This window comes from Halomonas kalidii, assembly GCF_030010475.1.
Classification (GTDB): Bacteria; Pseudomonadota; Gammaproteobacteria; order Pseudomonadales; family Halomonadaceae; genus Halomonas; species Halomonas heilongjiangensis.
The window spans coordinates 1-55,843 of the sequence record NZ_JASCQN010000032.1 but is presented as its reverse complement, the minus strand read 5'-3'; the positions used below and the strand labels follow the sequence as shown (position 1 = coordinate 55,843).

Annotated in this window: 52 protein-coding genes and 1 tRNA gene (1 of these 53 cut by a window edge); 33 read left to right on the top strand and 20 right to left on the bottom strand. The window is 67.1% G+C overall.

All coding sequences use genetic code 11. The features are described from left to right. From QLQ85_RS08660 to QLQ85_RS08630, 7 genes are all read left to right on the top strand, one after another. On the top strand, positions 1 to 132 hold the 3' portion of the coding sequence (locus tag QLQ85_RS08660; RefSeq protein WP_282720449.1) for a twin-arginine translocation signal domain-containing protein. Its footprint begins 69 nt before the window's first position; only the last 132 of its 201 coding nucleotides appear in the window; its start codon lies off the left edge, out of view; its stop codon occupies positions 130 to 132. Between the two features lie 27 nt (positions 133 to 159). Next, a complete protein-coding gene (locus QLQ85_RS08655; protein WP_282738623.1) occupies positions 160 to 3,015 on the top strand; it encodes a molybdopterin-dependent oxidoreductase in 2,856 nt (951 codons plus the stop codon). A 10-nt stretch (positions 3,016 to 3,025) separates the two neighbouring features. Then, positions 3,026 to 3,640, top strand: a complete 615-nt coding sequence (gene fdh3B / locus QLQ85_RS08650) for a formate dehydrogenase FDH3 subunit beta (RefSeq protein ID WP_282738622.1) — start codon at positions 3,026 to 3,028, stop codon at positions 3,638 to 3,640. 9 nt (positions 3,641 to 3,649) lie between these two features. Then, the gene (locus QLQ85_RS08645) at positions 3,650 to 4,711 is read left to right on the top strand and encodes a formate dehydrogenase subunit gamma (protein ID WP_282738621.1); all 1,062 of its coding nucleotides are present in this window, start codon (positions 3,650 to 3,652) and stop codon (positions 4,709 to 4,711) included. A 101-nt stretch (positions 4,712 to 4,812) separates the two neighbouring features. Beyond that, positions 4,813 to 5,148 carry a DUF1244 domain-containing protein gene (locus QLQ85_RS08640; protein WP_282738620.1) on the top strand — a complete coding sequence of 112 codons (336 nt, stop codon included), beginning with the start codon at positions 4,813 to 4,815 and terminating at the stop codon, positions 5,146 to 5,148. Position 5,149: 1 nt separating this feature from the next. Next, on the top strand, positions 5,150 to 5,671 hold the full coding sequence (gene moaB, locus QLQ85_RS08635; RefSeq protein ID WP_282738618.1) for a molybdenum cofactor biosynthesis protein B: 522 nt from the start codon (positions 5,150 to 5,152) through the stop codon (positions 5,669 to 5,671). A gap of 77 nt (positions 5,672 to 5,748) precedes the next feature. Further along, positions 5,749 to 6,957 (top strand): molybdopterin molybdotransferase MoeA, encoded by a 1,209-nt coding sequence (locus tag QLQ85_RS08630; RefSeq protein ID WP_282738617.1) that lies wholly within the window; start codon positions 5,749 to 5,751, stop codon positions 6,955 to 6,957. 9 nt (positions 6,958 to 6,966) lie between these two features. Here the strand turns inward: QLQ85_RS08630 and QLQ85_RS08625 are convergent, their stop codons facing one another. Continuing rightward, a complete protein-coding gene (locus tag QLQ85_RS08625) occupies positions 6,967 to 8,343 on the bottom strand; it encodes an FAD-binding oxidoreductase (protein ID WP_282738616.1) in 1,377 nt (458 codons plus the stop codon). 178 nt (positions 8,344 to 8,521) lie between these two features. Between QLQ85_RS08625 and QLQ85_RS08620 the strand changes: the two genes are divergently transcribed. The 6 genes from QLQ85_RS08620 (at position 8,522) to QLQ85_RS08595 (ending at position 14,864) form a co-directional block, all read left to right on the top strand. After that, positions 8,522 to 9,241, top strand: coding sequence for a FadR/GntR family transcriptional regulator (locus QLQ85_RS08620; RefSeq protein WP_282738615.1), 720 nt, complete (start codon positions 8,522 to 8,524; stop codon positions 9,239 to 9,241). A gap of 42 nt (positions 9,242 to 9,283) precedes the next feature. Continuing rightward, entirely contained in the window at positions 9,284 to 10,240 is a 957-nt protein-coding gene (locus QLQ85_RS08615) for a LysR family transcriptional regulator (protein ID WP_282738614.1), read from the top strand. 142 nt (positions 10,241 to 10,382) lie between these two features. Continuing rightward, positions 10,383 to 11,909, top strand: coding sequence for an amidase (locus tag QLQ85_RS08610; protein ID WP_282738613.1), 1,527 nt, complete (start codon positions 10,383 to 10,385; stop codon positions 11,907 to 11,909). Positions 11,910 to 11,918: 9 nt separating this feature from the next. Beyond that, entirely contained in the window at positions 11,919 to 13,202 is a 1,284-nt protein-coding gene (locus QLQ85_RS08605; protein WP_282738612.1) for a TRAP transporter large permease, read from the top strand. 27 nt (positions 13,203 to 13,229) lie between these two features. Beyond that, positions 13,230 to 14,213 (top strand): TRAP transporter substrate-binding protein, encoded by a 984-nt coding sequence (locus QLQ85_RS08600; protein ID WP_282738611.1) that lies wholly within the window; start codon positions 13,230 to 13,232, stop codon positions 14,211 to 14,213. A 99-nt stretch (positions 14,214 to 14,312) separates the two neighbouring features. Next, entirely contained in the window at positions 14,313 to 14,864 is a 552-nt protein-coding gene (locus QLQ85_RS08595; protein WP_282738610.1) for a TRAP transporter small permease, read from the top strand. A gap of 64 nt (positions 14,865 to 14,928) precedes the next feature. Here QLQ85_RS08595 and QLQ85_RS08590 read toward each other — a convergent pair whose 3' ends face one another. The 7 genes from QLQ85_RS08590 to QLQ85_RS08560 form a co-directional block, all read right to left on the bottom strand. Then, positions 14,929 to 15,498, bottom strand: a complete 570-nt coding sequence (locus QLQ85_RS08590) for an acyl carrier protein phosphodiesterase (protein WP_282738609.1) — start codon at positions 15,496 to 15,498, stop codon at positions 14,929 to 14,931. A 1-nt stretch (position 15,499) separates the two neighbouring features. After that, positions 15,500 to 15,853, bottom strand: a complete 354-nt coding sequence (locus QLQ85_RS08585) for a TusE/DsrC/DsvC family sulfur relay protein (RefSeq protein ID WP_282738608.1) — start codon at positions 15,851 to 15,853, stop codon at positions 15,500 to 15,502. Continuing rightward, positions 15,853 to 16,143, bottom strand: a complete 291-nt coding sequence (tusB, locus tag QLQ85_RS08580; RefSeq protein ID WP_102629197.1) for a sulfurtransferase complex subunit TusB — start codon at positions 16,141 to 16,143, stop codon at positions 15,853 to 15,855. Before tusB ends, QLQ85_RS08585 begins: the two co-directional genes overlap by 1 nt. Positions 16,144 to 16,186: 43 nt before the next feature. Then, on the bottom strand, positions 16,187 to 16,558 hold the full coding sequence (gene tusC / locus QLQ85_RS08575; protein WP_282738607.1) for a sulfurtransferase complex subunit TusC: 372 nt from the start codon (positions 16,556 to 16,558) through the stop codon (positions 16,187 to 16,189). Between the two features lie 25 nt (positions 16,559 to 16,583). Beyond that, positions 16,584 to 16,976 carry a sulfurtransferase complex subunit TusD gene (gene tusD, locus QLQ85_RS08570; RefSeq protein WP_282720438.1) on the bottom strand — a complete coding sequence of 131 codons (393 nt, stop codon included), beginning with the start codon at positions 16,974 to 16,976 and terminating at the stop codon, positions 16,584 to 16,586. Positions 16,977 to 17,044: 68 nt separating this feature from the next. Then, positions 17,045 to 17,713, bottom strand: coding sequence for a Bax inhibitor-1/YccA family protein (locus tag QLQ85_RS08565; protein WP_282720437.1), 669 nt, complete (start codon positions 17,711 to 17,713; stop codon positions 17,045 to 17,047). A gap of 91 nt (positions 17,714 to 17,804) precedes the next feature. Further along, positions 17,805 to 18,260, bottom strand: coding sequence for an NUDIX hydrolase (locus tag QLQ85_RS08560; RefSeq protein WP_282738606.1), 456 nt, complete (start codon positions 18,258 to 18,260; stop codon positions 17,805 to 17,807). 120 nt (positions 18,261 to 18,380) lie between these two features. Here QLQ85_RS08560 and QLQ85_RS08555 point away from each other — a divergent pair. Next, a tRNA-Ser gene (locus QLQ85_RS08555) sits at positions 18,381 to 18,470 on the top strand. 62 nt (positions 18,471 to 18,532) lie between these two features. Here the strand turns inward: QLQ85_RS08555 and QLQ85_RS08550 are convergent. After that, complete coding sequence (locus QLQ85_RS08550) at positions 18,533 to 19,183, bottom strand: metallophosphoesterase (protein WP_282738605.1); 651 nt, start codon at positions 19,181 to 19,183, stop codon at positions 18,533 to 18,535. A gap of 134 nt (positions 19,184 to 19,317) precedes the next feature. Between QLQ85_RS08550 and QLQ85_RS08545 the strand changes: the two genes are divergently transcribed. Then, the gene (locus tag QLQ85_RS08545; protein WP_282738604.1) at positions 19,318 to 19,872 is read left to right on the top strand and encodes a YaeQ family protein; all 555 of its coding nucleotides are present in this window, start codon (positions 19,318 to 19,320) and stop codon (positions 19,870 to 19,872) included. A gap of 52 nt (positions 19,873 to 19,924) precedes the next feature. Here QLQ85_RS08545 and QLQ85_RS08540 read toward each other — a convergent pair whose 3' ends face one another. After that, on the bottom strand, positions 19,925 to 21,631 hold the full coding sequence (locus tag QLQ85_RS08540; protein ID WP_282738603.1) for a potassium/proton antiporter: 1,707 nt from the start codon (positions 21,629 to 21,631) through the stop codon (positions 19,925 to 19,927). 172 nt (positions 21,632 to 21,803) lie between these two features. Between QLQ85_RS08540 and QLQ85_RS08535 the strand changes: the two genes are divergently transcribed. Then, complete coding sequence (locus QLQ85_RS08535; protein WP_282738602.1) at positions 21,804 to 23,045, top strand: ABC transporter substrate-binding protein; 1,242 nt, start codon at positions 21,804 to 21,806, stop codon at positions 23,043 to 23,045. A 7-nt stretch (positions 23,046 to 23,052) separates the two neighbouring features. On the opposite strand, the gene QLQ85_RS08530 is transcribed toward QLQ85_RS08535, so the two are convergent. Further along, positions 23,053 to 23,829, bottom strand: a complete 777-nt coding sequence (locus QLQ85_RS08530; protein WP_282738601.1) for an alpha/beta fold hydrolase — start codon at positions 23,827 to 23,829, stop codon at positions 23,053 to 23,055. A 136-nt stretch (positions 23,830 to 23,965) separates the two neighbouring features. Then, positions 23,966 to 25,876 carry a propionyl-CoA synthetase gene (locus QLQ85_RS08525; RefSeq protein ID WP_282738600.1) on the bottom strand — a complete coding sequence of 637 codons (1,911 nt, stop codon included), beginning with the start codon at positions 25,874 to 25,876 and terminating at the stop codon, positions 23,966 to 23,968. A 384-nt stretch (positions 25,877 to 26,260) separates the two neighbouring features. Between QLQ85_RS08525 and QLQ85_RS08520 the strand changes: the two genes are divergently transcribed. Further along, positions 26,261 to 26,590, top strand: coding sequence for an ArsR/SmtB family transcription factor (locus QLQ85_RS08520; protein ID WP_282720429.1), 330 nt, complete (start codon positions 26,261 to 26,263; stop codon positions 26,588 to 26,590). Between the two features lie 9 nt (positions 26,591 to 26,599). Here QLQ85_RS08520 and sohB read toward each other — a convergent pair whose 3' ends face one another. Continuing rightward, a complete protein-coding gene (gene sohB / locus QLQ85_RS08515; protein ID WP_282738599.1) occupies positions 26,600 to 27,640 on the bottom strand; it encodes a protease SohB in 1,041 nt (346 codons plus the stop codon). Positions 27,641 to 27,766: 126 nt separating this feature from the next. On the opposite strand from sohB, the gene QLQ85_RS08510 reads away from it, so the two are divergent. Continuing rightward, positions 27,767 to 28,108 carry an SCP2 sterol-binding domain-containing protein gene (locus tag QLQ85_RS08510; protein WP_282738833.1) on the top strand — a complete coding sequence of 114 codons (342 nt, stop codon included), beginning with the start codon at positions 27,767 to 27,769 and terminating at the stop codon, positions 28,106 to 28,108. Positions 28,109 to 28,154: 46 nt separating this feature from the next. Here QLQ85_RS08510 and nudC read toward each other — a convergent pair whose 3' ends face one another. From nudC to QLQ85_RS08490, 4 genes are read right to left on the bottom strand one after another with little or no spacing between them, the layout of a single operon-like run. Next, complete coding sequence (gene nudC / locus QLQ85_RS08505) at positions 28,155 to 28,928, bottom strand: NAD(+) diphosphatase (protein ID WP_282738598.1); 774 nt, start codon at positions 28,926 to 28,928, stop codon at positions 28,155 to 28,157. Then, positions 28,928 to 29,683: a DNA polymerase III subunit epsilon gene (gene dnaQ, locus QLQ85_RS08500; protein ID WP_282738597.1), complete on the bottom strand. Its 756-nt coding sequence runs from the start codon at positions 29,681 to 29,683 to the stop codon at positions 28,928 to 28,930. The genes nudC and dnaQ overlap by 1 nt, the downstream gene beginning before the upstream one ends. Before the next feature lie 43 nt (positions 29,684 to 29,726). Then, positions 29,727 to 30,200 carry a ribonuclease HI gene (gene rnhA / locus QLQ85_RS08495; protein WP_282738596.1) on the bottom strand — a complete coding sequence of 158 codons (474 nt, stop codon included), beginning with the start codon at positions 30,198 to 30,200 and terminating at the stop codon, positions 29,727 to 29,729. Further along, positions 30,193 to 30,981: a class I SAM-dependent methyltransferase gene (locus QLQ85_RS08490; protein ID WP_282738595.1), complete on the bottom strand. Its 789-nt coding sequence runs from the start codon at positions 30,979 to 30,981 to the stop codon at positions 30,193 to 30,195. Before QLQ85_RS08490 ends, rnhA begins: the two co-directional genes overlap by 8 nt. Positions 30,982 to 31,141: 160 nt before the next feature. On the opposite strand from QLQ85_RS08490, the gene gloB reads away from it, so the two are divergent. From gloB to QLQ85_RS08455, 7 genes are all read left to right on the top strand, one after another. After that, positions 31,142 to 31,909 carry a hydroxyacylglutathione hydrolase gene (gloB, locus tag QLQ85_RS08485; protein WP_282738594.1) on the top strand — a complete coding sequence of 256 codons (768 nt, stop codon included), beginning with the start codon at positions 31,142 to 31,144 and terminating at the stop codon, positions 31,907 to 31,909. 74 nt (positions 31,910 to 31,983) lie between these two features. Continuing rightward, the gene (locus QLQ85_RS08480) at positions 31,984 to 33,165 is read left to right on the top strand and encodes a transglycosylase SLT domain-containing protein (protein WP_282738593.1); all 1,182 of its coding nucleotides are present in this window, start codon (positions 31,984 to 31,986) and stop codon (positions 33,163 to 33,165) included. Positions 33,166 to 33,286: 121 nt separating this feature from the next. After that, positions 33,287 to 35,125, top strand: coding sequence for an extracellular solute-binding protein (locus QLQ85_RS08475; protein ID WP_282738592.1), 1,839 nt, complete (start codon positions 33,287 to 33,289; stop codon positions 35,123 to 35,125). A gap of 27 nt (positions 35,126 to 35,152) precedes the next feature. Then, positions 35,153 to 36,226, top strand: a complete 1,074-nt coding sequence (locus QLQ85_RS08470) for a microcin C ABC transporter permease YejB (RefSeq protein ID WP_282738591.1) — start codon at positions 35,153 to 35,155, stop codon at positions 36,224 to 36,226. Between the two features lie 4 nt (positions 36,227 to 36,230). Then, the gene (locus QLQ85_RS08465) at positions 36,231 to 37,316 is read left to right on the top strand and encodes an ABC transporter permease (protein ID WP_282738590.1); all 1,086 of its coding nucleotides are present in this window, start codon (positions 36,231 to 36,233) and stop codon (positions 37,314 to 37,316) included. Further along, positions 37,309 to 38,913: an ABC transporter ATP-binding protein gene (locus QLQ85_RS08460; protein WP_282738589.1), complete on the top strand. Its 1,605-nt coding sequence runs from the start codon at positions 37,309 to 37,311 to the stop codon at positions 38,911 to 38,913. The genes QLQ85_RS08465 and QLQ85_RS08460 overlap by 8 nt, the downstream gene beginning before the upstream one ends. Before the next feature lie 191 nt (positions 38,914 to 39,104). Next, a complete protein-coding gene (locus tag QLQ85_RS08455) occupies positions 39,105 to 40,850 on the top strand; it encodes a sensor domain-containing diguanylate cyclase (protein ID WP_282738588.1) in 1,746 nt (581 codons plus the stop codon). Positions 40,851 to 40,857: 7 nt separating this feature from the next. On the opposite strand, the gene QLQ85_RS08450 is transcribed toward QLQ85_RS08455, so the two are convergent. Both QLQ85_RS08450 and QLQ85_RS08445 read right to left on the bottom strand, forming a co-directional pair. After that, a complete protein-coding gene (locus tag QLQ85_RS08450) occupies positions 40,858 to 41,559 on the bottom strand; it encodes a pseudouridine synthase (protein WP_282738587.1) in 702 nt (233 codons plus the stop codon). After that, on the bottom strand, positions 41,559 to 42,374 hold the full coding sequence (locus tag QLQ85_RS08445; protein WP_282738586.1) for an amidohydrolase: 816 nt from the start codon (positions 42,372 to 42,374) through the stop codon (positions 41,559 to 41,561). The genes QLQ85_RS08450 and QLQ85_RS08445 overlap by 1 nt, the downstream gene beginning before the upstream one ends. 126 nt (positions 42,375 to 42,500) lie before the next feature. Here QLQ85_RS08445 and rarD point away from each other — a divergent pair, with 126 nt between their 5' ends. Together rarD and QLQ85_RS08435 are read left to right on the top strand one after the other, a co-directional pair. Further along, on the top strand, positions 42,501 to 43,415 hold the full coding sequence (gene rarD, locus QLQ85_RS08440; protein WP_282738585.1) for an EamA family transporter RarD: 915 nt from the start codon (positions 42,501 to 42,503) through the stop codon (positions 43,413 to 43,415). A gap of 111 nt (positions 43,416 to 43,526) precedes the next feature. Then, positions 43,527 to 44,684: an NAD(P)/FAD-dependent oxidoreductase gene (locus QLQ85_RS08435; protein ID WP_282738584.1), complete on the top strand. Its 1,158-nt coding sequence runs from the start codon at positions 43,527 to 43,529 to the stop codon at positions 44,682 to 44,684. Between the two features lie 3 nt (positions 44,685 to 44,687). Here the strand turns inward: QLQ85_RS08435 and QLQ85_RS08430 are convergent, their stop codons facing one another. After that, positions 44,688 to 46,286 carry a methyl-accepting chemotaxis protein gene (locus QLQ85_RS08430; RefSeq protein WP_282738583.1) on the bottom strand — a complete coding sequence of 533 codons (1,599 nt, stop codon included), beginning with the start codon at positions 46,284 to 46,286 and terminating at the stop codon, positions 44,688 to 44,690. A gap of 273 nt (positions 46,287 to 46,559) precedes the next feature. Here QLQ85_RS08430 and QLQ85_RS08425 point away from each other — a divergent pair, with 273 nt between their 5' ends. The 6 genes from QLQ85_RS08425 (at position 46,560) to QLQ85_RS08400 (ending at position 55,686) form a co-directional block, all read left to right on the top strand. Further along, on the top strand, positions 46,560 to 48,266 hold the full coding sequence (locus QLQ85_RS08425) for a SulP family inorganic anion transporter (RefSeq protein ID WP_282738582.1): 1,707 nt from the start codon (positions 46,560 to 46,562) through the stop codon (positions 48,264 to 48,266). Positions 48,267 to 48,603: 337 nt separating this feature from the next. Further along, positions 48,604 to 49,767 carry a TAXI family TRAP transporter solute-binding subunit gene (locus QLQ85_RS08420; protein WP_282738581.1) on the top strand — a complete coding sequence of 388 codons (1,164 nt, stop codon included), beginning with the start codon at positions 48,604 to 48,606 and terminating at the stop codon, positions 49,765 to 49,767. A 74-nt stretch (positions 49,768 to 49,841) separates the two neighbouring features. Further along, on the top strand, positions 49,842 to 51,854 hold the full coding sequence (locus tag QLQ85_RS08415; protein WP_282738580.1) for a TRAP transporter permease: 2,013 nt from the start codon (positions 49,842 to 49,844) through the stop codon (positions 51,852 to 51,854). Between the two features lie 45 nt (positions 51,855 to 51,899). Beyond that, complete coding sequence (locus tag QLQ85_RS08410; protein ID WP_282738579.1) at positions 51,900 to 53,339, top strand: enoyl-CoA hydratase/isomerase family protein; 1,440 nt, start codon at positions 51,900 to 51,902, stop codon at positions 53,337 to 53,339. Continuing rightward, a complete protein-coding gene (locus QLQ85_RS08405; RefSeq protein ID WP_282738578.1) occupies positions 53,336 to 54,532 on the top strand; it encodes an acyl-CoA dehydrogenase family protein in 1,197 nt (398 codons plus the stop codon). Before QLQ85_RS08410 ends, QLQ85_RS08405 begins: the two co-directional genes overlap by 4 nt. 32 nt (positions 54,533 to 54,564) lie before the next feature. Next, the gene (locus QLQ85_RS08400) at positions 54,565 to 55,686 is read left to right on the top strand and encodes an acyl-CoA dehydrogenase family protein (RefSeq protein ID WP_282738577.1); all 1,122 of its coding nucleotides are present in this window, start codon (positions 54,565 to 54,567) and stop codon (positions 55,684 to 55,686) included. The last annotated feature ends 157 nt before the right edge of the window (positions 55,687 to 55,843 follow it).

Sequence of the window (55,843 nt, the reverse complement as noted above, 5' to 3'; positions counted from 1 at the left end):
GGGGCAGCGGCCGCCGTCGGTCACGTCTCCCTGACCCAGGCCGAGACCGCCGCCGAACCGCTGGCCGACACCTCCCGGCACTACCGGGAGACCGACCATATCCGCGCCTTCTACGCCACCCTGCGGGACTGACGGCACGACAGCCAGGAGATCACAGCCATGCGTCTGACTCGTAAAAGCGATGCCCCGAAGGCTGCCGGACTGGGCATCTCCCGCCGCCAGTTCCTCAAGCGCAGCGGGGCCACCACCGGCGGCCTGGCCGCCGCCGGTTTCATGGGCGCCCCGATGATGCGCCGCACCGAGGCCGCCGACAAGACCCCGGTACTCGACTCGCCGGTGGAGACCAGGCGCACCATCTGTTCCCACTGCTCGGTGGGCTGTGGCGTCTATGCCGAGGTCCAGGAGGGCATCTGGACCCGGCAGGAGCCGGCCTTCGATCACCCCATCAACCGCGGTGCCCACTGTGCCAAGGGGGCGTCGCTGCGTCAGCACGGCCATTCCAGCCGACGCCTCAAGTACCCCATGAAGCTGGTGGACGGCGAGTGGCAGCGCATGAGCTGGGACGACGCCATCGACGAGATCGGCGACAAGGTGCTGGCCCTGACCGAGGAGCACGGGCCCGACAGCATCTACTGGCTGGGGTCGGCCAAGTTCAGCAACGAACAGGCCTACCTGATGCGCAAGTTCGCCGCCCTGGCCGGCACCAACAACACCGACCACCAGGCGCGCATCTGCCACTCCACCACCGTGGCCGGGGTGGCCAACACCTGGGGCTACGGGGCGATGACCAACTCGCTCAACGACATGCAGAACAGCAAGGCGATCATGTTCATCGGCTCCAACCCCTGCGAGGCCCATCCGGTGGCCATGCAGCACATCCTGCTGGCCAAGGAGCGTAGCCAGGCCCAGATCATCGTCGTCGACCCGCGCTTCACCCGCACCGCGGCCAAGGCCGACAGCTACGTGCGCCTTCGCCCCGGCTCGGATGTCGCCTTCATCTGGGGCCTGTTGTGGCACATCTTCGAGAACGGCTGGGAGGACCAGCAGTACATCGACCAGCGCGTCTATGCCATGGACGAGGTGCGTGAAGAAGTGTCGGCCTTCCCGCCCGCCGAGGTGGAGCGCATCACCGGCGTCCCCGAGGACGTGATGCGCGACACCGCCCGGCGCCTGGCCGAGAACCGCCCGGGCTGCATCGTCTGGTGCATGGGCGGCACCCAGCACACCACCGGCAACAACAACACCCGGGCCTACTGCATCCTCGAGCTGGCGCTGGGCAATATCGGCGTCTCCGGTGGCGGCGCCAACATCTTCCGTGGCCACGACAACGTCCAGGGCGCCACCGACCTGGGGCTGATGTCCCACTCGCTGCCCGGCTACTACGGCCTGGCCGAGGGCGCCTGGGCACACTGGGCCCGCGTCTGGGACCTCGATCTCGACTGGCTCAAGGGCCGCTTCGACCAGACCGAGTACGCCGATGGCCTGCCCATGTACAGCAACGGCATCACCGTATCGCGCTGGGTCGACGGGGTGCTCGAGGAGGAGGAGGCCATCTCCCAGCGTACCCGGCTCAAGGCGATGTTCTACTGGGGGCATGCGGTCAACTCCCAGACCCGCGGCACCGAGATGCAGAAGGCCATGCAGCAGCTCGAGATGATGGTCATCGTCGACCCCTACCCCACCGTGGCCGGAGTGATGCATGGGCGCAGCGATGGGGTCTACCTGCTCCCGGCGGCCACCCAGTTCGAGACCACCGGCAGCGTCACCGCCACCAACCGTGCCCTCCAGTGGCGCGACAGGGTCATCGAGCCGCTGTTCGAGTCCAAGCCGGACCACGAGATCATGTACCTGCTGGCCCGCAAGCTGGGCTTCGCCGACGAGCTGTTCAAGCATATCGAGGTCAACGGCACCGAGCCGCTCATCGAGGACATCACCCGCGAGTTCAACCGCGGCATGTGGACCGTGGGCTACACCGGCCAGAGCCCGGAACGCCTCAAGGCCCACCAGCAGAACTGGCACACCTTCAGCTTCCGCACCCTGCAGGCCGAGGGCGGTCCCGCCGATGGTGACTACTATGGCCTGCCGTGGCCCTGCTGGGGCACCGCCGAGATGGGCCACCCCGGCACGCCGATTCTCTATGACACCAGCAAGAAGGTCTCCGAGGGCGGCCTGACCTTCCGCGCCCGCTTCGGCATCGAGCGCAATGGCGAGAACATCCTCGCCGACGGCGTGTTCAGCGAGGGCTCCGAGCTCAACGACGGCTATCCGGAATTCACCGACGAGATGCTCAAGGACCTCGGCTGGTGGGACGACCTCAGCGAGGAGGAGCAGGCGGAGGCGGATGGCAGGAACTGGAAGACCGACCTCTCCGGCGGTATCCAGCGGGTGGCCATCGCCCACGAGTGCGCCCCCTTCGGCAACGCCAAGGCGCGCTGCAACGTCTGGACCTTCCCCGACCCCATCCCGAAGCACCGCGAGCCGCTCTACACCAGCCGCCGTGATCTGGTCGGGGATTACCCCACCTGGGATGACGTGGCCTCGCACTACCGGCTGCCGACCCTCTACAAGAGCATCCAGGACAACGACAACTCGGATCGCTACCCGATCATCCTGACCTCCGGGCGCCTGGTGGAGTTCGAGGGCGGCGGCGAGGAGACCCGTTCCATGTCGTGGCTCGCCGAACTGCAGCAGGAGATGTTCGTCGAGATCAACCCGGCGCTGGCCAACGAACTCGCGGTGGCCGACGGCGACGACGTCTGGGTCGAGGGCGCCGAGGGCGGCCGGGTGCGGGTCAAGGCCCTGGTCACCCCGCGGGTCGCCCGAGAAGTGGTGTTCATGCCCTTCCACTTCGGCGGCATGTTCCAGGGCGAGAGCCTGCATGACCGCTACCCGGAAGGCTCCGCGCCCTATGTGCTCGGCGAGGCGGCCAACACCGCCACCACCTACGGCTATGACTCGGTGACGCAGATGCAGGAAACCAAGTGCACCCTGTGTCGTATCGAGAAGGCCAGCTGAGGAGAACAACATGGCCACTATGAAGTTCATGTGCGACGCCGAACGCTGCATCGAGTGCAACGGCTGCGTCACCGCCTGCAAGAATGCCAACGACGTCGAATGGGGCATCCAGCGCCGCCGGGTGGTCACCCTCGACGATGGCGAACCCACCGAGGTGTCGATCTCGGTGGCCTGCATGCACTGCGACGATGCACCCTGCATCGCCGTCTGTCCTACCGAGACGCTGTATCAGCGCGATGACGGCATCGTGCTGCACGACAAGGACCTGTGCATCGGCTGCGGCTACTGTCTCTACGCCTGCCCCTTCGGCGCCCCGCAGTTCCCGCAGCAGAACGCCTTCGGCGAGCGCGGCAAGATGGACAAGTGCACCTTCTGCGCCGGCGGCCCGGCCGACTCCAAGGAGGAGGAGTACCAGAAGTACGGCGCCAATCGCATCAGTGAGGGCAAGCTGCCGCTGTGCGCCGAGATGTGCTCCACCAAGGCACTGCTCGCCGGCGATGCCCAGACGGTGGCCGACATCTTCCGCCAGCGGGTGGTCCAGCGCGGACACGCGGACGGCGCCTGGTCGGGCAACCCCCGCGCCGACGCCGACAACCTCGCCTATGACGCCACCCGCCAGGGGTAAGGAGGCAGCATGTTCGTTTCCACTGCATGGGCGGGGCTCTGGCGAATGGTGGCCCTGACCCTGGTACTGCTGGTCGGCCTGGGCGTCACCCAGCCGGCGCTGGCCCAGGCCGACCCGGACCGCGAGGCGGCCACCGCCGCCGCCGGCGTCTCGCCGGATACCTGGCGCCAGGTACGCAGCGGCGAGACCGGGCCCAACTTCCGCGACAGCCGGGCCGACTCCATCTACAACCTGGTCAACGCCAGCGGCGAGACCTGGCGGCAGTGGCGCAACCGCTGGATCTCGCCCTTCGGCCTGATCGCGATCGGCGGCATGCTCGTGGTGATCGCGCTGTTCTACCTGATCGTCGGCCGCAAGGACCTCAGTGAGCCGCGCACCGGGCGCAAGCTGCTGCGCTGGCCGCTGGTCGTCCGCGCGATCCACTGGACGGTGGCGACCCTGTTCATCGTCCTGGCGCTGACCGGGCTCAACCTGCTCTACGGCAAGTTCGTCTTCCGCCCCCTGTTCGGTGACGGCTTCTGGGCGGCGATGATGTCCGGCACCAAGCTGATCCACAACTATCTGGGGCCGCTGTTCGGCATCCTGTTGATCGTGCTGCTGGCCCGGGTGCTGAAACACAACTGGCCGAAGAGGCACGATCTGGCGTGGTTCAAGAAGGGCGGCGGCATGGTCGGCAAGGCACATGTCGATGCCGGCTTCGCCAACGCCGGCGAGAAGGTCTGGTTCTGGCTGCTGGCCACGGTGGGCATCGTGGTGATCGCCAGCGGTTTCGTGCTCGACTTCCCCAACTACGGCCAGGGCCGCGACACCATGCAGTGGGCCAACATCATCCACGCCGTGGGCGCGCTGGGGCTGACCGCCGTGGCACTGGGCCATATCTACATCGGCACCATCGGCTCGGAGGGCTCGTTCGAGGGCATGGCCACCGGCTATGTCGACGAGACCTGGGCCAGGGACCACCACAACCTGTGGTACGAGGAGGTCAAGGACCAGGCGATTCCCGAGGAACGGCTCGCCGCCGGTGGCCAGCCCTCCGGCGGCAGCGAGGAACCGACGCCCCGCTCGGGATGATCCACCGCCTTCATCGCCACGCTTCGACACCGCCCTCGGGCGGTGTCTTTTGTTATGCTGGCAGCATTCGCGAACACCACCAGGATGCAGGGAGACACGCCATGCAGCATCTCGACGACAACACCCGCACCGAGCTCGAGGCGGCGGCCTTCCGTCGCCTGCTCAAGCACCTCGACGACAACAAGGACGTACAGAACATCGAGCTGATGATCCTGGCCGACTTCTGCCGCAACTGCCTCTCGAAGTGGCTGGTGGCCGCCGCCGAGGAGCGCGGTGCCGAGCTCGACTATGACGCCGCCCGCGACTACGTCTACGGCATGCCCTATGTCGAGTGGAAGGCGAAGTACCAGCAGGATGCCACGCCGGAGCAGCTCGCGGCCTTCGAGGAGCGGCAGGCACGCAAGAAGGCGCAGGCGTCGAACGAGGGTGAGAAATAAGATGAGCGACCCGATGATTCCGCTGCGGATAGCGGTGCTGACCATCTCCGACACCCGCACCGACGAGACCGACCGCAGCGGCCAGGCCCTGGTCGAGCGCCTCACCGGCGCCGGCCATCGGCTCGCCGACAAGCAGATCGTCATCGACGACGTCTACCGCATCCGGGCCGTGGTGGCGGGCTGGATCGCCGATCCCGAGGTCCAGGTGATCCTGACCACCGGGGGGACCGGCTTCACCGGCCGCGATTCCACGCCGGAAGCGGTCTCGGTGCTGCTCGACAAGCAGATCGAGGGCTTCGGCGAGCTCTTCCGCCACCTCAGCTGGCAGGAGATCGGCAGCTCCACCATTCAGAGCCGCTGCCTCGGCGGGCTGGCCAATGCCACCGTGGTGTTCTGCCTGCCCGGCTCCACCGGCGCCTGCCGCACCGCCTGGGACGGCATCCTCGCCGAGCAGCTCGACAGCCGCCATAAACCCTGTAACTTCGCCAACCTGGTCATTCCCGAGCGAGGCCAGCATGTTTGAGAGCACCGACAGCCGTCACAAGCCCTGTAACTCTCCACACGTTCAGGCCAACCTGGTCATTCCCGAGCGAGGCCAGCATGGCTGAACTCAAGCCCGTAGAGGCGGCGCTGGCGGCCCTGCTCGACGGAGTCGTGGCCACGGCGGCCGAGGAGCTCGCTGTCGAGTCGGCCGCGGGGCGGGTGCTGGCCGAGGCGGTCATCGCCCGCCTGGATGTTCCCGGCTTCGACAACAGCGCCATGGATGGCTACGCCCTGAATCACCGCGATGCCGGGCAATGGCTGCCGGTGAGTCAGCGCATCGCCGCCGGCACCCCGGCCGTACCGCTGGCCCCGGGCAGCTGTGCGCGGATCTTCACCGGCGGCGAGCTCCCCCCGGGGGCCGACTGCGTGGTGATGCAGGAGCGGGTCGAGGTGGACGCTGATCGGGCCCGCATGCCCGAGGGGCTGCCCGCCGGCGACAATGTCCGCCGTCGCGGGCGCGACGTGCGGGCCGGCGCCTCGCTGCTGCCCGCCGGCGAGCGGCTCGAGGCCGCCGCGCTCGGCCATCTCGCCGGCCAGGGCATCACCGAGGTCATGGTGCGGCGCCGCCCCCGGGTGGCGCTGCTCTCCACCGGTGACGAAATCGTCGACCCCGGACGGCCGCTGGCCCCGGGGCAGCTCTACAACTCCAACCGGCCGATGCTCAAGCGCCTGCTCGAGCGCTTCGGCGCCGAGGTGGTGTGGGCCGCCTCGGTGCCCGACAGCCGCGAGGCGACGCTCGACATGCTGCGCCAGGCCGCCGAACGTGCCGAGGTGGTGATCACCACCGGTGGGGTCAGCGTCGGCGAGGAGGATCACGTCAAGGACGCCTTGCAGACCCTGGGCCGGCTCGACCTCTGGCGCCTGGCCATCCGTCCGGGCAAGCCCCTGGCGCTGGGGCGACTGCCCCGGCCGGACGGCCGCGAGGCCCACTTCGTCGGCCTGCCCGGCAACCCCGTGTCGGGGTTCGTCGGCGCCTGGCTGTTCCTGCGCCCCTTGATGGGTGCACTGCTGGCCTGCCCCGCGCTGGACGCCCTGCCCCGCCTCGCCGCCCGGGCCGACTTCGCGACCACCACCGGCCCACGGCGCCACTATATGCGCGTGGCACTGGCATTCGGCGAGCAAGGGATCGTGGCGAGAGCGTTCCGCGACCAGAACTCCGCGGTGCTCTCCTCCTGCGTCGGCGCCGACGCCCTGGCGGTGGTGCCCGCCGAAACGCGGATCGAGCCGGGAGACAGGGTCGACTGCCTGTGGCTCGGGGGCGATTGATACCGGGCGCTACAGCGAAAACACCCGCCCGGGGTTGAGCAGATTCTTGGGGTCCCAGGCACGCTTGAGGGTACGCATGAGCTTGACCTCGGTATCGCTTCGGCTCCGGGCAAGCCAGGCCTTCTTCTCGACCCCGATACCATGCTCGGCCGATACCGAGCCTCCCACCTCGAGCAAGGGAGTGTACACCGCCTCGTCGCTTGCCAGGTGATCGGCATCCTCGCTCTCGGGCTGGATGAACAGGTGCAGGTTGCCGTCGGCGATATGGCCAAACTGGATGCAACGTGCGGCGGGCCAGCGAGCAACGATCCGCTGCCTGACGGCTTCCGCGTAGCTGGCCATCTCCCGAATAGGCAGGCTCACGTCGTAGAGAAAGGTCGTTCGTCCCGCGAGCATGGCCTCGAAATTCTCGCGCACATCCCACAGGGCACGACGCTCGGCCTCGGACTTCGGGATCACCGCATCGACGATCACGCCGGTTTCCAGCGCCCCCTCGAGCAGACGTTCGAAGAGAGCCGCGTCACGCTCATGGTCGGCACCTTCTGCCTGCAGCAGGACATAGAACGGATACTCCCGGTCCAACAGCGGCGGGTGCCCTCCCGGTTCGGTAGCCGCACGATAGTAGCTGTTCCACATCACCTCGTAAGCGCTCAGCGTGCCTGCCAGATCTCTCTGCATCTGTGTCAGCAGACGCGACACCGCCTCGAAGGACGTCAGGGCGGCAAGGGCTGTGTTGCAACTTCTCGGTAACGGGTGCAGGCGCAATACCGCCCGGGTCACGATCCCGAGCGTGCCTTCGGTACCGATCATCAAGTGCTTGAGATCGTAGCCCGCATTGTTCTTCAGCACCTCGTCCATGCTCGACAACACCGTGCCGTCGGCCAGCACCGCCTCCAGGCCAAGGACCTGGCTTCGCATCATGCCATAGCGCATCACGCTGATGCCTCCGGCGTTGGTCGCCACGTTGCCACCAATGGTGCAGCTGCCGCGTGCTCCCAGGTCCAGCGCAAACAGGCAGTCGTGTTCGCGAGCCGACTCCTGCAGGGCCTGCAAGGTGACGCCGGCCTGGACCGTCGCACTGCCTCCGATCGGATCAATGGATTCGATGGCGTTCATGCGCTCCAGTGACAAGATGACTTCCTCGTTCGAGGCAACCGCGCCTTGCACGCACCCCGTCAGGCCGCCCTGGGTGACGACGGGCTGGTCGTAGCGATGGCAAATCTCGAGCGCCGCGCTGACCTCGTCGGTGGCACGCGGCTTGACGACCGCGAGTGCCCGGGTGGGGGACGCGTCCCAGTAGCTCGTGGCGCGCTGCGCGACCCGCGCCCCGTGCACCACGGCCTGTTCGCCCAAGGCATCGATCAGCGCTTCAATCACGGGCTTCATTGGTGTTCATCTCCTTGAATCATTCGCCCGGCCATGCCGCACGGATCTCGACAACCTATATGACAGGTTTTGGTCAACATATGCCAGATATTAAGGGGGTGCAACCAGACGGGAGCCCACTGGCATGGCATCATGAATCGCAGACACGCCCGGCAAGACCATAGGCAGAGGATTGCGAATGACCGTGAAGCATGGCAGCGAGGGCGCAGCACCCGAGACGATGGTGGATAAAGCGATGCGCAGCATTCTTGACCACATTCATCGGCAGGGGCTGAGGGCGGACGATCTGCTGCCGAGCGAGGCCTACTTCATCGAGGCGCTCGGCGTCAGCCGGACCGTGGTGCGTGAGGCATTCAAGTCACTGGCCGCCATGCGTGTTCTCGAGACGAGCGCCGGCCGCCGGACGCGCGTGGCGGCGTTCGACGACACGGCCATCGCCTTGACCCTGTCGCATGCCCTGCGCACCGAGCAGCTCAATCCCCAGCAGTTGCTGGACGCGCGACGTGCCATCGAGCTACGTACCGTGGAGTTGGCGGCGGTGCGACGCAGCGAGGCCGAGGCGCGTGAACTCTTCGCCCTGGTCGAACGGATGCGCCAGGCACGCGACAAGGTCGAGGAGATGACCGAATCCGACATCGCGTTTCACATAGCGATGGCACAGGCGACGCGAAACCCGCTATTTCCGGTACTGGTATCGGCCCTGACCACGTCCATGCGCGACACCAACGCCATCGTTTGGCGCTATCGCACCTCGGAGACCGCACGCGAGGAGGTCATGGCCCTGCACGAGGCGATCGCAGAAGCGATCGCGGCACGTGACCCCGGTGCGGCTCGCTCCGCTCTCGAGAAACACTTCGACGTCGCCTCCCGAGGGCTGGTCCTCGCCGGCTTCAACTAGCAAAGTGGGGCCAACAGCGACTCCCCTATCGAGAACACCGAGATGCCGGAAACCAACCAGGACATCAAGCGATTCTTCAAGCACGTCTTGAAACTCAGGCACCTGCGCACGATCGCCATGCTGGCCGAGATGGGACAGGTCAGCCGCGTGGCGCAGGAGTTGAACGTCACTCAGCCCGCGATTTCCAAGCAGATCGGTGAAATCGAGCGGTCCCTGAATACCCCCATCGTGCAACGACAGGGCAACCGCATCGTCTTGACCCCCATCGGGGAAAGGCTGGCCACACACGCAAGAGAGATCGTACAGCAGATCGAGCGGGCCGAGTTCGATGTCGATGCCCTGCATCGAGGACTCGGCGGCCGCGTCGTGGTCGGCGTCGTCACCTCGCTTGCCCCGACCCTGCTGCCGGAAGCGATACGACTATTAAAGATCACCGCACCGCCGGCAGTCGTCTCGGTCGTGGAGGGACATTTCAATCAGCTGTTGCCGATGCTGGAAAGCGGCGGGTTGGACTTGCTGATCGCCCGGGTATGGGAACCCGTCTTCCGTGAGGGGATCGAGCAGACCTCCCTTCTGCGCGAACCCATTCTGCTGGTGGCCGGCGTGCAGCATCCACTGGCGGGACGACAGGATATCGTCTGGAAGGATGCGGTCGCCTGGCCATGGATCAGTCCGGCCGCGGGATCGCTGGCACGACAGGGCATCGATGCCTTCCTTGCCAGGTCGGGGCTCGCATTTCCACTCGGTCATGTCGAATCCACGTCACTCCCGCTCAATATCGAGCTCATGCGAATCTCTCCCTTCATCAGTCTCATGCCCCAATGGCTCGCGCGGCACCATGCAGGCAAGGGAGACCTGACCATCCTGCCGCTACAGATGGAAGGCGTACTCTCGGAGGCCCGCTGTTACTGGAAGAAGGATTCGCCCAATGCGACATCCACGCTGTTTCGCGAGTGTCTGGAGCAGGCCAGTCGCCAAGCACGCTTCGCTCCCCTGTAACACCGACGAACGACTTAGCATCTCATGGTATTACCTTTTGGTAATGTGATGACCGGAAGATTTCATTGGTTCGCCTCCGGCCCGCTGCGTACTCTCGAGAGATGACAATCATAAGACCCTTTACTCGGTTGAGGCGTGATTCATGTTCGCAGAGAGTGCCCTGACGACTACTTCAGCCAACGAACTGTCGTCTCTGATGAAGCGGGGAGAGATTTCACCAGTCGAGATCCTGTCATCCTGCATGGCACGGATCGGACGACTGAACCCGGCAGTCAATGCCATTACCGCCACCTGCTATGAACGAGCCCGCGCAGAAGCACGCGAGGCAGAGCATCAACTGCGCCGCGGCGACCCCGTCGGGCCGCTGCACGGCCTGCCCATCGGGATCAAGGACCTTCAGGAAACGAAGGACCTTCTCACGACCTATGGCTCTCCGCGTTTTCGGGACCACGTTCCCACTGCCGACCATCCCCTGGTGGCATCACTGCGTCGCGCCGGTGCAATCGTGGTCGGCAAGACCAATGTGCCGGAGATGGGAGCCGGCGGCAATACCAGAAACCCGGTGTGGGGGGCCACCGGAAATCCCTTCAATCCCATGTTGAATGCCGGCGGGTCATCGGGGGGATCGGCCGCAGCCCTCGCGCTCGACATGCTCCCCCTGTGCACCGGGTCCGATACCGGTGGATCGCTACGCATCCCGGCCGCACTGTGCGGCGTCGTGGGCTTTCGCCCCTCTCCGGACCTGGTGCCACACGCGACCCGCCCACTGGGCTGGTCATCGATATCACTGCTCGGACCCATGGCCCGGAACGTGGGTGATCTCTGCCTACTGCTTCGTGCCATGATCGGCTGTGACTCACGCGACCCGCTCTCCGGAAAGAACGATCCCGCTATCTTCGATACTTCCGTTCCGCCAGACCTGGGGGCATTGCGAGTTGGCTATACCGAGGACTTCGGCGTGTGCGCCGTCGACAGCGACATCCGCAAGGTATTCCGCCAGCGCATCGAAGCGATTGCGCCACTGTTCGGTGACTGTCGACCGCTCGATTTCGACTTGAGCGAGGCTGATCGTTGCTTCGACGTCATTCGCGCCGAGAGTTTCGTTGCCGCCTTCCATGACGACTACACGAGAAACCCGGCGCTTCTCGCTCCCGACGTCAGAGCCAACTATGAGATCGGCTCATCCATGACCCTGGCCAACCGGGCTTGGGCCCATGCCGAACAGACACGGCTTTTTCGAAGCTTCCAGCAGACCATTGCCGACGTGGATGTGGTGCTTGCCCCGGTGTCGCCTGTCACTCCCTTCGGCTGGCAGCAGCCCTATGCCGACCGTATCGACGGCATGATGCTCTCGCCGTACTATCGCTGGCTGGCCCTCACCTATGTCGTCACGCTGGCCAACAACCCGGTCCTGTCGATGCCGTGCGGCGTTGACCATGCCGGCATGCCATTCGGCATCCAGGTGATCGGCAAGTTCAGGGGCGACGCCCAATTGCTGCAAGCCGCTCATGCCATCGAGCAAGCCTTCGAATCGATACCGACGGCATGTCGACCGAAACCGGACCTTACCAGGCTTTCCAACCCCACACCGGAATTGAAGTCCATCGTCACGGCCCCCCCGGGCTCGAGCGACGGTCATTCCGCGTCGTCGGCATCTGTCCCGGTCTAGGAGTCAGCCATGGCGTACGTTATTGCAGCCTTTCTGGTATTCCTCGCCACCGGCACGGCGTTCGCCTACCTGATGGGCGCCACCGCGATCCTCGCCTTCATTGCGGCAGGCTACCCGCAGTACCTGGCCATCGTTCCCCAGCGCATCTTCTCCCAGCTGGATGTCTTCGCCTTCATGGCCATGCCGCTGTTCATCCTCACCGGAGAGCTGATGAACCGGGCCGGGGTAACGCGAGCCTTGATCGACTTCGCGATGGCCCTGCTGGGACGCCTCAAGGGCGGGCTGGGGCACGTCAACATCATGACCAGCCTGTTCTTTTCCGGCATATCGGGCTCCGCCGTGGCCGACGCGGCAGCGGTATCGAACACCTTGATCCCTGCCATGCGAGAACGCGGTTATTCGCCCTATTATGCCGGAGCCATCACTGCCGCCTCTGCCATGATCGGACCGATCATCCCTCCCAGCATCATCATGATCATCTATGGCGGATTGACCGGCACCTCGGTTGCAGCGCTTTTCGTGGCCGGCATTCTTCCCGGCCTGCTGCTGGCCGGCATGCTGTTCAGCATGAATGGCTGGCTTGCACGGCGACAGGACCATCCTGGCGGCAGTGCCATCGCTATCCCGCCTCTCCGAGCCAGCTTCCTGAGGGCCGCCCCGGCCCTGGCCATACCCGTCATCATCCTCGGCAGTATCGTCTTCGGCCTGACGACCCCGACCGAGGGCGCCGCACTGGCAGTCGTGGCGGCCATCCTGGTCGGCAGGCTCCTGGGCGGAATGACGCCGAAGCTCTTCTATGCGGCCGCCGAGGCAACGGCCCGCTTGACGGGAGCAATCTTCATCATTCTGTGCGCGATCGCGGTACTGAGCTATCTGGCGGGGCTGCTCGGTTGGCCGCAATTGCTGGCGGGATGGGTGGATTCAGCGGGACTCACCGGCACCCGCTACCTCATTCTACTGATCGCCGTTCTGCTGATCGCCGGGATGTTCATGGACACGCCCGTGGCGCTCACCCTGCTCGTCCCGCTACTCGCACCCACTGCACTGCTACAGGGCATCAGCCCGGTACACCTGGGCATCGTGGTGTGTTTCAACCTCTGCATCGGGTTGATAACGCCACCGCTCGGCAAGTGCCTCATCGTGGTGGCGGCGATCGCGAAGCTGAACTACTGGCGACTCGCCCTGGCGACCCTGCCGTTCATCGCCGTACAGATCGTCACCCTGTCGATCATCGCATTCTTTCCCGAGATCAGCCTGACACTGCCGCGAATATTTGGCTTCAACGTAGATTGACGATAATAACCACAAAGGAGACACGCCATGAGACTGTTGAAAAAGCTTGCCTTGGCCAGTGCCCTGCTTGCGTTACCCACTGTAGCCTTGAGCAATGAGATCAAGGTTGCCCTCGACAGCCCACCGGACCTCGAGAAGTCGGGCTCCTACGTCTGGGCGCACCACTTTACCGAGGCGCTCAACGAGCGTGGCATGAGCGCCCGCGAGCTGCCACGCGACGCCCTTGGTGGTGAAGCGGAAAAACTCGACCAGATAGCGATGGGCCTGCTGGAAGTATCGCTATCGGATGTGAACTCGGTTGCGCGCATCGATCCATTCATCTTCGGGGTACGATTACCCTATCTGTTTGATGACGTGGCCCATATGGACCGAGCCCTGGCCGAAGGCGATGTCCTGTCACGGATCAATGACGACATCGCACACGCCAGCGTTCGACTACTGGCGATAGTACCGCTCGGGCCGCCTTCGGGCATCATCACGACACAGAAGGCCGTTACCGCACCTGACGACATGGCCGATCTGCGGATGCGGGCCCTCGATGATGCTCAGATCGCCCTCTACAGGGCCTGGGGATCCAACGGGACAATCGTCTCGTGGGGAGAAGTGCCCGCTGCGTTGCAGACAGGCATCGTCGACGGCTACATCAATACGCCACTCGTACCCATCATGTTCGGCCAGACGGACATCGTCCGCTATTTCACCGATGCCAATGTCATGAATGCATTGCGTGCCGTCCTCGTGTCGGATGACTGGTACCGGGGACTGAGCGATGACGAGAGACAAAGGATCGACGAGGCCGTCGACGTCGCCAACCGGGCCAATCGCGCCTGGCTGGAGGACATCACGCCAAAGGCGCTGGCAGAGCTCGAAGCCGCCGGCGTGGCGGTGACGGTACTGCCGGATACCGCGAGAGAGAGATTCCGCGAATTGTCACAGTCGGTCTACCATGACACGGCCCTGGCACCGGAACAGGTGGAAATCTGGTCCGGGCTCGCCGAACGTACCCGTTGATCCTTCGGAATACGCGACCTGCATTGCCGAGGTTCGAAGCCGAATCGCAAGGTGCTCGAGGCTGGGCAATCACCATACTCATGACAGGGTGCACCGGATATGTACCGTTCCATTGTCATTCTCAGTGATCGGCTGGACTGGCTGACCCGGCGCCTTGCGGTACTGTGTCTGACGGCAATGCTGGTGTTCGTGGCAATTCAGGTCATGGCGCGCTATGCCTTCAGCGCCCCACCGTCCTGGACGGAGGAAATGGCCCGCTACATGATGGTCTGGAGTGGACTTCTCGGCGCCACTCTCTCCTTCAAGTCGAAAGCCGACCCGGCGCTCTTTCAGGCCCCCTTTCGCGGCAAGGGGGGGCTCTGGATGCAGCTCGCAGCGCTCGTGCGCGGCACGGCAGTGCTCGTTTTCCTGGTGCCGGTGGTCTATTTCAGCCTGTTCGGCCCGGGGATGGCTACGACACGCGGCTTCATTGCACGCCAGGCACGGCTCAGCGCAGACACGCTCGGGTTTCCGATGTCCTGGGTAGCGATAGCCGTGCCGGTCTGTGCGTCCATCATCCTGGTTCATCTGCTCGCACGTGCCTGCGAGCCGAAGGCACGTGCGCAATGCAGGATCTCCACCAGCCACGAGCCCCACCTGGATAATCACTGACAAGATGCCAGCGTGCTGACGAGTCCGGAACTGTGGGAGGTGGTGTCGAATCGATTGAGCCGGGTCAGGGATCGGGAACCTCTAGTGCATCGATGACCGCCGGCCACAGCCGGGCGAAGTCGGACTCGAGGTTGACGTAGTCCGCCTCGAGCCAGGGCACCAGGTCGGCCAGGCGGTTGGGACCGGATAGCCGCTGGCCGATGCCGCGGATGGCCCGGCAGGTGAAGGCGAAGTCGGCATAGCCGTGCAGCCAGTCCTGCTCCACCAGCACCGGCATCAGGGTGGCCAGGCGGGCCGGCGCCTGGCGGGTCGCCAGCAGGCGGTAGCTGCGGGCGACCAACGCCGACTCCTTCATGTCGAGCCCGAGTTCGCGGGCGACGAAGTGATCCCAGACCAGGTCGAGGGCAATACCGGCATAGCGTCGCTGGGCCCTCGGGGCTCTTTCCCGCACCGCGAGAACCACCGGGTGGGAATCGACGAAGGCATCCACCCGCCGATGGTGACGGATTCCCGCCGCGATTGCGGCATCCCAATCGGAGAGATCGGGGCCCTTGACGCCGTCGGCGATCAGGTTGCCGTAGAGGAAGTCATCGCTGCCGCCACGGGCGAGCCAGGCATGGGCCAGGAAATTCATGTCAGAGACAATTCGTCGGCTTGGGCAGGCCCGCCAGGCGTGCGCCCACCTTGGCCGGGCTGCCAGGAAACAGCCGCATCAGGTGGATCGAGCGTCCCTTCTCCGGGCCCAGCGCCTGCCCAACCGCCTTGACCAGTGGGCGCATGGCCGGCGCCATCTCGAAGCGGTCGTAGAAGGTACGCAGCACGTCGATCACCTCCCAGTGCTCGTCGGTGAGCGACAGCCCCTCTTCCGCGGCCAGGGCGACAGCCACCGCCGGCGACCAGTCGCCGAGATCGACCAGGTACCCCTCGGGATCGAGGCCGATCCGGTCCCCTTCGATCTCCACGAAGCGTGCGATCTCCGTCGTTGCCATCAGTACCAGCTCACCGTGCGTTCGGCTTCCTCGGTCAGGTCCACGAAACCGTCCACATCGACCACCTGGACCGACGCCTCGCAGCGCCCCTCGAGACCGCGTGCCGCCAGGTCCTCGCGCAGCGCGAACAGCCGGCCCTGCAGCCCATCGAAGTAGCGCACCAACTGGGGCAGTGCGCCCTGGACCCCGTCCTCGATCAGCAGCAGTCGATCCTCCGGCCCCATGGCGGCCAGAGCCTGCTGGTAGACCCGGCTGGCGGCCGGGGAGCGATTCAGAATGTGCAACAGCATGCGGGGATCCTCGGTACAGCGGATGGCGTCGCCGGTGGCGTGCTCAGAAGGTCAGCACCAGGCGGTGGGCTCCCGGCTGGCTGGAGATGGCCTCGGCAGACAGCAGGCGCACGGGGAGCATCAGATCCGCCTCGGTGAGACCGAAACGCTCGAGAGCGGCCTCTTCCACCAGCAACGTCTCGATATCATACATCTCCAGCATCTCCAGGGTCGCGCTGGTGCCTTTCTGGTCGAGCGGACCGGCCTGCTGGCCCCGGAGCAGCGCGGTCACGCCCTCGCCCATGAACAGCAGCGAGACCCGACGGCCGAAGGCGGCCGCGACCAGGGCCGCATCGAGCCCCTCGCGCAGCCAGTTGGTGCCGTGGGGGCCGTGACACAGGATGACCAGCAGGTCGGAAGGGGTTGGCTCGGTCATGTCGCTTCCTCGACGCGATACAGGCTCAGGGGCCGAAGGTGACCAGGCGATCGCAGCTCAGGCCGAGATCGACCAGTTGGCCCAGCCCGGTCAGCTCGAAGGGGGGCTCGACGCTATGGCCCTGCTTGCCGTGCCGAGCCGCTTCGCGTGCGTCGAGCAGCCCGCGGCGCAGGGCGGCGGCGATGCAGACCTGCAGCGAGGTGCCGTGCTCGCTGTGCAATGTCGCCCAGGCGTCGACCAGGTGCGGCTCGTCCTGGGGAGGGGCCGCCAGACGGGCCGCATTCTGCACCCCATCATGGTAGAAGAACACCGTCTCGAGATGGTGCCCACGCTCCACCACGGCGCGAGCGAAGCGCAGCGCGGAATGAGAGGCCTGGCAGCTGTATGGGGCACCCAACAGCAGGATGGCATAGCGCATGGAGGGTCTCCGGAAACAGTCTGGCCCCACCGGGAAGGCGGGGCCAGCAGGATCCAGCCGAGCGGGGTTCAGTCGCTGCTCATGATGCCGAGCAGGGACAGCAGGCTGATGAACAGATTGTAGATCGACACATAGAGGGTGATGGTGGCAAGGATATAGTTGGTCTCGCCGGCCCGGTGCACGATCTCGCTGGTCTGGTAGAGGATCGCCGCCGAGGCGAACAGCACGAAGCCAGCGGAGACCATCAGCATCAGGGTCGGGATCTGGAAGACCAGCCCCGCCACCATGGCCAGGATCAGCACGATGGCGCCTGCCATCAGGAAGTTGCCCAGGAAGCTGAAGTCCTTCTTGGACACCAGCGCCACGGCGGAGAGGCCGATGAAGGTCAGGCCGGTCATGGCCAGGGCGTTCATGATCAGGGCCGCGCCGTTTGGCAAGGCCAGGTAGGCACTGAGGATCGGCCCCAGGGTGAAGCCCATGAAGCCGGTGAAGGCGAAGGTGGAAAGCAGTCCCAACGCCGAGTTGGCGGTCTTGTGCACGAGGAACATCAGGCCGTAGGCGCCGATGAAGAACACCAGGATGTTCATCCGCTCGATGCCCATGGCCATGGCGGCGCCGGCGGTCACGGCGGAGAACAGCAGTGTCATGGCCAGCAGGCCGTAGGTGTTGCGCAGCACCTTGTTGGTGCTGACCACCTGTGTCTGCTGCCGTGTCAGCCGAGTGTCTTGGTAAGCCATTGATCCAGAGCTCCCTGAGGTTATTGATCTGGGCACGCGACCTAGAATGCCCACTCGAAGTTCACGGCGCAAGCCCTTGTCTCTCCATGTCTCAACGGTGATTCCTCCCTTGCTCCTTCCGGAGAACCCGGCGCGCCACCTCGGCGGCCGTCGGGCAGACGTCGTCACCAGCGGCCTCCAGCGCCGCCATACCCATCCAGTATAGCTCGCTGGCGTCGTCAGCCGCCGCCTCGACACCCCACTGCCCTGCCATGCGGATCACCACGACGACGTAATGGGTCTGCAACCGCCCCTGGTCATCATGATCGAGGACATCGATGGCCGTCAGCACCTCGCACGGTGTGGCATGCAGCCCGGTCTCCTCGAGCAGCTCGCGAACCGCCGCGTCGCCCAGGCTCTCGCCGGCCTCGATCTTCCCACCGGGCAGGGCCAGGCGACCGGCATTGGGCGGATGGCGGCGGCGGACCATCAGGAGCCGCCCCTCACTCACCAGCACCGCCGAGACGGCGGCAACGGGACGAGAGAATACTGGTGGGGCGTGATTCATGCGCTCTCCCGGGGTCGCTCACCCCCATTCTGGCCCATGCCGATCGAACCCGCTAACGCCTTGATCCCAAGGGGCTCTTGACCCGACCTCGAAAACTGGTAATATGCCCCCCCGTGAGCCGGAGGGATGGCAGAGCGGTTGAATGCACCGGTCTTGAAAACCGGCGAAGGTGAGAGCCTTCCCAGGGTTCGAATCCCTGTCCCTCCGCCATTCTGCTCCATGAATCAAGCGCCTGCGGGCGCTTTTTTCATGCCACCCACATCATTTCCCCCTCACCTCAGCAGCTCGCGGGCATCGACCAGGGTCAGCTGTCCAGTGCAGAAGGCCCCGGTGTCGATGTAATGGACGTTGCCCAGGGTCAGCGGCCGTTCCACGATGGTGTGGCCGACGACGACGGCGTCGACCCCCGCCACCGGTGTCTCGTCGCGCCGCTGGATGCGGGCGCGCCCCCAGACCAGGGTTTCCGGGTCGGCGTCCGCGAGACGCGACCAGTCTGCCGGCGGCTCGGCGTGAATCATGCCGATGCGCTTCCCGGCGATCGCGACCTCGCGCGCAAGGGGCAGGTGGCGCAGCGCCTCATTCAGGATCTTGCGTACCTCACCCACACCGCTGCGCGCGACCCAGCCGCCACCATTGATCATCCACAGAGCCCAGGCAGTGCTGTCCTGGCCCTCCCGCAGCGCGCTCAGGGCCAGCTCCTCATGATTGCCGCGCACGGCGTGAAACCACGGCCTGGCGGCGAGCGACAGGCAGGCGAGCGAATCGGTACCACGGTCGATGAGGTCGCCAACGGAAAACAGGCGATCCGTCGCCGGATCGAAACCGACACGCCGCATCGCCTCCAGCAGCAATCGGTGCTGGCCGTGAATGTCACCCACGAAGAAGTCGCGGCCCCGGATGTTCGCCTCATGCACGATCAGCATGACTCGGTCTCCTCTGGCAGGAAGACGGCCCCGGCAACCTCCCTCCGGCCATCTCGGTATCAATTGCCCCTCGCGATCCCCGTCTATGTCATCATGGTAGATACTTTTTCCAGTCGGTCGGATGACGTAGACAGATGGCATTGAAGGCAACGATTCACAGGGTCCAGTTCCAGATCGCCGATATGGATCGGCACTACTATGCAGACCACGCGCTGACCGTGGCTCGTCATCCCTCCGAGACCGATGAGCGCATGATGGTACGGCTGCTGGCCTTTGCGCTCCACGCCAACGAGGCACTGGCCTTCGGCCGGGGAGTGAGCACCGAGGACGAGCCCGACCTCTGGCAGAAGGACCTGACCGGCGCCATCGACCTCTGGATCCAACTGGGGCAGCCCGACGAGAAGGCCATCCGCCGTGCCTGTGGCCGGGCCGGCCGTGTGATCCTCTACACCTACAGCGGCCATGGCGCCGAGCTCTGGTGGGAGCAGGTCGCGGGGAAGTGTGCCGCCCTCGACAACCTGTCGGTCATCGACATCCCCCCGGCATCGGTGCAGGCCCTGGCCTCGCTGGCGGCCAAGGGCATGACGCTGAGCTGCACGGTGCAGGATGGCGAAGTCCGGTTGACCAGCCCGGAGGCGTCGGTGGAGGTCGAACTCACCGTACGCAAGCAGCCGAAGACACGGCGCTGAAGCGTACCCGTCCGCTGCCTGCCAGCGCCGGGCAGCAGGCAGCGGAGCCGGCTCAGTAGAGGCGCAGCCCCACCCGGGTGATCCTGTCGCCCTCGACCTCGCTGACCACCCAGTGGATACCGTGCCAGTCGACGTCATCGCCCACCACCGGGTGACCACCGACCCGCAGCGAGATGAACTGGTCCAGGGTCATCTCCTTCTCGCCGGGGCTCAGGGTCAGGCCGTAGACATCGGCGATATCCTGCATCCGGGCGTCGCCGTCGAAGGTGAAGGTGCCGAAGAAGGCACGCTCCCGCTTGAGCTTGGCCTCGCCGTTGAACAGCCGGTTGAGGGCCGGCAGGTCATCGGTGCGGCCGATCACGCAGATCACGTCGCCGAGCTGCAGCCGGGTACCGCCCTTGGGGTGCAGCATGGCGTGCTCGCGGAACAGCGCCGAGATCAGCGCCCCGGAAGGGAAGCGCAGCAGGCGGATCGGCACGTCCTCGAGGTCGGAGTTCTCGACCTCGTAGACGAACATCTCGTAGTCGTTCTCCGGCAGCACCCCGAGCGGGCCGCGCAGGTTCGGCGTCACGCTGCGCGGCACCTCGACCTTCATCCAGCGGGCCATCCAGGGCAGCGTCCCCCCCTGGATCAGCAGCGACATCAGCACCACCGCGAAGGCGACGTTGAAATAGAGCGAGGCATTCTCCACCCCCCCGATCACCGGAAAGATCGCCAGCACGATGGGCACCGCTCCCCTGAGCCCCACCCAGGAAATGAACCCCACCTCACGCCAGCGAAACTTGAAGAACGGCTTGATGGTGATCAGTACCGCCAGCGGGCGCGCCACGAAGATCAGCGCCAGGGCCACCAGCAAGGCGGGCAGTGCGTACTCGAGCATCTCGCTGGGAGTGACCAGCAGCCCCAGCACCAGGAACAGGCCGATCTGGCTGAGCCAGGCCAGGCCATCGTGCACCGGCAGGATGAAATTGAGGTGCCGGCCGGGCTGGTTGCCGATCATCAGGCCGGTGAGGTAGATGGCCAGGAAGCCGCTGCCGCCCAGCACGCTGGTCAGGCCGAAGACACAGAACCCCAGGGCCAGGGCCAGCAGCGAGTAGAGCCCCGGGGCCAGGTCGACCCAGCGCAGCAGCTTGGCGATCAGCCAGCCTCCCCCCAGACCGATCGCCACCCCGAATCCGAACTGCTGGATCAGGAACAGCGTGGTACTCATCACGCCACCGATCTCCCCGACCAGCACCTCGACCAGCATGATGGTCAGGAAGATCGCCATGGGATCGTTGGTGCCGGACTCGATCTCCAGGGTGGCACCGACGCGCTCGTTGAGATTGATGCCGCGGCCGCTGAGCATCGAGAACACGGCGGCGGCGTCGGTGGAGCCGACGATGGCACCCACCAGCAGCCCCTGCACCAGGCTCAGCTCGAAGATCCACATGGCCAGCGCTCCGACCAGGGCACTGGTGATGAACACCCCGAAGGTGGCCAGCGAGAGCGCCGGCCGGAAACCGACCCGGAAGGTCTTCAGCCGGGTACGCAGCCCGCCGTCGAGCAGGATCATGGCCAGCGCCAGGTGGCCGATCAGGAAGGCCAGCGAATAGTCGTCGAACTGGATGCCGAGCACCCCCTCCTCCCCGGCCAGCATGCCGAGCCCCAGGAAGATCAGCAGCAGCGGCAGCCCCACCAGGGTGGAGAGCCGGCTGGCGAGCACGCTCAGGGCAATCAGGAAGCCGCTGAGCAGAAAGAGGGTATTGATGAGATCCATGGCGTCCTGCCCTGACATCGGGGAAGGGCGATTATCGCATGCCCCGTTGTCCGTCGCGACGGCGCGCCAGGCGTGCGGGATGGTCCGAGCTGGTCACGGCGAAGTGCCAGAGGCTAAACTGGCGCCGCGCCACGGGCGTCCCTGTCGTTTCCAGCCGTTGGAGCCCCCCACGATGACCACTCGCGCTCGCCGCCTGCCGAGCTGGGGATTTACCCTGTCACTCCTGGTGGCGTTGACCATGCCGTCCCGGCATGTCGCCGGGGGCGAAGATGAGTCGCTGGCGGCGCCGCCCCTGCCGCCCCCTGTCCTCGAGACCGAGGTGATGGTGCCCGTGCTGGGCAAGACACCATTGGGTCCGGCGCCATCGGCAGAGGCAAGCGGACCGGCCGCCCCCCCGCCGGAGGTACGCCGGCGGGGGTCGGGTGAAGCGCCCATGGCGACACTGCCGAAGCGGCTCGACGGTGAGGCCGAACCCGCGGTGCCCAGCTCTGCCCGGGCGCCGGCCGAACCCATCGCGCCACCGCCGATGACGGAACTGGAGGTGATGCTCGACTGGTACCCGAGCCCCCGGCATGCCGCCCTGATCGTAGCCCGTGACAAGGGCATGTTCGCGCGGCGCGGCCTCGAGGTGCGACTATCGACGCCGGCCGACCCCAACGTACCGACCAAGCTGCTGGCCGCCTCGCGGGTAGATCTCGCCCTGACCCGCCAGCCACTGCTTCATCTGAAGGTCGACCAGGGCCTGCCGCTGATACGGGTCGCGACCCTGGTCGACGGCTCACTGGCCGCACTGGTCGTCCGCGACGGCCTGCAGATCGACTCGCCTGCCGACCTGGCGGGACGACGCATCGGCCATGCCGACGAAGACAGCCTGTCGGTGCTGCTCGATACCCTGCTGCGCCCCCATGGCATCAAGCGCGCCGAGGTCGAGGTGCGCGGCATCAATTTCGGCCCTGGACGGGCGATCAGCGAGGGCGAGGTGGATGGCGTGATCGGCGCCATGCGCCACCTGCTGCCCCGCGAACTCGGCGACGAAGGGATCGCTACCCGCCTGATACGGGTCGAGGAGCACGGGGTACCGCTGCACGACGGATTGATTCTGCTGGCCAACCGCGATCGGTTGAATGGCCAGCGTGGGGCGATTCGTGAGCTGGTGGAGGCGCTGGAGGAAGCCACCGCCTGGATCCTGGAGCACCCGTCCGCGGCCTGGACCCAGCTACTGGCCGCCGAGCCGGGGCTGGACACGCCGGCCAACCTGGCGGCCTGGCCGGACATCCTGATGCACCTGAACGCCAGCCCGGCGGCCGTCGACCACGGCCGCTATGCCCGCTTCGAGAAGTTCCTGCACGATGCCGGCCTGGTCGAGCGCCTGACCCCGGTGGAGCGCCTGGCCCTCGACCCCGGCACCTTCTGAGGCCGGATCAACCCGGTTCGCCGAGGAAGTCATCCACCGCCTGGCGGAATGCCTCGGGCCGTTCGGCATGCAGCCAGTGTCCGGCGTCCAGGGTCACCAGCCGCGCCTCGGGCAACACCTCGCGAAGCTCGGGCAGCATTGCGTCGGTGACGTAGTACGAATGTGCGCCGCGCAGCACCAGGGTAGGCCCGGTGAAAGCCCCCTCTCCGGCCGGGGCGCCCATGATCGCCTCGTAGTCCTGCTGGATCTCGTCGAGCCCCAGGCGCAGCCGGAGGCCGCCCTCTTCGGCTCGCTCCAGGTTGGTGGCGAGAAACAGCCGCACGGCGCGTTCCTCGACATGCTCGGCGAGCAGCTCGTCGGCCTCGCGCCGGTTGGCGGGCCTACCCTCGGCGACCCGCCGCAGGGCGGCGAAGACGGTATCGTGGTCATGCCCATAGGCCCGCGGCGCGATATCGGCAACGATCAGCGAGGCCACGCGGCGTGGCGCGAGCCGCGCCAGGCTGATCGCCACCTTGCCGCCCATCGAGTGGCCCAGCAAGTGGACGCGCTCGATGCCCAGGCGGTCGAGCAGCGCGAGCAGGTCGGCGGCCATCGCCTCATAGCCCATGCCACTGGCATGGGGCGAGCGGCCGTGATTGCGCAGGTCCACCGCGATCACCCGGCGCCCCTCTTGCCATGCCTTCACGTGGGAGCGCCAGTTGTCGGCGCTGCCGAACAGGCCATGGACGACCACCAGCGGAATGCCCACACCTCCGGTATCCACATGATTGAGTGCGATGGGCATGGCAATCTCCTCGGCTGCGGTGGCTTCAGGGGCGCGCATTATACGGCCTCGCGGCGCACCTGGCCATGCGCCCGGGGTGAGCGCATACGCTGACGCCGCCCTCCAGGGACGGCGCCGGTCCTGCAGGTCTGCGGTCTCAGACCTGGCGAGCGTCGTGGGCCGCCCCGACAGAGCGCGCCTTCATCGCCTCGTGGACGTCCTGCAGGCTCGCCGGGTCGTCGATGGTCGAGGGCACGCCGTACTCCTTGCCGTCGGCGATGTTGCGCAGCAGCTTGCGCAGGATCTTGCCGGAGCGGGTCTTGGGCAGCCGATCGACCACCAGCACCTGCTTGAAGCAGGCGATCGGGCCGATCTTCTCGCGCACCAGGGCGATCAGCGCCTCCTCCAGGGCCACCTCGTCACCATCGAAGCCATCCTTGGGAATCACCAACCCCACCGGGAGCTGCCCCTTGAGGGCGTCGTGGATGCCGATCACCGCGCACTCGGCGACCGCCGGGTGCGCGCCGACCACCTCCTCCATCTCGCCGGTGGAGAGGCGGTGGCCGGCGATGTTGATGACGTCGTCGGTGCGCCCCATGATGAAGAGGTAACCGTCCTCGTCGAAATAGCCGCCGTCACCGGTGAGATAGTAGCCGGGAAAGGCCGCCATGTAGGCGCTGTGGAAGCGCTGCGGGTCGCGCCACACTCCCACCAGGCAGCCCGGCGGCAGCGGCTGCTTGATCACCACACTGCCCTGCTCCATGGCCGCGGCCTGCTCGCCTTCCCGGTCGAGGATCTGCACGTCGAAGCCAGGCACCGGCACCGTGGCCGAGCCGGCCCTGGTGGGCATCGGCTCGAGGCCCTGGAGGTTGGCGGCGATGGGCCAGCCGGTCTCGGTCTGCCACCAGTGGTCGATCACCGGTACGTCCAGCAGGTCGTCGAGCCAGTGGAAGGTTGGCGGGTCGAGCCGCTCGCCGGCGAGGAAGAGCGCCTTGAGGCAGGAAATATCGTGCTGTCCGAGCAGCTTGCCGTCCGGGTCCTCCTTCTTGATCGCCCGGAAGGCGGTCGGCGCGGTGAAGAAGCTCTTCACCCGATACTCCGCGATCAGTCGCCAGAAGGCGCCGGCATCCGGGGTCTTCACCGGCTTGCCCTCGTAGACCACGGTGGTACAGCCACGCAGCAGCGGGGCGTAGACGATGTAGGAGTGACCGACTACCCAGCCCACGTCGGAGGCCGAGAAGAACACCTCCCCCGGCGCCATGTCGTAGATGGTCTCCATGGAGTAGTGCAGCGCCACCGCATAACCCGCCGTGTCCCGCACCACCCCCTTGGGCTTGCCGGTGGTCCCGGAGGTGTAGAGCACGTAGAGCGGGTCGCTGCCCCTGACCGGCACGCAGTCGGCAGGCTCGGCCTTATCGACCAGGGCTGTCCAGTCGTGGTCGATCGGCCCCAGCTCGGCGCGATGCTGGGCGCGCTGCAGCACCACGCAGGCCTCGGGCTTGTAGCGGCTCTGTTCGATGGCCGCGTCGATGATCGGCTTGTAGGGGATGACCCGATCGACCTCGACGCCGCAGGAGGCGGCGACAACGACCCGGGGTTCGGCATCCTCGATGCGCACCGCCAGTTCGTGGGGAGCAAAGCCGCCGAACACCACCGAATGCACCGCACCGAGCCGGGCACAGGCATACATCGCCACCAGGGCCTCGGGCACCATCGGCATGTAGATCACCACCCGGTCGCCCTTCTCCACTCCGAGTCCCTTGAGCGCTCCGGCGAAACGGGCCACCTGATCGCGCAGCTCGGCATAGGTGATCACGCGATTGGCGGCGGTGACCGGCGAGTCCCAGTAGATCGCCGGCTGGTCACCACGCCCCTGCTCGACATGGTGGTCAAGGGCAGCGTGGCAGATGTTGAGCTCGCCATCGACGAACCAGCGGGCATGGCCTGCCTCGTCGTACTCGAGGATCGTGGTGGGCGGCGTGAACCAGGGAAGCCGGCGTGCCTGTTCGGCCCAGAAGGTTTCGGGTTGCTCGATGGAGCGGCGGAATTCGCGATGATAGGGGCTCATGGGCGTCCTGTCTGCAATCGGATGACGGCTGGAATTGTTGACACTCTAGAGGAGTTTTGTCTCGGCGCCCTCATACCATCGGCTAATTTTCGACAAAAGGTGAAGGATCTCGAGCCATGTTGTCGACAACAAGGCCGATGGTAAGCACAGATCACCCTGTCCGCGCCATTGAACCATCGTGAAAACGCGGCTTGGCTTGGGCTTGCGGTGGGCTATGCTTGAGCAATGATTAAAACAGAAAATGCCTAGTTGCCAGGCCAGGGCCGGGAAGTGCCACGGAGGGTCGGGGGGAAACGTCAGCAATGCCTCAAACCGCCGGCGATAGCCAGGTGACGGGGCATTGTGCCGGGGCCGCAGGGCCTGTCAGCGCAGGAGGGGATCCTCATGAGCACTTCTAACAGCGTCGCCTCTCGCCTGCTCGATGGCGGGGATCCGATCATCGACCAGGCAACCACACTGCTCAAGGCCATGGCCAATGACAATCGCTTGAGAATCCTGTGCCTGCTCGACGGCAATGAACTCTCGGTGACGGAGCTCAACCAGCGGCTCGCCCTCAGCCAGTCGGCACTGTCACAGCACCTGGCGATCCTGCGCCGCGAGGGCCTGGTCAGCACACGTCGCGCCTCCCAGACCATCTACTACTCGCTGCACGGCAACAGTGCGCGCACCGTGATCGAGGCACTCGGTCGGCTCGGCTTCGACGCGACGCCCTGAGACAGGCCGTCAGCGCTTCTGCCAGCGGCTGGCGTCGAGCACTTCGAGACCACGCTCGACGGCCCGTTCCACGCCACGAGAGACCGCCATGCCGAGGCGCTCGCCCAGCTTACGCTTCGGCTCCAGCTTCAGGCCGATCACCCGTGCATCCTTCATGCGCTCGGCCAGATAGGCCTCGCTGGTTCCCAGGGCATCGACCAGCCCCTGCTCGAGCGCCTCACTGCCGTACCACACCTCACCGGTGGCCACCGCCTCGATATCGAGGTGCCGGCGGCGCTCGGCCACATGACGCTTGAACAGCGAGTGAATGCCTTCCAGGTCCTCGCGAAACTTCTCGCGCCCCTCCTCGGTATTCTCGCCGAACACCGTCAGGGTGCGCTTGTAGCGCCCGGCGGTGAGCAGTTCCACGTCGATGTCGTGACGCTTGAGCAGGCGGTGGACATTGGGCAACTGGGCCACCACGCCGATGGAGCCGAGCACCGCGAAGGGCGCGGCACGCAGCTGATCGGCGCCGCAGGCCATCAGATAGCCGCCGCTGGCGGCCACCTTGTCGACGCAGACGGTGGTCCGCAACCCGGCCTCGCGCAGTCGATCGAGCTCGGCGGCGGCCAGGCCATAGGCATGCACCAGCCCCCCCGCCGACTCCAGGCGTATCACCACCTCGTCCCCCTCGTCGGCGGCATCCAGCAGCGCCGATACCTCCTCGCCGAGGCGACCGGTCGCACTGGCGCGGAGGTCGCCATGGAAGTCGAGCACCCACACCGTCTGCCGGGACTCCGCCTTGCCCTTTCGTCCACGCCGACCGCGAGACTTGTCATCCTTGCGGAAGCCCTTGAGCAGACGCTTGCGCTCACCGGGCTCACTGGCCGCCATGGTCAGGCGGCGGCGCCGATACTCGCGGTTCGTGTTGAGCTCCTCGATGCGCAGCCGGGTGCGTTCGCCCACTTCGCCACGCGCCTTCACCACCACGGCGACCACCAGGCCGCCGATCACCACCAGGCTCAACACCTGGGCCAGGAACATGCCGAAATCCGTCAACCACTCGTTCACCGGGCTCTCCTCGCCTCGCGGCTCTCGTCGCCTCCCAGCCATGCATGAAGCGGAGGCGGGAGCAATACTTGATTGAAACGATCGTTTTAAATATTCTCGTCCTCATCGTCGACGGCGCCCGCGCCCATCACCCAATCCCCAGATCAAGGATCCGACATGACCCCCAAGACCCTCGACAAGCTGCAGACTCGTTTCAACGCCCAGGCCGCCAGCGGCATGGACGAGGTCTTCCAGTTCCACTTCAGCGATGCCAACAGCCACTATCTGGTGGTGAAGGATGGCAGCCTCGCCGTCGAGGAGGGCGAGCACCACGACCCCTCCGTGACCCTGAGCATGAGTACCGATACCCTCAAGGGAGTGATGAACGGCCAGATCAACGGCATGACCGCCTTCATGACCGGCAAGCTCAAGGCTACCGGCAACGTCATGTTGGCGACCAGGCTCGGCAGCCTCTTTCCCGTCGGCTGAGTACCCGGCACGACCGATGAACGGGCCGCCCTTGGGCGGCCCGTCGTCATGGCGCTGCCCTCACTTCGTTCAGGTGCGTCTCGATCAGCGCCCGCGAGATGGAATAGAGCGGCGGCAACTGCGGGAGACGTCGCGGGCTGAACCAGGCCGCATCGGAGATCTCGACCCCGTCGATGCGGATGCGCCGGCTCGCCGCCTCGGCAAAATAGCCCAGCATCAGCGCATGAGGAAAGGGCCAGGCCTGGCTCTTGAAATAGCGCACCCGCCCCACCGTGAGCCCCACCTCCTCGAAGATCTCCCGCCGCACCGCTTCCTCGGCGGCCTCCCCTGGCTCGATGAAACCTGCCAGGGTCGAGTACCGGCCGGGGGCAAAGCGCGGGCTGCGGGCCAGCAGCAGCGACTCGCCATGGGTCACCAGGGTGATGATGCAGGGCGAGATGCGCGGGTAGTTGCGGTGGCCGCAACGCTGGCAATGCATGGCGAACTCGGCATCCAGCCGGGAGGCGGGAGCTCCGCAGCGTCCGCAGAAGCGATGATCGCGCAACCAGGCCCCCACCTGAAGGGCCGTGGCGAGCAGGGCGAACCAGGATTCCGGAAGTTGCCCCAGCCAACCGCGCCCGTCGGGCCAGGTATCCCCAGCCCTTTCCTCGAGGCTGAGCGCCACCGGTGCGTCGTTCCAGTAGCAGAGCGGCTGCATGTCGGGGGTCCAGGGGCGGGCAGGCTGCAGGAAACCACCATCCGGTGCCGGGGCGATGCGCCCCTCGGCCAGGCGGATGACGTGACCGCTGGCAGCACCCACGGGAAGGTCACGCCGCAGCATCAGCTCGGGGTTCCTCCCTTGGCGAGCCGGTCCCAGAGACACTCGCCGGCGGCCTCGCGGATACGCCCCAGCTTGGCCTGGTGGGCGGCCAGCTCGGCCTCGTTCGGGGAAGGCACGCCGAGCCGTCCCGGCTCCAGGGCGAGGCGTCGAATGACCAGGCCCGTGTTGCCGGTCGCCGCGCCTTCGCCGCTACCTGCGGAAGCATCCAGTGATAGCGCCGTCTGGCCGCCGGTCATCGCCAGGTAGACATCGGCGAGGATCTCGGCATCGAGCAGGGCCCCGTGGAGCACCCGGTGACCGTTGTCGATCTCGTAACGCTTGCACAGCGCATCGAGGTTGTTGCGCTGGCCGGGATGCTTGTCCCGGGCCATCTGCAGGGTGTCGAGGATCCGGCAGTGCTCGGCGACCGGGCCCAGCCGCGGCTCGCCGCGCCGGCGGTTGAGCATCGCGAACTCGTGATCCATGAAGCCCACGTCGAAGGGGGCGTTGTGGATCACCAGCTCGGCCCCCACGATGAAGGCCCAGAAATCGTCGGCGACCGCGGCAAACACCGGCTCGTCGGCGACTCGCTCATTGGTGATGCCGTGCACCGCCACGGCCTCGGCCTCGATCTCCCGTTCGGGGTTGATGTACTGATGGTAGGTGTTGCCGGTAAGGCGGCGGTTGACCATCTCGACCGCCCCTATCTCGACCAGCCGGTGGCCCTCGCGCGGGTCGATGCCGGTGGTCTCGGTATCCAGGATGATCTGACGCATGATGGTATCTCGTCTGCTCGGCTTGGGATGGTGTGGAAACGGCTCAGGCGCGCGCCCGCTGGTGTCGGTCGATGGCCTCGTTGGCCAGGGCGTCGGCGCACTCGTTGCCCGGGTGGCCGCTGTGCCCCTTGACCCAATGCCACTCGATCCGGTGGCGGTGGGTCTCCTCATGGAGCTCCCGCCACAGCTCGGCATTCTTCACCGGGGCGCGACTGGCGGTCTTCCAGCCACGCTTGATCCAGCCATGGATCCACTCGGTAATGCCGCGGCGCAGGTACTCGGAGTCGGTCCACAGGGCCACCTCGCAGGGTCGCTTCAACTCACGCAGGGCCATGATCGCTGCCATCAGCTCCATACGGTTGTTGGTGGTGGTGGCCTCGAAACCGTTGAGCTTCTTCTCGTGGCTTCCGCTCATCAGCAGGGCCCCCCAGCCGCCGGGGCCCGGGTTGCCGCGGCAGGCGCCGTCGGTGTAGATGGTGACTCGGGGAAGTGCATCGGCCTGGTGTGTATCAGTCACCCTCGGTCATCCTTTCCTGTTCCGGCTCGATCCGCGGCGGCCCGAGCCGCGTGGCCCCGCCCAGTGCCGAACCGCCAAGCGGGCGGGCGAAGGACAGGCGCGAGCGCTGGGTCTGGGCCAGGTGCGGCTTGCGACGGGCATAAATCATGTAGCTGTCGCCCAGAGGCAGATTGTGGCGCCGCCCCAGGGTCTCCAGCATGGCATTGCGCGGCAGGCTGCCGGGCAGATGAAAACCACAGTAGTCTACCCGCTCGATCTCGAAGTCGACAAATGCCAGCCAGTCCTTGAGCCGGCCCGGCGTACGCCAGTGGCCGCACCAGGGCAACCGGCGCAGCCGGCCCGGCCAGGCCCGAGACAAGCCGGCCGGCCCGAGGGGTACCCAGCCGAAGATGATCAGCCGGCCGTCATCGGCGGTGACCCTGGCGGCTTCCTGCAGCATGTGGTGCGGGTCGGGCAGCACCTCCAGCAGATGGTGGATCACCACCAGACTGAGACTGTCGTCGCGCAGCGGCAGCGCATCGGGGGGACAGACCAGGGTCGCCGCCTGCTCGACCAGCTCCCGGGTCGGTGCCCAGCGCATGGCGTGTCGTACCGGGCACATGTCGGCCAGGGCGCTGGTCATGCCCAGCTCCAGGCTATGGGCGCCGAACAACCGCTCGCATACCGGCCCCAGGCAGGCGCGCTCGGCCTGCCAGACGGCCTGCCCGGCCGGACTCGCCCAATAGCGACGGCCATCCCGCACCAGTCGCGCCAGGTCGGTGGCGGGTGACGAAGTTGACATGGCGTGCACTTCCCTCCAAGATGCGGGGTTTTGCAACCCGTTCCGATTCACGGCAGCGTCTGACCATGACGAGAGCCGGCAAGGCTCCTGTGCGTCGTCCGTCGAGAGCCAGCCCTGGTCAGCAGCGGTGATTCATGTCCCGAATCAGGACTCCATGCCCATGATGAGCGTGACACCGATTCCCGCCTTTAGCGACAACTATATCTGGCTGTTGCGCCAGGATTCGACCTCGGAAGTCTGCGTGATCGACCCGGGTGATGCGGCCCCCGTCATCGACATGCTCGAGCGCGAAGGCCTGACACTCTCCACGGTGCTGATCACCCACCATCATCACGATCATACCGGGGGCCTGCCCGAACTGATCGAGCGCTATTCGCCGCGGGTGATCGGGCCGAACAACCCGAGCATTGCCGGCATCGACGAGACCGTGGGCGACGGTGACGAGGTCCGTGTCATGGGGCGGCTGCTCGATGTGCATGCCGTGCCCGGCCATACCCTGGATCATATCGCCTACTTCACCGCGGGCATTCCGCCGCTGCTGTTCTGTGGTGATACCCTGTTCAGCGCCGGCTGCGGCCGGCTGTTCGAGGGCACGCCCGAACAGATGCATGCCTCTCTGGCACGGCTCGCCACCCTGCCCGACGACACCCTGGTGTTCGCTGCCCACGAGTACACCCTGGCCAACCTGACCTTCGCCCGGGCCGCCGACCCGGAGAACCCCGACGTCGAGAAAGCCATGGAGGAGTGTCGTCGGGCCAGGGAGCTCGATCGCCCGACCCTGCCCAGTACCCTGGGCCGTGAGAGACGCATCAACCCTTTCCTGCGCTGTGATGCCGACAGCGTTCGCCGGACCGCCTCGGCCCATGGCGACACCGACACCAGCGCGGCGACCTTCGCCACCCTGCGTGCCTGGAAAGACAACTTCTGACTGACACGCACATGGACGCCACCCAGGGCCCGGCCGACCGCCGGGCCTTGCTGCGACCAGGAGGCTACCGACCGATGACCTACCACACCACACGCCGACGAATTCTGGGGTTGACCAGCATCCTTGCCCTGCTCGGCTCGCTGATGGCGGCCGGCACCATTTCCCAGGCCTCGCCCTTGCCGGCGACCAGCGGGGCATCGAGCAGCGGCTTCCCCCCCGGGGGACAGTTCTGGGAGGCTCTGGCCCTTGAGCCGCGGGATGCATGGAGTCGCTTGCGTGCCAGCTTCCAGTGGCAGGACGAACGCTACAACGAGCGGGTTCGGCACTGGATCGATCACTATCGCGCCAACCCCGGGAACATCGTCGAGATCACCGAGCGCGCGCGCCCCTGGCTGTCCTGGATCACCGAGCAGATCGAGTCCCGTGGCCTGCCCGGGGAGATCGCCCTGATTCCCTTCATCGAGAGCTCCTTCGACCCCCAGGCACGCAGCCATCGCGGTGCCGCCGGCCTCTGGCAGTTCATGCCGGGTACCGCCGACGCCCTGGGCCTGCGCCGCAACGGTGCCTATGACGGCCGGCTCGATGTGGTCAGTTCGACCAAGGCCGCGCTGGACTACATCGAGCTCCAGGCCGAGCAGTGGTACGACGGCGACATCGAGCTCTCGCTGGCCGCCTACAACGCCGGCGCCGGCACGGTGAACCGGGCCAGGAACGCTGCCCTCTCCCGCGGCGAACGCGGCGACTACTGGAGCCTGCGGCTGCCCGCCGAGACCATGAACTACCTGCCCAAGCTCAAGGCCATCGCGGCGATCATCGCCGATCCTGACGAGTACCAGGTCGCTCTTCCCGAGATCGAGGACGCCCCGGCCTTCGCCAAGATCCCCCTGACCCGTCCGCTCGACCTGACTGAGGCCGCCCGCCTCGCCGGGGTGAGTCACGAAGAGCTGGCCAAGCTCAACCCGGGGCTGATCAACGGCAGCGCCACCCCCGGCCATGCCCGGGTGCTGCTGGTCCCCGCCGACAGCGAGGAGGCGCTGATGGCCCGCCTGGAGAATCCCGAGCCCACCACCGTGGCCGGTGATGCCCCCATCGGCAGCGATCGCTACGTGGTGCAAAGCGGCGACAATCTCTCGGCCATCGCCTCGCGCCACGGCCTCAGTGTCGTCGAGGTCCGCCAGCACAACGGCCTGAGCGGTGATGTGATTCACGCCGGCCAGGTGCTCGAGATTCCGCAACGCAGCCTCGCCGCCCGTTGATCCCGCCAGGGTGGAAGCTGCGCTGATCAGGGAGGTTTACAAGACAACGACGGCCTGACACCTTATGCCGGTAACTTTCCCCGGGTCATCCGGGGTCCGGACCCGACCAAGGATGTCACCGATGTCGATCGCCGTACGTTGTCTCCTGCTCGGCACCCTGGCCACCGGCTGGCACTGTTCAACGGCGCTGGCCGCCGATGCCGACGAAGTCCCCACCGTCCACGGTCTGGCGCTCTACGACGAGCCCGAACTCCCGCTCGGCTTCGACCACTTTCCCCACGTCGAGCCGGAGGCACCCAAGGGTGGCACCATGACCCGCGCCGCGGTCGGCAGCAGCTTCGACTCCACCAACCCCTTCATCATCCGTGGTACGCCGGCCATCGGCATCTCACAGATCTACGACACCCTGCTCGAGAGCAACCCCGATGAGCCCTTCAGTGCCTATGGGCTGCTCGCCGAAGGCATCCGCCTCGATCCGCAGCGCCACTGGATCGAGTTCGACCTGCGACCCGAGGCGCGCTTCCACGACGATGAGCCGGTGACCGCCGATGACGTGGTGTTCAGCTTCGAACTGCTGACCGAACAGGGCAATCCCTTCTATGGCGCCTACTATGCCGATGTGGCCAGTGTCGAGGCGCTCGATCCTCATACCGTGCGCTTCGAGTTCGCCAACAACCACTCCCGCGAACTGCCGCTGATCGTCGGCCAGTTGCCGGTCCTGCCGCGCCACTACTGGGAGGATCGCGACTTCACCGCCCCGACCCTGGCGCGCCACCCCGGCTCGGGACCCTATCGCATCGCCGAGGTCGAACCCGGGAGACGCATCGTCTACCAGCGGGTCGAGGAGTACTGGGGGCGCGACCTGCCGGTCAACCGTGGCCGCCATAACATCGACCGGCTGATCTACGACTACTACCGCGACCGCGACATCGCCTGGGAAGCCTTCAAGTCCGGCGTCATGGATTACCGCATCGATGCCCGGGCCGCCACCTGGGCGATCGGCTATGACTTCCCCGCCTATCGCGACGGCCTGGTCAAGCGCATCACCGTGCCCGACGGCCAGCCCGCCCCCATGCAGGCCTTCGTCTTCAACCTGCGGCGCGACAAGTTCGAGGACCCGCGGGTACGCGAGGCGCTCTCGCTGACCTTCGACTTCCCCTGGCTCAACGCCAACCTCTTCTACGATACCTACCGGCGTACCGAGAGCTTCTTCCAGAATTCCGAGATGGCCGCCCGGGGGCTCCCCAGCGAGGCGGAACTCGAACTCCTCGAGCCCCACCGCGAGGCGCTGCCCGAACGCGTCTTCGAGGCCGAGGTGCCCATCGACCACCCCCGGGACCTGCGCGAGCGACTGCGCCTGGCGCTGACGCTGCTGCGCGAGGCCGGCTACGAGGTCGAGGATGGCGTGCTGGTGCACAGCGACACCGGCCGGCCGCTCTCCCTCGAGGTGCTGATGTTCGATACCGGCATGGAGCGGGTGGTCCAGCCGATGCTGCGCAACATGGCGCGCCTCGGCGTCCAGGGCAGCATCCGCATCGTCGACATCAACCAGTACCTCAACCGTCTGCGCAGCTTCGACTTCGACATGGTCATCGGGCAGTTCCCGCAATCCAACAACCCCGGCAACGAGCAACGCGAGTTCTGGACCAGCGACTTCGCCGACACCCCCCAGAGCCGCAACCTGATGGGACTCGCCGACCCGGTGGTCGACGACCTGGTCGAACGGCTGATCCGCGCCGATAGCCGCGAGGAGCTCAATACCATCACCCGCGCCCTGGATCGCGTGCTGCTGTGGGGCTTCTACCTGATTCCCCAGTATCATTCCGGGGAGACGCGGATCGCGGTATGGGACAAGTTCGCCTGGCCCGAACCCTTTCCCGAGTACGGCATGGACCTCGCCGCCTGGTGGGTCGATGCCGAGCGCGAAGCCGAACTCAACCGTCGGCTACGCGGTCGCTGACATCCCCCTTGCCGACAAGGACGCACCGTGACCCGCTACATCCTGCGCCGCCTGCTGCTGATGATTCCCACCCTGCTGGGGATCATGCTGCTCAACTTCATCATCGTGCAGGCCGCCCCCGGCGGCCCCATCGATCAGATGCTGGCCCGCTTCGAAGGCATCGACAGCATGGTCAGCACGCGACTCGATGCCGGTGGCGGCGATGTCGTGGTGCGCGACGAGTCCCGCGGGGCCCGCGGCATCGACCCGCGCTTCATCGAGCAGCTCGAGCAACAGTTCGGCTTCGACCAGCCGGCCCACCTGCGCTTCGCCGGCATGATCCGCGACTACGTCACCTTCGACTTCGGCAACAGCTTCTTCCGCGACCGCCCCGTGGTCGAGCTGATGATCGAGCGGCTCCCGGTGTCGATCTCGCTGGGCCTCTGGACCACCCTGCTGGTCTACCTGATCTCGATTCCGCTGGGCATCCGCAAGGCGCTGCGCCATGGCTCGCGCTTCGACGTCTGGTCCTCGGGGCTGGTGATCGTCGGTTACGCCATCCCCGGCTTCCTGTTCGCCATCCTGCTCATCGTGCTGTTCGCCGGTGGCAGCTACTGGGACCTCTTCCCGCTGCGCGGGCTGACCTCGCCGGACTTCGCCGAGCTCTCGGCCTGGGGCAAGATCAAGGATTACTTCTGGCACATCACCCTGCCGGTGGTGGCGATGACCATCGGCAGCTTCGCCACCCTGACCATGCTGACCAAGAACAGCTTCCTCGACGAGATCCACAAGCAGTACGTGCTCACCGCCCGGGCCAAGGGGGCGAGCGACCGCCAGACCCTCTACGGCCACGTGTTCCGCAACGCCATGCTGATCATCATCGCCGGCCTGCCCGGGGCGCTGGTGACCATCTTCTTCACCGGGTCGCTGCTGATCGAGGTCATCTTCTCGTTGGAAGGACTCGGGTTGCTCGGCTTCGAGGCGGTGATGCAGCGCGACTACCCGGTGATCTTCGGCACCCTCTTCCTCTACACCTTGATCGGCCTGTTCCTGAAGCTGATCTCCGACCTCACCTATGTGTGGGTGGATCCTCGTATCGATTTCGAGACCCGGGAGTCCTGAGACGATGGCCCTTGCGTTTTCCTCCAAGCTCTCCCCCATCGCCCGGCGCCGGCTGTCGGTGTTCCGCCACAACCGGCGCGCCTGGGTGTCGCTGTGGATCTTCCTGGCGCTGTTCGGCCTGAGCCTCGCCGCCGAGCTGATCGCCAACGACAAGCCGCTCGTGATGAGGATCGACGGCCAGTGGTATGCGCCGCTGCTGGTCGACTACCCGGAAACCGAGTTCGGCGGCTTCCTGCCCACCCGCACCGACTACCACGATCCCTTCATCCGGGCGCGGATCGACGAGCACGGCTGGGCGCTGTGGCCACCGATCCCGTTCTCCTACCAGACCCTCGACATGCAGATGATGCAGCCCTCGCCGGCGCCCCCCGACGGCCGCCACTGGCTGGGGACCGACGACCAGGGCCGCGACGTCCTGGCCCGCGTCATCTACGGCTTCCGGTTGTCGGTGGCCTTCGCCCTGGTGCTCACCGCCGGCTCCCTGGCGATGGGCGTGTTCATCGGCGGCGTCCAGGGCTATTTCGGCGGCAAGACCGACCTGATCGGCCAGCGCCTCACCGAGATCTGGTCGGGGCTCCCGGTGCTCTTCCTGCTGATCATCCTGGCCAGCTTCGTGCAGCCCGGCTTCTGGTGGCTGCTGGGGATCATGCTGCTGTTCTCGTGGCTGGGCCTGGTCGATGTGGTGCGCGCCGAGTTCCTGCGCGCGCGCAATCTGGAGTACGTGCGTGCCGCCAAGGCCATGGGGCTGACCCCGCGGCTGATCATGTGGCGCCACGTGTTGCCCAACGCCATGGTCGCCACCCTCACCTTCATTCCGTTTCTCTTCACCGGGGCGATCACCACGCTTACCGCGCTCGATTTCCTCGGCTTCGGCCTGCCGCCGGGGTCACCGTCGCTGGGCGAACTGGTCGCCCAGGGCAAGAACAATCTCCACGCCCCCTGGCTCGGTATCACCGCCTTCGTCAGCCTGTCGCTGATGCTGTCGCTGCTGGTGTTCATCGGCGAGGGGCTGCGCGACGCCTTCGATCCGCGCCATATCCAGTACGCCGCTCCCAGTGCCCCGACGCCAAGGACTCCGCCCCATGCCTGACACCCTGCTGCGCCTCGATGAACTGCACATCGCCTTCGACGACGCCGTGGTGGTCGATCGCCTCTCGCTGGAGATTCGGCGTGGCGAGACCCTGGCCCTGGTGGGCGAGTCCGGCTCCGGCAAGTCGGTCAGCGCGCTGGGGGCGATGAACCTGCTGCCGGCCAACGCCCGGGTCGAGGGTGGCCGCTGGCTGGGCGATACCGACCTCACGCGCCTGAAACGTCGCGACTGGCAGGCGCTGCGGGGGGCCAGGGTCGGCTTCGTCTTCCAGGAGCCGATGACCTCCCTCAACCCCCTGCACACCGTGGCCAAGCAGATCGGCGAGACACTGCGGCTGCACCAGGGGCTGAGCGGCCAGTCCGCCCGCGCCCGGGCCAGGGAACTGCTCATCCAGGTCAAGCTGCCGCGCCCCGACGAGTTGCTCGATGCCTGGCCCCACCAGCTCTCCGGCGGCCAGCGCCAGCGGGTGATGATCGCCATGGCCATCGCCAACGACCCGGAGCTGCTGATCGCCGATGAGCCCACCACGGCGCTCGACGTCACCGTGCAGAAGGAGATCCTCGCCCTGCTCGCCGAGCTGCGCGACCGTCACGGCATGGGCATGCTGTTCATCACCCACGACCTCAACCTGGTGCGGCGCCATGCCGATCGGGTCTGCGTGCTCTACGAAGGCCGCGAGCAGGAGACCGGGCCGGTCGACGAGGTATTCCGCTCGCCGGGCAGCGATTACACCCGCCTCCTGCTCGATGCCGAACCCCGGGGGCGCCCCGTCACGCTCGCCTCGCGACAGCCACTGCTCGAGGCCGATCGATTGAGCGTCGCCTTCCAGCGTCCCAGGCGGCTCTTCGCCCCACGGCCGGCGCCCTTCGTCGCCGTGCAGCCCCTGTCTCTCACCCTGGCCCGGGGCGAAACACTGGGCATCGTCGGCGAATCCGGCTCCGGCAAGACCACCCTCGCCCTCGCCCTGCTGCGACTGGCCACGAGCGAAGGCGAGATCCGCTTCGGCGAGGCCCGCCTGGATCGGCTCACCGGCAACGACCTGCGCCGGCAACGCCGGCGCCTGCAGGTGGTGTTCCAGGATCCCTACGGCTCGCTATCGCCGCGCCTGCCGGTCTCCGAGATCATCAGCGAGGGGCTGCGCTTCCACTACCCGGAGCTGGACGAGGCCGAGGTGGTGCGCCGGGTCCAGGCCTCGCTCGCGGAGGTCGGCCTGCCGCTCGACTGCGCCTCGCGCTATCCCCACGAGTTCTCCGGTGGTCAGCGCCAGCGCATCGCGGTCGCTCGCGCCATCATTCTCGAACCCGAAGTGCTGGTGCTCGACGAGCCCACCTCGGCGCTCGATCGCACGGTACAGAAGCAGCTCGTCGAACTGCTGCGCGACCTCCAGCAGCGCCGCGGCCTGAGCTACCTGTTCATCAGCCATGACCTGGCCGTGATCCGGGCGATGGCGCATCGCGTGATGGTGCTCAAGGAGGGCGAGGTCGTGGAGCAGGGAGATTGCCTGGAGGTGCTCGGCCGACCGACGACCGACTACACCCGGGCGCTGGTCGAGGCCGCCGGTCTCTCCGCGTTCGTCGTCGCATCCCCTGGCACCTGACTCTCTGGTTGGCGGCTTCAAAGCCGACGGTGCGGCGCATGTCGGGGCGCCATGAAAGATAACGGTATAAACCCTCGAAATCGATACCGGCGTCCCGCCAGGCGACCAGGGCGAGCCGACGGGGACCCGCGGACAGGGCGCACGCCTTGCTCTATACTGGCCAAGCTTCCTGCGGCCGATTTCGAGTCCCGATGCGTTCGACCCTCATCCCAGTGGTCTGGGCCCTGTTGCTTTCTTTGCTGGCCGGCTCCCCGCTGCAGGCGGATTCGTCGACGCTGCCCCTCGAGACGGGGTGGCAATACCGCTGGGGCGACTCTCCCTTCGATGACGACGCCACGCCCCTCTGGACGCGGCAGGAAGCCCCCACCGAGTGGCATCCCATCGCCTTCCCCTCCAACCCGCCGGGGCGCGAGGGACGGCACCACGTCTGGTTCCGCATCCCGCTTCCCGACGGAGGCTGGCGCGACCCGGTGCTCTACATCTACAGCGTCGACCTGATCGTGCAGGTCTACCTGGGCTCGGAGCTCATCTACCAGTACGGCCACTTCGACGAACGCGGGGAAGGACGCTTCGCGGGGTGGCCCTGGCACATGATCGAATTGCCGGAGAGGTTCGCCGGCCAGCGTCTCCACTTCCGCGTCTTCTCGGACTACACCGATATCGGGCTGTGGGGTGAGGTCAAGCTGATGGAGCGCCCCGACCTGATCCTCTACATTCTGGAACGCTCCGCCCAGGCCCTGGTGGTCAGTGGCTTCTCCCTGCTGATCGCCCTGCTCGCCTTCATCCTCGCCGTGCCCCACGCCAACCGTCGAAGCTTCGCCGGCATCGGCCTCTTCTCGCTGGCCTCGGGGATGATGATCCTCGCCGAGAGCCAGGCCAGCCAACTGCTGCTGGAGCAGCCATTGCTGTGGGACACCCTCGCCGCCGGCGCCTACTTCATGCTGCCGGTGGCCATGGCGCTGCTGCTGGAACACTGGTTCGCTCGCCAGCAGCCACTGCTGATGCGGCGCCTGTGGCAGGGCCATCTGCTCTATGTCGTGGTCGCTCTGGGCCTTTCGGCGGCGGGTGTCATCAACCTCTCGAGCACCTACCCGCCCTTCGACGCCCTGCTGCTGATCAGCCTCACGATCATGTTCGTCGCCATCGTCATCCAGTGGCGCACCCTGGTGCCGGAGCAGAAGGTGATCATCGCGGCCTATGCGCTCTTCGGTCTGCTGCTGATTGCCGACATGGCGGTGGCCCATGGCCTGCTGCCGTGGCAACGGATTCCCGTCAGCCTCGGCGCCCTGGCATTCTCGCTCGCCCTGGTGGCGATCTCGGTGGCCGACTACTCCCGCACCCAACGCGAGATCCGGCGTCTCAACCGCGACCTGCAGCAGGAAGTCGCCGCCCGCACCCGAGAGCTGGAAGGCATGGTGGACAGGCTCAGGGAATTCTCGTACCAGGATCCCCTCACCGGCCTGAAGAACCGTCGTCACTTCGACGAGATCCTCGCCCACGAGGCGGCCACCGCACGTCGCCACGACACCCCGCTGGCGCTGGTGATGGTCGACATCGATCACTTCAAGCGCTTCAACGACCAGCATGGCCACGAGGCGGGGGATGCGGTGCTGGCCACCGTGGGCGCGCTGCTGCGGGAGCACTTCCGCGATGCCGACGTGGTGTGTCGGCTGGGGGGCGAGGAGTTCGTGGTGATCATGCCCGGCGCCTCGGCAGCCATGGCCGAGGCGCGCATCCGGGGACTGTTGCACGGCATTCGCGAGTGCCGCTTCCGACATCGCGACACCGAGCTGGACGGCATCACCCTCTCCTGCGGCATCGCCGCCTGGCCCGAACATACCGGGGACCCGCTGGCGCTGACCCGGCTGGCCGATGAGGCGCTCTATCGCGCCAAGCACCGCGGGCGCGACCGCAGCGAGATCTACGCCGTCTCGTGAAACCGGCTCAGAACTGCGCCACCTCCGCCTCGGTGAGCTCGCGCCACTCTCCAGGCGCCAGTCGTTCATCGAGCACCAGCGGGCCGATCGACTCCCGGTGCAGGGCCTCCACATGGTTGCCGATGGCAGCAAACATGCGCTTCACCTGGTGGTACTTGCCCTCGTAGAGGGTCAGTTCGGCCTCGGTGGCCGTGCGCATGATCAACTCGGCGGGACGCGTGCCCTTCTCCTCGCCCTCGAGCTCGACCCCCTCGGCGAAGCGCGTCACCGCGCGGGCCAGCTCATCGCCGACCAGCGGTTCGGCCAGGCTCACCCGGTAGACCTTGCCGCAGCGACGACGCGGCGAAGTGACCCGATGGGACCATTGACCGTCGTCGGTGAGCAGCACCAGGCCGGTGGTGTCCACGTCCAGGCGCCCCACGCTCTGCAGCCGCTCCACATGGGGCAGGTCGATCAGCTCCCTGACCAGCGGGTAGAGCCCCCGGCGGGCACTGCACTCGACTCCCGACGGCTTGTTGAGCATCACATAGCGCAGCCCCACCAGCGCCAGGCGCTCGCCGTTCCAGGTCACCACACTTCGTTCGTCGACCCGGGTCGCGGGGTTCCTGACCACCTCGCCATCCACCCGGACTTCCTCGCGATGCATCGCCTTCTTGGCCAGGCTGCGGGTCAGCTCGGTCGTCTCGGTGAGAAATCGATCCAGCCGCATCAGAAGCCGACCCCGTCGGCGAGGCCGAAGTGGTCGGCGTCGCGCCAGGCGGGGAACTTCTCGCGGAAGGCGTCGAGCTCGCCCCGGTCGAGGCTCGCGGTCCGCACGAAGGGGGTGTCCCGCGGCTCGTCGATCAGCGCCTCGCCCTTGAAGTCGACGAGCATGGAGTCGCCGGCATAGGCCAGCCCCTTGGCATCCTCGCCGACCCGGTTGACGCCGATCACCGGGCAGAGGTTCTCGATCGCCCGGGCCTGTAGCAGGATGCGCCAGGGGTGTCGCCGCGGCGCCGGCCAGTTGGCCACGCAGAGCAGCAGGTCGTACTCGAAATGCTCGCCGGGCGCCGGCTGCTGGCGCAGCCAGACCGGGAAACGCAGGTCGTAGCAGACGCTGAGCAGGATGCGAAAGCCCTTGAGCTCGACGATCACCCGCTCGTGCCCCATGGCGTAGCGCTCGTGCTCGCCGGCCATGCGGAACAGGTGGCGCTTGTCGTAATGCACCAGGCTGCCGTCGGGCCTGGCCCAGACCAGTCGATTGAAGTAGTCGCCGTTCTCCACCACGGCGATGCTGCCGGTGATCACGCAGTCTCGCTCGCGTGCCTGGTCCTTCAGCCAGGCCACGGTGGCGCTCTCCGCCATGGGCTCGGCCATCTCCCGGGAATTCATGGTGAAGCCGGTGGCGAACATCTCCGGCAGCACGATCAGGTCGGTGTCGTCGCCACCCAACTCCCCCAGGGTCTCTTCCAGCATCCGGCAATTGGCCGCGGGGTCTTCCCAGCGCAGGTCGCACTGCACCAGGGTCGTTCTCAATTCACTCATGCAGGGGACTCCCGTCCAGGTGAAGTGGCACGGCACCAGCGTAACCCAGCGGCCGCCCGACGTCAGCCGACATGACAGCCACACCAATAGCCTGCTAAGTTAACGCTTTTCCCGGACGAGCCGAGCATGCCTACCACCCCCACTCCCGCCCAGGAAACCGGCAAGGGCGTTGCCTTCGGGCTGACCGCCTACATCCTGTGGGGCTGTTTTCCGCTGTTCTTCGCACTGTTCGAGGGCGTGCCGGCGCTCGAGGTGCTGATCCACCGGGTGATCTGGTCCTGTCTCTTCCTGGTCGGACTGGTCACCCTGCTCGGCCGCTGGTCCCCCATCCGCCAGGCGCTGCGCGCGCCCCGTCGGCTGGGCCGGGTACTGGGCTGTGCCCTGCTGATCGCGCTGAACTGGGGGCTCTACATCTACGCCGTGGAGACCCGCCAGGTGTTCCAGGCGAGCCTCGGCTACTTCATGACCCCGCTGGTCAACGTCGCCCTCGGCATGCTGGTGCTGCGCGAGGCGATGCACCGGCTGCAGGCCGTGGCCGTGGGGCTGGCCGCGCTGGCCATCGTCATCCAGCTGATACTGCTCGGCGAGCTACCCTGGATCAGCCTGGCCCTGGCGCTCTCCTTCGGTACCTATGGCCTGCTTCGCAAGCAGGTACCGCTGGATGGCCTCTCGGGGCTGTTCGTCGAGACCCTGCTGCTGCTGCCGCTGGGCCTGCTGGCCCTGGCCTGGCTCGACCGGACCGGCCTCTCCCATTTCCTGGCTGGCACCGAGATCACCCTGCTGCTGATCGCCAGCGGCGTGATCACCGCCCTGCCGCTGCTGGCCTTCGCCGGCGCGGCGCGGCGCCTGCGCCTGGCCACCCTGGGCTTCCTGATGTACATCAACCCCAGCATCCAGTTCTTCATCGCCTTGCTGGTGTTCCGCGAGCCGCTCTCGCCGGTCCAGCTTGGCACCTTCCTGCTGATCTGGACCGGGTTGGCGCTCTACTCCTGGTCGGCCTGGCAATCGCGCCCCCGGGTGTCCGCCGCCAGCGTGGAATGAGCCGTCACCGACCCAGGGTATCGACCGCCCCCTTGCCTGGCAGGGCCGAGTGACGGGTCAGGCTTCGCGCCGACCCTCGCTCCCCCCCGCCGGTTCGGCTACCATCGCGCCATGCCCCACCTCTCCGACACCCCCGCGGCCCCGCCGTCACGCCAGCTGGTGCTGGTGGGAGCGGGCCATGCCCACCTCCATGTGGTGAGCCACCGCCACCGGCTCGACGACACCCGGGTGACGCTCGTCGACCCTGGCGGCTTCTGGTATTCGGGCATGGCCAATGGCATGCTCGGCGGTCGGCTCACGCCGGCCGAGGACCGCCTCGACCCGGCCCGGCTCGCCGCTCGGCATGGCGTCACGGCGGTGCGGGGCCGCCTCGCCGGCCTCGATCTCATCCATCGCCAGGCGATCCTCGAGGACGGCCGCGCCCTTCCTTTCGACCTGCTCTCGCTCAATCTCGGCTCCATCTGCCAGGCCCCACCGGCGCGACGTCCGGGGCCGGCGGTCTGGACCGTCAAGCCGATTCCCTGCCTGGTGGCGCTGCGCCGCTGCCTCGAGGCCGACTTCCGCCGCGGGGCCGGGCCGCGCCTGGTCGTGGTAGGCGGCGGGGCCAGCGGCGTGGAAGTCGCCTGCAACCTCTCGGCGCTGAGCCGGCGTCACGGTGTCAACAACACAATCACCCTGGTGACCCGCGGCCAGCGCCTGCTCGAAGACGCCCCCCGCGGCGCCAGCCGCTGGCTGTCACGCCTGCTGGCGCGCCGCGGCATTCAGGTGCTCGGCGGCACCAGCGTCATCGGCCACGCCGCCGGCGGGGCCCTGATCCGCAGCGACGAGACGCTCAGAGGGGAAGACAGCCTGGCCCTGCTCGAGGCCGATCACGTGATCCACGCCAGCGGCCTCACGCCACCCCGTGTGATCGATCGACTCGGCCTGCCGGTGATCCCGGACCGCGGGCTGGCGGTGGCGTCGAGCCTGCAGAGCACCGGCGACCCGGATGTCTTCGCTGCCGGCGATTGCGCCGCCATGGTCGACCATCGGCTGCCGCGGCTCGGGGTCTACAGCGTGCGCCAGGCACCGGTACTGCTCGACAATCTGGCCGCACGGCTCGCGGATCGCCCCCTCCGGGACCATGTGCCCCAGCCGCGGGCCCTGGCGATCCTCGACCTCGGCGAAGGGCTCGGCCTGGCGATCCGGGGGCAGTCCTGGTGGACCGGGCGGCTGATGCTGCTCTGGAAACGCTGGCTCGATCGCCGCTTCATGGCGCGTTATCGCTGACTCTCAGGCGGCACTACGCTCGGGCTGGTAGCCGATGCGGAAACCGCCCCAATGTCGGCCGTTGACGAACACCGGTACCGAGAGATCGTGCATGATCTCGCCGGTATCACGCTTGTAGGTCTGCAGCAGCAGGGTATCCTGGTGGGACCCGCAGCGCCGCCCGGTGGGGTCGTCGAAGATCCGCTTGCTGCGGCTGTATTGCAGGTCATGCTCGGGGTCGCCGGTGGGTGGACGGCTGACCTTCAGGTTATGGGTCGGCACATAGCCATGGCGGTCGCAGCCGATGGCGTAGGCCAGGCCGAGCCGCTCCAGCAGGGGTTCCTGGATGGCCGGCAGGTGCTCGTCGGTGAAGCCGTCGAAACCGGTACGGTATTTGGGCGGCTGGGTACCGGCCATCGGTTCGTAGCTGGGCTCGAACAGCGCCGCCAGGGTCAGCTCACCCCGCTGGACGGCTTGCTCGAGCAACCGGCCGAGCTGATCGGCCGCCTTCCGGGCCGCCCGGAACACCTGCTGATGACGTCCCTCGAGACGCTGCTGGGCGAGGGCCGCGTCCACCGCCTCGGCCGCGGCCATCAGGGCGTGGGCCTGACTGGCCAGGTCATGCATGTCGCGATTGCCCTCGTCGACTTCCCGCTCGAGCGACGCGAGGGTCTCGGCGACGCGTCGGCTATGCCGCCGGGTATCTTCCATCGCCTCGGCGATGCCGGCGATCTCACCCTCGACGCGATCGAAGTCGCCGGTCATCGCCGTGAGCTGCTCCCCCACCTGCTGCATCTCGCTGGCGCGGTCGCCGACCCGCGCCATCAGGTGGCCGATGGTATCCACCACCTGGTGGCTGCTGCCACCGATGTCCCCGACCAGCGCCTCCACGCTGCGCGTCGCCTCGGCGGTCCGCCGCGCCAGCTCGCGGACTTCGCCTGCGACCACGGCGAAACCGCGCCCGTGCTCACCGGCGCGCGCCGCCTCGATGGAGGCATTCAGCGACAGCAGGTTGGTCTGCTCGGCGATCTCCTCTATCAGCGAGGTCACGCTGCGCACACTGTCGGCCTTCTGCTCCAGTGCCGCGAGCAGGCCCAGGGCCTCCCGCGAGCGCTCGGCCAGGGCCTGCATGTCCACCACGACCCGCGAGAGGGCCTCGCGACTCTCGTGACTCGACGCGCGGGAGCGGCTGGCCACCGACGCCAGCTCGGCGGTGCCGCCGGCGACCTGCTCGATGGCGCCGGTGATGGCGCTCATGCTCGACGAGGCGTCGCGCACCACGCTCTCCTGGCGCACCAGCCGCTGGTCCATGCGATCGGCGTGATGCGAGACCTCCGCCGAGGCGATGGCCGTGCTGCCGGCACGGCCCACCAGGTCATGGGCCATCCGCCGCAACGACAGATAGTCGCGCACCGGCGGCAACCAGCCGCGCCAGCCGTCCCGCTTCAGCGCCGCGGCACCGGCGGCATGGACGGTGGCCATGCCGATGGTGAACAGCACGCCTCCGGACAACCAGGCAAGGCCCAGGGCGAGATAGAACGGCCAGTCGGCACGCAGGAGGACGAGCGGCAGCACGGCCGCCGTGGCCGTCAGCAGGGCGGCCAGAAGCATCAGGATTCGCATGGCGGACGAGACTCGATCATGGTGGATGTCTTGTTGCTGGCAAGGTCTTCAAGCATGGAGCATAGCGCCTTGCCACGCGGGACTGTGCTGCACTTTGGACTGACACACCAAGGTCGCACTCAAGCTATCCCGGCATCGGCCGATATTGGCGCTCGCCGGCGGCGGTTTCACCAGATACCAACCAACACTCAACCCGCCCGGCAATATCGTTTAGTCTGGTAGCCTGTCAGCGGCCCACGTGGCCGGGTGTTCCTTCGACGACGACGAGACCGGATGCTCAAGCGCTATCTGCCGATCCTCACCTGGCTGCCCCACTACAACCGCCGACTCTGTGGTGCCGACCTGCTCGCCGGCATCATCGTCACCATCATGGTGATCCCCCAGTCGCTGGCCTACGCCATCCTCGCCGGCCTGCCCGCGGTGGTCGGCCTCTATGCCAGCATCCTGCCGCTGCTCGCCTACACCCTGCTCGGCACCAGCAGCACCCTGGCGGTGGGGCCGGTGGCGATCATCGCCCTGATGACCGGCGCCGCCCTGGCCGGGGTCGCCACCCCGGGCAGCCCGGAGTACCTCCAGGCCGCCCTGGTCCTCTCGCTGCTCTCGGGCGGCATGCTCACCCTCATGGGGCTGATGCGGATGGGCTTCTTCACCAACTTCCTGAGCCACCCGGTGATCGCTGGCTTCCTCTCCGCCTCGGGCATCCTGATCGCCGCCAGCCAGGCGGCCCACCTGCTCGGCATCGAGGCCAACGGCTATACCGTGGCCGAGCTCGGGCTGAGCCTGGCCGGCAACCTCGCCGGCACCCACTGGTCGACGCTCGCCATCGGTGCCGGCAGCCTGGTCTTCCTGGTCGCGGTCCGCCATGCAGGCAAGACGACGCTGCAACGCCTGGGGCTGTCCGAGAGCATCGCCGCCCTGCTCGCCAAGGCCGGCCCGGTGCTCGCCGTGGTGGCCACCACCCTGCTCACCTGGCAGCTCGACCTGGCGAGCAAGGGCGTGGCGGTGGTCGGCAACATCCCCCGGGGCCTGCCCCCGCTGACCCTGCCGGGCTTCGAAGCCTCACTGTGGCGCACCCTGCTGGTGCCGGCGCTGCTGATCAGCGTGGTGGGCTTCGTGGAGTCGGTCTCCATGGGCCAGATGCTCGCCGCCAAGCGGCGCCAGCGCATCTCGCCCAACCAGGAGCTGATCGGCCTGGGCGGCGCCAACCTCGCCGCCGCCTTCACCGCCGGCATGCCGGTCACCGGCGGGCTGTCGCGCACGGTGATCAACTTCGAGGCCGGCGCCCAGACTCCCATGGCCGGCTTCTTCGCGGCCCTGGGGATCGGCCTGGTGACCCTGGCCCTGACCCCGCTGCTCCATCACCTGCCGATCGCCACCCTGGCCGCCACCATCACGGTGGCGATCCTCACCCTGGTCGACATCCCCATGATCCGCCAGACCTGGCGCTACTCGAAGAGCGACTTCTCGGCCATGGCGGCGACCATCCTGCTGACCCTGGTGGAAGGCGTGGAGGCCGGGATCGTCGCCGGCGTACTGCTCTCCATCGGGCTCTTCCTCTACCGCACCAGCCGGCCCCACAGCGCCCTGGTCGGGCGCATCCCCGGCACCGAGCACTTCCGTAACATCGAGCGCCACGACACCGAGACGGCCAGCCATGTCGCGCTGCTGCGCATCGACGAGAGCCTCTACTTCGCCAACGCCCGCTACCTCGAGGATACCGTCTATGCCCTGGTGGCGAGCCGCCCGGAACTCGAGCACGTGGTGCTGATCTGTTCGGCGGTCAACCTCATCGACGCCTCGGCGCTGGAGAGCCTGGACGCCATCAACGCCCGCCTCAAGGACTCCGGCGTCACCCTGCACCTGGCCGAGGTCAAGGGACCGGTGATGGACCAGCTGAAGAACAGCGACTTCCTCGACGACATCACCGGGCGGGTCTTCCTCAGCACCTATGCCGCCTGGAGCGAGCTCAAGCGCAACTGAATCTCCTCCCGAAGCAGGCTTTCACGCTCGCTTCCCCGTGACGCCTGCCGCCCGGCAACCTCGCCCCCTCGCCGGCGCGGCACTAGACCTTGGTCGCAAATCCCCAGGCACGTCGCTCGGCTCGCCTCACTGACGGCCCCGGTAATCACTGCAGATTCATCGAGTTAATCCACCCGTTTCGCCTGGCAGACGACACGCCTCCCGTGGGTCGCTGAACAGGCGTTGACACCCGCGGCTCGGCTTCCCTAGTATCGACCTGTATTCGGAACAATATACCGCATAGCAAAACACCAGCCATCGACAACAACAACCACAACCAAGACACAGGAGCGCCCCCATGCGTCACCTCGCCCGACACCTCGCCATTGCCACGCTTCCGCTCTCGCTGCTCGCCGCCGCTATCGGCCAGGCCAGCGAGGAGGTGGAACTGCCGCGCACCATGGCCTGGACCGCCTACGGCACCAACTCCAGCGGTTATGCCCAGGCCGTGGCCATCGGCGGCATGCTGCAGGACCACTACGACACCGCGGTGCGCATCCTGCCCGGCGACAACGACGTCTCGCGCATGACCCCGCTCAAGCAGGGGCGCGTCGACCTCTGCGCCTGCGGCATCGCCAGCTACTACGGCGCCGAGGGGGTGATGATGTTCGCCCACCCCGACTGGGGCCCCCAGCCGCTGCGGGTGATCACCACCTCCACGGCCTCCTTCGGGCTCTCGCTGGCGGTGGCCGGCGACCTGGATGTCGAGACGCCGGCCGACCTCGAGGGCAAGAGGGTCGCCTATATCCGTGGCGACGACGCCCTGAACAAGGGCACCGAGGCCTACCTGGCCTTCGGCGGCCTGACCTGGGACGACGTCGAGCGCGTCGATTACCCCGGCTACGGGCGCTCCTTCGACGGCATCATCGCCGGCAACGTCGACGCCTCCTTCACCACCACCGTCACGCCCCCCGCCCAGCAGTTGGCCAGCAGCCCACGAGGCATCAGCTGGCCGGTGCTCGATCCGGACGATGCCGAGGGCTGGGAGCGCATGCAGGCGATCGCCCCCTACTTCCGCCCCCATGAGGTCACCTCCGGTGCCGGCGGCATCAGTGCCGACAACCCGGTGCCCAGTGCCAGCTACCCCTACCCCATCGTGGTCGCCAACCAGGACCTCGACGACAAGGTCGCCTACGGGCTGATCAAGGCCCTGCAGGACAACTACGACGACTACAAGGATGCGGCGCCGGGCGCGGTGGGCTACGCGCTCGAGTACCAGGACCTGCAGTGGGTGATCCCCTTCCACGACGCCGTGGTGGAGTACTACGAGGAGATCGGTGTCTGGACCGATGAGATGCAGGCGCACCAGGAATCCCTGGTCGAGCGCCAGGCCGTGCTGCTCGAGACCTGGAACGCTTTCCTCGACGGTGCCCCCGACGACGAGGACGCCTTTCGCGAAGCCTGGATGACGGCACGTGCCGATGCCCTGCGTGACGCCGATTTCGACCCCGTCTTCGAGTGACCCCCGCCGGGGCGGCTCGGACCGCCCCGGTTCGCCCTTCCCGAGAGCACCGCTCCAACGCCCTGGACCCCGATATGACCACAGCGAATACACAAGGCGGCTCGCCGCCGCAGGTCAGGGAGAAGATCAGCCAGATTCGCCGGCTACCATCCTGGCTCAACTGGATTCCGGGTACCGTCACGATCGCGCTGATGCTGATGACCCTGGACTACCTGTTCAATCTCGGCCTGCTGAACATCGTCACGGGCCTCGAGACCCGGTTCTACTATGCGGTGGTGGCGCTGCTGCTGCCCCTGGTCTACCTGCTCTGGCCGCTCCGTGCCGCCGCCCTGCACGGGCCCATTCCCTGGTACGACTACCTGCTCAGTGCCGTGACCCTGGTCGTCGGCGGCTATTTCGTCTTCCACGCCGACTCCATCCTCGAGCGCGGCTGGGCCTTCGCCGCCCCGGACACCGCCATCTGGGCCAGCTACGCCTACTGGCTGCTGATCGTCGAGGCCGCACGACGCGCCGGTGGCTGGCCCATCGCCGTGATCGTCACCGCCTTCTCGCTCTATCCCCTGGTGGCCGATGTGATGCCGGGGCCGATCCAGGCCTTCCCCTCCTCCCTCGAGGAGACGGCCATGTACCACACCATGAGTACCGAGAGCATCATGGGGGTGCCACTGCAGGCCTTCGCCGGCCTGGTGATCGGCTTTTTGGTGTTCGGGGTGGTGCTGCAGAAGAGCGGCGGTGGCAAGTTCTTCATCAACCTGGCCTTCGCCCTGCTCGGCCACGTGCGGGGTGGCCCGGCCAAGGTCTCGATCTTCTCCAGCGGCCTGATGGGCTCGATGAGCGGCAGTGTGATCAGCAACGTGCTGACCACCGGGGTGCTGTCGATTCCCGCCATGCGCCGCATCGGCATGAGCCGCTCCTTCGCCGGCGGGGTGGAGGCCTGTGCTTCTACCGGTGGTGTCTTGATGCCTCCGGTGATGGGCGCCACGGCCTTCGTCATGGCCATGTTCCTCGACGTGCCCTATGCCGCCGTGGCACTGGCCGCGGTGATCCCGTCCGTCCTCTACTTCCTTGGCCTGTTCATCCAGATCGACGCCTATGCCGCGCGACACGAGATCAAGGGGCTGCCCAGCGAGGAGCTGCCTTCGCTGTGGGCCACCCTCAAGGAGGGCTGGTACTTCATCTTCGTCTTCGCCCTGCTGGTATGGATGCTGTTGGTCATGCAACGCGAGGCCGTCGCGCCCTTCTACGCCACCGCCTTGCTGCTGGTGCTCAACCAGCTCTCCAAGCACAACCGCTGGGGCTGGAAGGATGTCGGTGAGACGCTGTCGGGTGCGGCCAGGCTGTTCGCGGAGCTGATCGCCATCCTCGCCGGGGTCGGCATGCTGGTCGGCGCCCTGTCGATGACCGGTCTCTCCGGCACCATCGCCAACGACTTCATCCACCTGGCGGGGGGCAGCGTGCCGCTGCTGCTGATCATGGGGGCCCTGACCAGCTTCGTGCTGGGCATCGGCATGACAGTGACCGCCGCCTATATCTTCCTGGCGGTGGCCCTGGCGCCGGCCCTGATCCAGGGCGGCGGCCTCGACCCCATGGCCGTGCACATGTTCATCCTCTACTGGGGCATGCTCAGTTTCATCACCCCACCGGTGGCGCTGGGCGCCTTCGCCGCCGCCACCGTCGCCGGGGCGCGTCCGATGGCGACCGGCCTGCAGGCCATGCGGCTGGGCAGCGTGATCTACTTCATCCCCTTCCTGTTCGTGCTCAATCCGGCGTTGATCATGCAGGGCGAGCCGCTGCAGATCCTGCTGGTGTTCGTCCAGGCACTGGCGGGCATCGTGCTGTTCGCCTCGGCCATGCAGGGCTACCTGATCGGGGTCGGGCGACTGGGCCATGGCGCGATCCAGGAAACGGCGATCCGCGCCCTGGTGTTGATCTCGGGGCTGACCCTGGCCCTGCCCGGGGGCGGCATGGTGCCTCTCGGTCAGTTCGAACTGCTCGGCATCTCGCTGGCCACCCTGGTGCCCGCCGTGCTGCTGGCCCGCTGGAGTCGACGCCACAGCCGTAACGGCTCGCCCCAACCGGGCCTGTGAAGCGGCCCCTACCCCACACGACGACCATCACCTGGAGCCCATTGCATGCCAGCCTGTGTCCACTACCAGCGCCATGACGACATCGGCGTGATCCGCATCGACAATCCCCCCGTCAACGCCCTCGGCCATGCCGTGCGCAGCGGCCTGCTCGAAGCGCTCGACCAGGGCCAGGCCGATGACGGCGCACGTGCCCTGGTGTTGATGGCCGACGGCCGCACCTTCATCGCCGGCGCCGATATCCGCGAATTCGGCCAGCCTCCGCGGCTGCCGATACTGCCAGAGGTCATCGCACGCCTCGAGGCCAGCACCAAGCCCCTGGTGGCGGTACTCCACGGCACAGCTCTGGGCGGCGGCCTCGAGGTGGCACTGGGCTGCCACTACCGGGTGGCCCTGCCGGGCACCCGGGTCGGCCTGCCCGAGGTCAAGCTCGGCCTGCTGCCCGGTGCCGGCGGTACGCAGCGGCTGCCCCGCCTGGTCGGTGTGGACAGTGCCCTGGAACTGATCACCAGCGGGCGTTTCGTGCCCGCCGACGAGGCATTGACGCTGGGCATCATCGATGCCATCGACCAGACCGATGTCCCGCTCGATGCCGGCCTAGGCGCCGCGCGCGCCATCCTGGAAGGCCAGCGTACCGCCCGCCGGACCGGCGAGCTGCCCGCACCCGCCGCCGACCCTGGGGCCATCGCCCGCCATCGGGTCCGGCTCGAGGCCGAGGTGCCCGACCTGTTCTCGCCATTCCGCTGTATCGAGGCCGTCGCGGCCAGCACCGAAAGCAGCCTGGCCGAGGGGCTGCGCCGCGAGCGCGAGCTGTTCCTCGCCTGCATGGACTCCCCCCAGCGGGCCGGCCTGATCCACGCCTTCTTCGCCGCCCGCGCCCCGCACCGGGTGCCCGAGGCCGGCGAGCCCCCGGCGCTGACCCGCATCGCCCTGCACGGCGAGCATCCGCTCTTCGAGCGCCTCGAGCGCCATGCCGGACACTCCGGCATCGCGCTCACCGAGCGGCCTGACGCGTCGACACAGGCCTGCCTGATCGCCCCCGGCGACGCGGCCCCCGATTGCCCGGCGGCTTGCCTGCGTATCGCCCTGCAGCCGGCCGATGCCGACGGCCGGCTACAGGACCTGAACGCGGACCTGGTCCTGGTCATTCCGCCCCAGGGCGCGCTGCTGGAACTGGTCGCCACTCGCGCCAGCGCCGAGCGGCAGCAGGCCGCGGCCGCGGCCCTCAAGGCACTGCGCCAGGCCGTCGTGGTGAGCCGCCGCGACAGCCTGCTCGCCGCCTTGTACCGGGCCGCGAACGCCGCGCCCGACGACCGGTGCGCCGCCATGGAAGCGGCCAGCCTGCTCCTCGCCGAGCAGGGGCTCTGCTACCGCACCAGTGATATCGACCTGCTGGCCGTCGAGGTCCTGGGCTACCCGCGTCACCTCGGCGGTCCCCACCGCCAGGCCACCCTCAATGCATCCGCCACCTCGGAGACGTCCCCATGAACCTCACCTACAGTGCCGAGGAGCAGGCGTTCCGTCAGGAGGTACGGGACTTTCTCGCCACTTCCCTCCCCGACGACATTCGCGAACGCGTGCGGCTCGGCCGGCGGCTCTCCGCCGACGATCACGTGCGCTGGCAGAATATTCTCGGTGAGCGCGGCTGGCTGGCCGCCAACTGGCCAGAAGAGCACGGTGGTCCCGGCTGGGGCCCGGTGCAGCGGCATATCTTCGACGAGGAGTGTGCCGCCGCCCATGCCCCGACCATTGTGCCCTTCGGCGTCAACATGGTCGCTCCGGTGATCATGAAATTCGGTAGCGAAGCGCAGCAGCGCCACTACCTGCCGCGCATCCTCGCCAACCGGGACTGGTGGTGCCAGGGCTACTCCGAACCCGGTGCCGGCTCCGATCTGGCCAGCCTCAAGACCCGCGCGGTGCGCGACGGTGACCACTATGTCGTCACCGGGCAGAAGACCTGGACCACCCTGGGGCAGCACGCCAACATGATGTTCTGCCTGGTGCGTACCGACCCCGACGCCAGGAAGCAGGCCGGCATCAGCTTCCTGCTGATCGACATGGCGAGTCCGGGCATCACGGTACGCCCGATCATCACCCTGGATGGCGCCCACGAGGTCAACGAGGTCTTCCTCGACGAGGTCCGCGTGCCGGTGGCCAACCGCATCGGCGAGGAGGGCCAGGGCTGGACCTGCGCCAAGTTCCTGCTGACCCACGAACGCACCGGCATCGCCGGGCTAGGCCACGCCAAGCAGGCGCTGCGCCATCTCAAGTCGCTGGCCACCCGGGTGCAGCACCGCGGCCGCCCGCTGCTCGAGCTGGCGAGCTTCCGTCAGCGGGTGGTGAAGGCCGAGCTCGAGCTGATGGCCCTGGAGGTCACCAACCTGCGGGTCATCGCCGCGGCCCGGGATGGTGGCGTACCGGGGGCGGAGAGCTCGCTGCTCAAGGTGCGCGGCTCGGAGCTGCGCCAGGAGCTCAGTGACCTGACCCGCCGCGCCCTGGGGCCGGCCGCGCTGCCCTTCTTCCCCGACTTCCTCCACGGCGACGGCGAGCTCGACGATCCGGCCCTGGCCGAGAGCGCCTCGAGCGCCGCCCAGTACTTCAATCGCCGCAAGCTCTCGATCTATGGCGGTGCCAACGAGATCCAGAAGAGCATCGTCGCCAAAACGATTCTTGGCATGTAAGTAACCGATCCTCGGCATGTAAGGAGCCGCCCATGGACTTTTCCCTGACCGACGAACAGCGCATGCTCGCCGACACCCTCGAGCGCCTGATTGCCGACCGGGTCGCCCCCGAGCAGCGCCGCGCCCTGCTCGAGGCACCTGCCGGCGAACGTTCGGCGCTGTGGCAGACCTTCGCCGAACTGGGGCTGCTGCACATGCCCTTCGCCGAGGAGGTCGGCGGCCTCGGCGGTGACGGCACCGACCTGATGCTCATCATGCAGGCGCTGGGACGCGGCCTGGTGCCCGAAGCCTACCTGGCTGGCCTGGTGCTGCCCGGCGACCTGCTGGCCCGACTCGGCGATGCCGGGCAGCGGGAGCGCTGGCTGGCCCCGCTGCTCGCGGGCGAGCATCAGCTGGCACTGGCCTGGCAGGAGGGCGACGCCCGCTATGATGCCCATGGCATCGCCACCACCGCGCGTCGGGAGGGTGATGGCTGGCGCCTCGATGGCGACAAGCAGCTGGTGCTCAATGCCGCCTCGGCCATCGCCCTGCTGGTCACCGCCCGCCTCGACGACGGGCGCCTGGGGCTGTTCCTGGTCCCCGCCGACGCCGCCGGCCTGAGCCGTCGCGACTACCGTACCATCGACGACCAGTCGGCCAGCGACCTGACCCTCGAGGCCGTCTCGTTGAGCGCCGACGCTTGCCTGAGCGCCGACGCCGCCAATGCGCTCGATGCCACCCTGGCGCTCGGCCGCGCGGCGCTGTGCGCCGAGGCGGTCGGTGCCATGGAGGTCGCCTGCGAGCAGACCCTCGACTACCTCAAGGAGCGCCAGCAGTTCGGCAGCCCGCTATCGCGCTTCCAGAGCCTGCAGCACCGCATGGTCGACATGCACCTGCACCTCGAGCAGGCCCGCTCCATGGCGATTCTCGCCGCCACCAGCCTCGATCGCCCCGCCGCCGAACGCGACTATCGCCTCGCCGCGGCCAAGGCCTACTGCGGCGAGGCCGCCCGCTTCGTCGCCGAACAGGCCATCCAGCTGCATGGCGGCATGGGCATGACCGACGAGTGCCATATCTCCCACTATGCCAAGCACCTGGTGATGTTCGATCACTACCTCGGTGACAGCGACCACCACCTGGAGCATGTCAGCGACCAGCTCGAGACCGCCGCCTGACGGCCCATGGTGTCAACATCAAAAGAACCGGCCCTTGAGAGGGCCGGTTTTTTTACGACGGGAAGATCCCGATCTTCGTCACAGCTTGCCCTCGAGTTCCGGCAGCGCCTCGAACAGATCCGCCACTAACCCGTAATCGGCGACCTGGAAGATCGGC

Excerpts from the sequence above, each read along its gene's own strand:
- QLQ85_RS08655 (WP_282738623.1), top strand. The coding sequence starts at position 160 with ATGCGTCTGACTCGTAAAAGCGATGCCCCGAAGGCTGCCGGACTGGGC.
- fdh3B (WP_282738622.1), top strand. The coding sequence starts at position 3,026 with ATGGCCACTATGAAGTTCATGTGCGACGCCGAACGCTGCATCGAGTGC.
- QLQ85_RS08645 (WP_282738621.1), top strand. The coding sequence starts at position 3,650 with ATGTTCGTTTCCACTGCATGGGCGGGGCTCTGGCGAATGGTGGCCCTG.
- QLQ85_RS08640 (WP_282738620.1), top strand. The coding sequence starts at position 4,813 with ATGCAGCATCTCGACGACAACACCCGCACCGAGCTCGAGGCGGCGGCC.
- moaB (WP_282738618.1), top strand. The coding sequence starts at position 5,150 with ATGAGCGACCCGATGATTCCGCTGCGGATAGCGGTGCTGACCATCTCC.
- QLQ85_RS08630 (WP_282738617.1), top strand. The coding sequence starts at position 5,749 with ATGGCTGAACTCAAGCCCGTAGAGGCGGCGCTGGCGGCCCTGCTCGAC.
- QLQ85_RS08625 (WP_282738616.1), bottom strand. The coding sequence starts at position 8,343 with ATGAAGCCCGTGATTGAAGCGCTGATCGATGCCTTGGGCGAACAGGCC.
- QLQ85_RS08620 (WP_282738615.1), top strand. The coding sequence starts at position 8,522 with ATGACCGTGAAGCATGGCAGCGAGGGCGCAGCACCCGAGACGATGGTG.
- QLQ85_RS08615 (WP_282738614.1), top strand. The coding sequence starts at position 9,284 with ATGCCGGAAACCAACCAGGACATCAAGCGATTCTTCAAGCACGTCTTG.
- QLQ85_RS08610 (WP_282738613.1), top strand. The coding sequence starts at position 10,383 with ATGTTCGCAGAGAGTGCCCTGACGACTACTTCAGCCAACGAACTGTCG.
- QLQ85_RS08605 (WP_282738612.1), top strand. The coding sequence starts at position 11,919 with ATGGCGTACGTTATTGCAGCCTTTCTGGTATTCCTCGCCACCGGCACG.
- QLQ85_RS08600 (WP_282738611.1), top strand. The coding sequence starts at position 13,230 with ATGAGACTGTTGAAAAAGCTTGCCTTGGCCAGTGCCCTGCTTGCGTTA.
- QLQ85_RS08595 (WP_282738610.1), top strand. The coding sequence starts at position 14,313 with ATGTACCGTTCCATTGTCATTCTCAGTGATCGGCTGGACTGGCTGACC.
- QLQ85_RS08590 (WP_282738609.1), bottom strand. The coding sequence starts at position 15,498 with ATGAATTTCCTGGCCCATGCCTGGCTCGCCCGTGGCGGCAGCGATGAC.
- QLQ85_RS08585 (WP_282738608.1), bottom strand. The coding sequence starts at position 15,853 with ATGGCAACGACGGAGATCGCACGCTTCGTGGAGATCGAAGGGGACCGG.
- tusB (WP_102629197.1), bottom strand. The coding sequence starts at position 16,143 with ATGCTGTTGCACATTCTGAATCGCTCCCCGGCCGCCAGCCGGGTCTAC.
- tusC (WP_282738607.1), bottom strand. The coding sequence starts at position 16,558 with ATGACCGAGCCAACCCCTTCCGACCTGCTGGTCATCCTGTGTCACGGC.
- tusD (WP_282720438.1), bottom strand. The coding sequence starts at position 16,976 with ATGCGCTATGCCATCCTGCTGTTGGGTGCCCCATACAGCTGCCAGGCC.
- QLQ85_RS08565 (WP_282720437.1), bottom strand. The coding sequence starts at position 17,713 with ATGGCTTACCAAGACACTCGGCTGACACGGCAGCAGACACAGGTGGTC.
- QLQ85_RS08560 (WP_282738606.1), bottom strand. The coding sequence starts at position 18,260 with ATGAATCACGCCCCACCAGTATTCTCTCGTCCCGTTGCCGCCGTCTCG.
- QLQ85_RS08550 (WP_282738605.1), bottom strand. The coding sequence starts at position 19,183 with ATGCTGATCGTGCATGAGGCGAACATCCGGGGCCGCGACTTCTTCGTG.
- QLQ85_RS08545 (WP_282738604.1), top strand. The coding sequence starts at position 19,318 with ATGGCATTGAAGGCAACGATTCACAGGGTCCAGTTCCAGATCGCCGAT.
- QLQ85_RS08540 (WP_282738603.1), bottom strand. The coding sequence starts at position 21,631 with ATGGATCTCATCAATACCCTCTTTCTGCTCAGCGGCTTCCTGATTGCC.
- QLQ85_RS08535 (WP_282738602.1), top strand. The coding sequence starts at position 21,804 with ATGACCACTCGCGCTCGCCGCCTGCCGAGCTGGGGATTTACCCTGTCA.
- QLQ85_RS08530 (WP_282738601.1), bottom strand. The coding sequence starts at position 23,829 with ATGCCCATCGCACTCAATCATGTGGATACCGGAGGTGTGGGCATTCCG.
- QLQ85_RS08525 (WP_282738600.1), bottom strand. The coding sequence starts at position 25,876 with ATGAGCCCCTATCATCGCGAATTCCGCCGCTCCATCGAGCAACCCGAA.
- QLQ85_RS08520 (WP_282720429.1), top strand. The coding sequence starts at position 26,261 with ATGAGCACTTCTAACAGCGTCGCCTCTCGCCTGCTCGATGGCGGGGAT.
- nudC (WP_282738598.1), bottom strand. The coding sequence starts at position 28,928 with ATGCTGCGGCGTGACCTTCCCGTGGGTGCTGCCAGCGGTCACGTCATC.
- dnaQ (WP_282738597.1), bottom strand. The coding sequence starts at position 29,683 with ATGCGTCAGATCATCCTGGATACCGAGACCACCGGCATCGACCCGCGC.
- QLQ85_RS08490 (WP_282738595.1), bottom strand. The coding sequence starts at position 30,981 with ATGTCAACTTCGTCACCCGCCACCGACCTGGCGCGACTGGTGCGGGAT.
- gloB (WP_282738594.1), top strand. The coding sequence starts at position 31,142 with ATGATGAGCGTGACACCGATTCCCGCCTTTAGCGACAACTATATCTGG.
- QLQ85_RS08480 (WP_282738593.1), top strand. The coding sequence starts at position 31,984 with ATGACCTACCACACCACACGCCGACGAATTCTGGGGTTGACCAGCATC.
- QLQ85_RS08475 (WP_282738592.1), top strand. The coding sequence starts at position 33,287 with ATGTCGATCGCCGTACGTTGTCTCCTGCTCGGCACCCTGGCCACCGGC.
- QLQ85_RS08465 (WP_282738590.1), top strand. The coding sequence starts at position 36,231 with ATGGCCCTTGCGTTTTCCTCCAAGCTCTCCCCCATCGCCCGGCGCCGG.
- QLQ85_RS08460 (WP_282738589.1), top strand. The coding sequence starts at position 37,309 with ATGCCTGACACCCTGCTGCGCCTCGATGAACTGCACATCGCCTTCGAC.
- QLQ85_RS08455 (WP_282738588.1), top strand. The coding sequence starts at position 39,105 with ATGCGTTCGACCCTCATCCCAGTGGTCTGGGCCCTGTTGCTTTCTTTG.
- QLQ85_RS08450 (WP_282738587.1), bottom strand. The coding sequence starts at position 41,559 with ATGCGGCTGGATCGATTTCTCACCGAGACGACCGAGCTGACCCGCAGC.
- QLQ85_RS08445 (WP_282738586.1), bottom strand. The coding sequence starts at position 42,374 with ATGAGTGAATTGAGAACGACCCTGGTGCAGTGCGACCTGCGCTGGGAA.
- rarD (WP_282738585.1), top strand. The coding sequence starts at position 42,501 with ATGCCTACCACCCCCACTCCCGCCCAGGAAACCGGCAAGGGCGTTGCC.
- QLQ85_RS08435 (WP_282738584.1), top strand. The coding sequence starts at position 43,527 with ATGCCCCACCTCTCCGACACCCCCGCGGCCCCGCCGTCACGCCAGCTG.
- QLQ85_RS08430 (WP_282738583.1), bottom strand. The coding sequence starts at position 46,286 with ATGCGAATCCTGATGCTTCTGGCCGCCCTGCTGACGGCCACGGCGGCC.
- QLQ85_RS08425 (WP_282738582.1), top strand. The coding sequence starts at position 46,560 with ATGCTCAAGCGCTATCTGCCGATCCTCACCTGGCTGCCCCACTACAAC.
- QLQ85_RS08420 (WP_282738581.1), top strand. The coding sequence starts at position 48,604 with ATGCGTCACCTCGCCCGACACCTCGCCATTGCCACGCTTCCGCTCTCG.
- QLQ85_RS08415 (WP_282738580.1), top strand. The coding sequence starts at position 49,842 with ATGACCACAGCGAATACACAAGGCGGCTCGCCGCCGCAGGTCAGGGAG.
- QLQ85_RS08410 (WP_282738579.1), top strand. The coding sequence starts at position 51,900 with ATGCCAGCCTGTGTCCACTACCAGCGCCATGACGACATCGGCGTGATC.
- QLQ85_RS08405 (WP_282738578.1), top strand. The coding sequence starts at position 53,336 with ATGAACCTCACCTACAGTGCCGAGGAGCAGGCGTTCCGTCAGGAGGTA.
- QLQ85_RS08400 (WP_282738577.1), top strand. The coding sequence starts at position 54,565 with ATGGACTTTTCCCTGACCGACGAACAGCGCATGCTCGCCGACACCCTC.